The 57245-nt window shown below is 60.4% G+C and carries 53 protein-coding genes and 1 pseudogene (1 of these 54 running past the window's edge); 26 read left to right on the top strand and 28 right to left on the bottom strand.

Annotation, left to right across the window (positions count from 1 at the left end; all coding sequences use genetic code 11):
- The 5 genes from PDO_RS26420 to PDO_RS26400 all read right to left on the bottom strand — a co-directional run.
- On the bottom strand, positions 1-34 hold the 5' portion of the coding sequence (locus PDO_RS26420; protein WP_007608962.1) for a molybdenum cofactor biosynthesis protein MoaE. The gene continues 470 nt to the left of window position 1, outside the view; 34 of the gene's 504 nt are visible here — the first part of the coding sequence; it begins with the start codon at positions 32-34; its stop codon lies off the left edge, out of view.
- Between the two features lies 1 nt (position 35).
- Positions 36-290: a molybdopterin converting factor subunit 1 gene (gene moaD, locus PDO_RS26415; RefSeq protein WP_007608961.1), complete on the bottom strand. Its 255-nt coding sequence runs from the start codon at positions 288-290 to the stop codon at positions 36-38.
- Position 291: 1 nt separating this feature from the next.
- Positions 292-873 (bottom strand): CDP-diacylglycerol--glycerol-3-phosphate 3-phosphatidyltransferase, encoded by a 582-nt coding sequence (gene pgsA, locus PDO_RS26410; RefSeq protein ID WP_007608954.1) that lies wholly within the window; start codon positions 871-873, stop codon positions 292-294.
- Between the two features lie 118 nt (positions 874-991).
- Entirely contained in the window at positions 992-3019 is a 2028-nt protein-coding gene (gene uvrC / locus PDO_RS26405; protein ID WP_007608953.1) for an excinuclease ABC subunit UvrC, read from the bottom strand.
- On the bottom strand, positions 3016-3783 hold the full coding sequence (locus PDO_RS26400; protein ID WP_007608952.1) for an SDR family oxidoreductase: 768 nt from the start codon (positions 3781-3783) through the stop codon (positions 3016-3018). The genes uvrC and PDO_RS26400 overlap by 4 nt, the downstream gene beginning before the upstream one ends.
- Before the next feature lie 367 nt (positions 3784-4150).
- Here PDO_RS26400 and PDO_RS26395 point away from each other — a divergent pair, with 367 nt between their 5' ends.
- Entirely contained in the window at positions 4151-4813 is a 663-nt protein-coding gene (locus tag PDO_RS26395; RefSeq protein WP_007608951.1) for an outer membrane protein, read from the top strand.
- 81 nt (positions 4814-4894) lie between these two features.
- On the opposite strand, the gene PDO_RS26390 is transcribed toward PDO_RS26395, so the two are convergent.
- From PDO_RS26390 to PDO_RS26380, 3 genes are read right to left on the bottom strand one after another with little or no spacing between them, the layout of a single operon-like run.
- Positions 4895-5491, bottom strand: a complete 597-nt coding sequence (locus tag PDO_RS26390; RefSeq protein WP_007608950.1) for a glutathione S-transferase — start codon at positions 5489-5491, stop codon at positions 4895-4897.
- 27 nt (positions 5492-5518) lie between these two features.
- Entirely contained in the window at positions 5519-6289 is a 771-nt protein-coding gene (locus tag PDO_RS26385) for a ribonuclease T2 family protein (RefSeq protein ID WP_007608949.1), read from the bottom strand.
- 21 nt (positions 6290-6310) lie between these two features.
- Complete coding sequence (locus PDO_RS26380; RefSeq protein WP_007608948.1) at positions 6311-7174, bottom strand: 23S rRNA (adenine(2030)-N(6))-methyltransferase RlmJ; 864 nt, start codon at positions 7172-7174, stop codon at positions 6311-6313.
- 75 nt (positions 7175-7249) lie between these two features.
- Here PDO_RS26380 and PDO_RS26375 point away from each other — a divergent pair, with 75 nt between their 5' ends.
- Positions 7250-9364: a molybdopterin-containing oxidoreductase family protein gene (locus PDO_RS26375; protein ID WP_192814396.1), complete on the top strand. Its 2115-nt coding sequence runs from the start codon at positions 7250-7252 to the stop codon at positions 9362-9364.
- Between the two features lie 66 nt (positions 9365-9430).
- Positions 9431-10030 (top strand): NUDIX domain-containing protein, encoded by a 600-nt coding sequence (locus tag PDO_RS26370; RefSeq protein WP_007608946.1) that lies wholly within the window; start codon positions 9431-9433, stop codon positions 10028-10030.
- A gap of 17 nt (positions 10031-10047) precedes the next feature.
- Here PDO_RS26370 and PDO_RS26365 read toward each other — a convergent pair whose 3' ends face one another.
- Entirely contained in the window at positions 10048-11010 is a 963-nt protein-coding gene (locus tag PDO_RS26365; RefSeq protein ID WP_007608945.1) for an omptin family outer membrane protease, read from the bottom strand.
- 164 nt (positions 11011-11174) lie between these two features.
- On the opposite strand from PDO_RS26365, the gene blh reads away from it, so the two are divergent.
- From blh to PDO_RS26340, 5 genes are read left to right on the top strand one after another with little or no spacing between them, the layout of a single operon-like run.
- Positions 11175-12470, top strand: a complete 1296-nt coding sequence (gene blh, locus PDO_RS26360) for a bifunctional sulfur transferase/dioxygenase Blh (protein ID WP_007608944.1) — start codon at positions 11175-11177, stop codon at positions 12468-12470.
- 29 nt (positions 12471-12499) lie between these two features.
- A complete protein-coding gene (bigR, locus tag PDO_RS26355; RefSeq protein WP_081593239.1) occupies positions 12500-12808 on the top strand; it encodes a sulfite-sensing transcriptional repressor BigR in 309 nt (102 codons plus the stop codon).
- Positions 12809-12816: 8 nt separating this feature from the next.
- Entirely contained in the window at positions 12817-13224 is a 408-nt protein-coding gene (locus PDO_RS26350) for a YeeE/YedE family protein (RefSeq protein WP_037075674.1), read from the top strand.
- A complete protein-coding gene (locus PDO_RS26345; RefSeq protein ID WP_037075650.1) occupies positions 13221-13655 on the top strand; it encodes a YeeE/YedE family protein in 435 nt (144 codons plus the stop codon). The genes PDO_RS26350 and PDO_RS26345 overlap by 4 nt, the downstream gene beginning before the upstream one ends.
- A complete protein-coding gene (locus PDO_RS26340; protein WP_007608939.1) occupies positions 13652-14434 on the top strand; it encodes a sulfite exporter TauE/SafE family protein in 783 nt (260 codons plus the stop codon). Before PDO_RS26345 ends, PDO_RS26340 begins: the two co-directional genes overlap by 4 nt.
- A 3-nt stretch (positions 14435-14437) precedes the next feature.
- On the opposite strand, the gene purN is transcribed toward PDO_RS26340, so the two are convergent.
- Positions 14438-15094, bottom strand: a complete 657-nt coding sequence (gene purN / locus PDO_RS26335) for a phosphoribosylglycinamide formyltransferase (protein ID WP_007608937.1) — start codon at positions 15092-15094, stop codon at positions 14438-14440.
- Complete coding sequence (gene purM, locus PDO_RS26330; RefSeq protein WP_007608936.1) at positions 15091-16164, bottom strand: phosphoribosylformylglycinamidine cyclo-ligase; 1074 nt, start codon at positions 16162-16164, stop codon at positions 15091-15093. Before purM ends, purN begins: the two co-directional genes overlap by 4 nt.
- A gap of 233 nt (positions 16165-16397) precedes the next feature.
- On the opposite strand from purM, the gene PDO_RS26325 reads away from it, so the two are divergent.
- The 4 genes and pseudogenes from PDO_RS26325 (at position 16398) to ppx (ending at position 22048) form a co-directional block, all read left to right on the top strand.
- A complete protein-coding gene (locus tag PDO_RS26325) occupies positions 16398-17543 on the top strand; it encodes an AI-2E family transporter (RefSeq protein ID WP_007608935.1) in 1146 nt (381 codons plus the stop codon).
- Complete coding sequence (gene hdaA, locus PDO_RS26320; RefSeq protein ID WP_007608933.1) at positions 17544-18257, top strand: DnaA regulatory inactivator HdaA; 714 nt, start codon at positions 17544-17546, stop codon at positions 18255-18257. It begins immediately after the preceding gene.
- A gap of 64 nt (positions 18258-18321) precedes the next feature.
- Complete coding sequence (locus tag PDO_RS26315) at positions 18322-20514, top strand: RNA degradosome polyphosphate kinase (protein ID WP_007608932.1); 2193 nt, start codon at positions 18322-18324, stop codon at positions 20512-20514.
- 12 nt (positions 20515-20526) lie between these two features.
- Positions 20527-22048 (top strand): annotated as a pseudogene (gene ppx, locus PDO_RS26310) (exopolyphosphatase).
- 77 nt (positions 22049-22125) lie between these two features.
- Here the strand turns inward: ppx and PDO_RS26305 are convergent.
- The gene (locus tag PDO_RS26305; protein ID WP_007608931.1) at positions 22126-23484 is read right to left on the bottom strand and encodes an esterase-like activity of phytase family protein; all 1359 of its coding nucleotides are present in this window, start codon (positions 23482-23484) and stop codon (positions 22126-22128) included.
- A gap of 81 nt (positions 23485-23565) precedes the next feature.
- Entirely contained in the window at positions 23566-24366 is an 801-nt protein-coding gene (locus PDO_RS26300; protein ID WP_037075672.1) for an AraC family transcriptional regulator, read from the bottom strand.
- A gap of 100 nt (positions 24367-24466) precedes the next feature.
- Here PDO_RS26300 and PDO_RS26295 point away from each other — a divergent pair, with 100 nt between their 5' ends.
- Positions 24467-24874, top strand: a complete 408-nt coding sequence (locus tag PDO_RS26295; RefSeq protein WP_007608923.1) for a DUF2000 family protein — start codon at positions 24467-24469, stop codon at positions 24872-24874.
- Positions 24875-24896: 22 nt separating this feature from the next.
- Here the strand turns inward: PDO_RS26295 and lhpI are convergent, their stop codons facing one another.
- From lhpI to PDO_RS26255, 8 genes are all read right to left on the bottom strand, one after another.
- Positions 24897-26573, bottom strand: coding sequence for a cis-3-hydroxy-L-proline dehydratase (gene lhpI, locus PDO_RS26290; RefSeq protein ID WP_007608922.1), 1677 nt, complete (start codon positions 26571-26573; stop codon positions 24897-24899).
- On the bottom strand, positions 26570-27583 hold the full coding sequence (locus tag PDO_RS26285; protein ID WP_007608921.1) for a DUF2891 domain-containing protein: 1014 nt from the start codon (positions 27581-27583) through the stop codon (positions 26570-26572). The genes lhpI and PDO_RS26285 overlap by 4 nt, the downstream gene beginning before the upstream one ends.
- A gap of 3 nt (positions 27584-27586) precedes the next feature.
- Entirely contained in the window at positions 27587-28558 is a 972-nt protein-coding gene (locus PDO_RS26280; protein ID WP_007608918.1) for a small ribosomal subunit Rsm22 family protein, read from the bottom strand.
- Between the two features lie 7 nt (positions 28559-28565).
- On the bottom strand, positions 28566-29048 hold the full coding sequence (locus tag PDO_RS26275; RefSeq protein ID WP_007608908.1) for a GNAT family N-acetyltransferase: 483 nt from the start codon (positions 29046-29048) through the stop codon (positions 28566-28568).
- A 3-nt stretch (positions 29049-29051) separates the two neighbouring features.
- A complete protein-coding gene (gene rnd / locus PDO_RS26270) occupies positions 29052-30197 on the bottom strand; it encodes a ribonuclease D (RefSeq protein WP_007608906.1) in 1146 nt (381 codons plus the stop codon).
- Between the two features lie 117 nt (positions 30198-30314).
- Positions 30315-31214: an MBL fold metallo-hydrolase gene (locus PDO_RS26265; RefSeq protein WP_007608904.1), complete on the bottom strand. Its 900-nt coding sequence runs from the start codon at positions 31212-31214 to the stop codon at positions 30315-30317.
- A gap of 4 nt (positions 31215-31218) precedes the next feature.
- The gene (locus PDO_RS26260; RefSeq protein WP_007608903.1) at positions 31219-32625 is read right to left on the bottom strand and encodes a multicopper oxidase family protein; all 1407 of its coding nucleotides are present in this window, start codon (positions 32623-32625) and stop codon (positions 31219-31221) included.
- Between the two features lie 85 nt (positions 32626-32710).
- Complete coding sequence (locus PDO_RS26255; RefSeq protein WP_007608901.1) at positions 32711-33946, bottom strand: MFS transporter; 1236 nt, start codon at positions 33944-33946, stop codon at positions 32711-32713.
- Positions 33947-34241: 295 nt separating this feature from the next.
- Here PDO_RS26255 and aspS point away from each other — a divergent pair, with 295 nt between their 5' ends.
- Entirely contained in the window at positions 34242-36032 is a 1791-nt protein-coding gene (gene aspS / locus PDO_RS26250) for an aspartate--tRNA ligase (RefSeq protein ID WP_007608900.1), read from the top strand.
- A gap of 132 nt (positions 36033-36164) precedes the next feature.
- Here the strand turns inward: aspS and PDO_RS26245 are convergent, their stop codons facing one another.
- On the bottom strand, positions 36165-37358 hold the full coding sequence (locus PDO_RS26245) for a hypothetical protein (protein WP_037075670.1): 1194 nt from the start codon (positions 37356-37358) through the stop codon (positions 36165-36167).
- 208 nt (positions 37359-37566) lie between these two features.
- Between PDO_RS26245 and parC the strand changes: the two genes are divergently transcribed.
- The gene (parC, locus tag PDO_RS26240) at positions 37567-39843 is read left to right on the top strand and encodes a DNA topoisomerase IV subunit A (RefSeq protein WP_007608896.1); all 2277 of its coding nucleotides are present in this window, start codon (positions 37567-37569) and stop codon (positions 39841-39843) included.
- A gap of 88 nt (positions 39844-39931) precedes the next feature.
- Here the strand turns inward: parC and PDO_RS26235 are convergent, their stop codons facing one another.
- A complete protein-coding gene (locus PDO_RS26235; RefSeq protein ID WP_052023511.1) occupies positions 39932-41914 on the bottom strand; it encodes a putative bifunctional diguanylate cyclase/phosphodiesterase in 1983 nt (660 codons plus the stop codon).
- A gap of 328 nt (positions 41915-42242) precedes the next feature.
- Between PDO_RS26235 and PDO_RS26230 the strand changes: the two genes are divergently transcribed.
- Entirely contained in the window at positions 42243-43286 is a 1044-nt protein-coding gene (locus tag PDO_RS26230; protein ID WP_007608892.1) for a class I SAM-dependent methyltransferase, read from the top strand.
- An 86-nt stretch (positions 43287-43372) separates the two neighbouring features.
- Here PDO_RS26230 and PDO_RS26225 read toward each other — a convergent pair whose 3' ends face one another.
- The 3 genes from PDO_RS26225 to hemB all read right to left on the bottom strand — a co-directional run bounded on the left by PDO_RS26225 (position 43373) and on the right by hemB (position 45803).
- The gene (locus PDO_RS26225) at positions 43373-44134 is read right to left on the bottom strand and encodes an arginyltransferase (protein ID WP_007608890.1); all 762 of its coding nucleotides are present in this window, start codon (positions 44132-44134) and stop codon (positions 43373-43375) included.
- Between the two features lie 123 nt (positions 44135-44257).
- Complete coding sequence (locus tag PDO_RS26220) at positions 44258-44716, bottom strand: RDD family protein (protein ID WP_007608889.1); 459 nt, start codon at positions 44714-44716, stop codon at positions 44258-44260.
- Positions 44717-44786: 70 nt separating this feature from the next.
- A complete protein-coding gene (gene hemB, locus PDO_RS26215; protein WP_007608888.1) occupies positions 44787-45803 on the bottom strand; it encodes a porphobilinogen synthase in 1017 nt (338 codons plus the stop codon).
- A gap of 225 nt (positions 45804-46028) precedes the next feature.
- Here hemB and PDO_RS26210 point away from each other — a divergent pair, with 225 nt between their 5' ends.
- The 6 genes from PDO_RS26210 to ribD all read left to right on the top strand — a co-directional run bounded on the left by PDO_RS26210 (position 46029) and on the right by ribD (position 51798).
- Positions 46029-46466, top strand: a complete 438-nt coding sequence (locus PDO_RS26210) for a DUF6163 family protein (RefSeq protein ID WP_037075665.1) — start codon at positions 46029-46031, stop codon at positions 46464-46466.
- 132 nt (positions 46467-46598) lie between these two features.
- Entirely contained in the window at positions 46599-47108 is a 510-nt protein-coding gene (ldtR, locus tag PDO_RS26205; protein WP_007608886.1) for a transcriptional regulator LdtR, read from the top strand.
- A 303-nt stretch (positions 47109-47411) separates the two neighbouring features.
- A complete protein-coding gene (locus tag PDO_RS26200) occupies positions 47412-48737 on the top strand; it encodes a L,D-transpeptidase family protein (RefSeq protein WP_037075663.1) in 1326 nt (441 codons plus the stop codon).
- Positions 48738-48929: 192 nt separating this feature from the next.
- Positions 48930-50219 (top strand): serine hydroxymethyltransferase, encoded by a 1290-nt coding sequence (gene glyA, locus PDO_RS26195; RefSeq protein WP_007608881.1) that lies wholly within the window; start codon positions 48930-48932, stop codon positions 50217-50219.
- Positions 50220-50231: 12 nt separating this feature from the next.
- Entirely contained in the window at positions 50232-50708 is a 477-nt protein-coding gene (nrdR, locus tag PDO_RS26190) for a transcriptional regulator NrdR (RefSeq protein ID WP_007608880.1), read from the top strand.
- A 4-nt stretch (positions 50709-50712) separates the two neighbouring features.
- Complete coding sequence (gene ribD, locus PDO_RS26185) at positions 50713-51798, top strand: bifunctional diaminohydroxyphosphoribosylaminopyrimidine deaminase/5-amino-6-(5-phosphoribosylamino)uracil reductase RibD (protein WP_037075644.1); 1086 nt, start codon at positions 50713-50715, stop codon at positions 51796-51798.
- A 4-nt stretch (positions 51799-51802) separates the two neighbouring features.
- On the opposite strand, the gene PDO_RS28490 is transcribed toward ribD, so the two are convergent.
- Positions 51803-51973 carry a hypothetical protein gene (locus PDO_RS28490; protein WP_007608878.1) on the bottom strand — a complete coding sequence of 57 codons (171 nt, stop codon included), beginning with the start codon at positions 51971-51973 and terminating at the stop codon, positions 51803-51805.
- 67 nt (positions 51974-52040) lie between these two features.
- Positions 52041-52403: a hypothetical protein gene (locus PDO_RS26180; RefSeq protein WP_007608876.1), complete on the bottom strand. Its 363-nt coding sequence runs from the start codon at positions 52401-52403 to the stop codon at positions 52041-52043.
- Positions 52404-52730: 327 nt separating this feature from the next.
- On the opposite strand from PDO_RS26180, the gene ribH reads away from it, so the two are divergent.
- The 4 genes from ribH to PDO_RS26160 all read left to right on the top strand — a co-directional run bounded on the left by ribH (position 52731) and on the right by PDO_RS26160 (position 57204).
- A complete protein-coding gene (gene ribH, locus PDO_RS26175) occupies positions 52731-53189 on the top strand; it encodes a 6,7-dimethyl-8-ribityllumazine synthase (protein WP_007608874.1) in 459 nt (152 codons plus the stop codon).
- 3 nt (positions 53190-53192) lie between these two features.
- Positions 53193-53672, top strand: coding sequence for a transcription antitermination factor NusB (nusB, locus tag PDO_RS26170; protein WP_007608870.1), 480 nt, complete (start codon positions 53193-53195; stop codon positions 53670-53672).
- A 13-nt stretch (positions 53673-53685) separates the two neighbouring features.
- The gene (locus PDO_RS26165; RefSeq protein ID WP_007608864.1) at positions 53686-54912 is read left to right on the top strand and encodes an MFS transporter; all 1227 of its coding nucleotides are present in this window, start codon (positions 53686-53688) and stop codon (positions 54910-54912) included.
- A gap of 153 nt (positions 54913-55065) precedes the next feature.
- Entirely contained in the window at positions 55066-57204 is a 2139-nt protein-coding gene (locus tag PDO_RS26160; protein WP_007608862.1) for a sodium-translocating pyrophosphatase, read from the top strand.
- Positions 57205-57245 lie beyond the last annotated feature (41 nt).

Raw genomic sequence — 57245 nt, 5'->3', positions numbered from 1 at the left:
GGATGACCGGGCTGATTGGCTCACCGGCTGCCATATCAGCCGCCCGTCATCGGCGGAAACAGGCCGATTTCGCGCGCGCCGGCAATCGTCTCGTCGTGCTCGACATGTTCCTGATTGATCGCGACGCGGATCGCATTCGGGAACTGCAGTGCCGATTCGTAGCCTTCGCCAAGCGTTACCAGATGCGCGATCAGATCACCGGCGGTCACGACCGATGCGGGAAGGTCCAGTTCTTCCTCCCCCTTGCCGATCCGTTCCCGCACCCAGGCGAAATAGACGAGCTTGACCATTTCAGTCGACCATATGCTTGGCGCCGGCGCGGAAATAGTCGTAGCCGGTGTAGATTGTCAGGATGGCCGCGATCCACAGGAGCGTGATGCCGAGTTCGGTTGTGTAAGGCAGGATCTTGTCGCCGGCAGGGCCTGCCAGCAGGAAGGCGAGTGCCACCATCTGTGCGGCCGTCTTCCACTTGGCGATCCGGGTCACCGGAACGCTGACCTTGAGGGCCGCCAGATATTCCCGCAGACCCGAAACCAGGATCTCGCGGCACAGGATGGTGATGGCTGCCCACAGCGACCAGCCGGCAATTGTGCCGTCGGCTGCCATCAGCAGCAGGATCGAGGCGATCAGCAGCTTGTCGGCAATCGGATCGAGCATGCGGCCGATATTCGACGTCTGGTTCCAGATGCGGGCAAGATAGCCATCAAGGTAGTCGGTGAAAGAGGCGACGACGAAGAGCCCGAGGCTCGTCCAGCGGGCAAAATCGGAGCTTTCCAGGCGTCCCTCGATGAAAAAGCAGACGACAATCAGCGGCACGGCCAGAATGCGGGCGTAGGTGAGGAGATTGGGGATATTGTATGCGCGCGATGCCATGATGCCCTGACTTTTGAAAAAGATACGACGTCTAGATGACGGTTTTCGCTTTCGCCCGTCAACTCAAGAATTCTGATTCCGTTTTACCATTTTCTGCGGCCAAATTGCGCTGTGTCCGTCACTCGACAGTACTTTCGTGAAAATGATTGTAGATGAGACGTGCAACGGCTTCGGAAATGCCGTCGACTGCCATGAGGTCGCCCATCGCGGCGCGCGAGACGGCTTTGGCCGTGCCGAAATGCTGCAGCAGGGCGCGCTTGCGCGTCGGGCCGATGCCGGAAATCTCGTCCAGCGGATTTTTCACCATTTCCTTCTTGCGTCGCGCCCGATGCGTGCCGATGGCAAACCGGTGCGCCTCGTCGCGCATGCGCTGGACAAAATAGAGCACCGGGTCGCGTGGCGGCAGTGTGAAATCCGGCTTGCCGGCGACGAAGAAACGCTCGCGGCCCGCATCACGGTCGACGCCCTTGGCGACGCCGATCGCAATCACGCTGTCGGTGATGTCGAGATCCTCGAGGATCTTGCGCACCGCGCTCATCTGGCCCTGGCCGCCGTCGATCAGGATGACATCCGGCCAGGCGGGGAAGGGCGCTTCGGCGCTGTCGTCGGGAGCGACGGTGCGATCAGGCTTTCCCTCTTCCTTCAGCAGGCGCGAGAACCGCCGCGTCATCACTTCGCGCATCATACCGAAGTCATCTCCGGGCGTGATGTCGGTCGATTTGATATTGAACTTGCGGTACTGGCCCTTCACGAAGCCTTCCGGTCCGGCGACCACCATGCCGCCGACGGCATTGGTGCCCATGATATGCGAGTTGTCGTAGATCTCAATGCGGCGCGGCACGTAGGGCAGCGCAAAGGTCTCGGACAGGCCTTGCAGCAGACGTGACTGCGAGGCCGTCTCGGCCAGCTTGCGGCCATGGGCCTCGCGCGCATTGGCGACCACGTGATCGACCAGGTCTTTCTTCTCACCGCGTTGCGGAACCAGCACATTGACCTTGTGTCCGGCCTTTTCCGACAGGGCAAGAGCCAGCAAATCCTGCTCGTCAATCCCCTCGGAGAGAAGCAGTTGCCGCGGACAGGGTTTGTCGTCGTAGAACTGTGCCAGAAAGGCACTCAGCACTTCCGCGCTGGTCAATTGCGGATCGGCCTTGGGGAAATAGGCGCGGTTGCCCCAGTTCTGCCCTGTGCGGAAAAAGAACACCTGGATACAGGTCAGGCCACCCTCGTGATGAATGGCGAAGATATCGGCTTCCTCGACGCCGGCCGGATTGATGCCCTGGTGGCTCTGCACATGCGACAGGCCGGCAAGGCGATCGCGAAACACGGCGGCCCGCTCGAAATCGAGATCTTCGGCCGCCTCGTTCATCGAGCGGGCCATGGCTTCCTTGACGTTCTGGCTCTTGCCGGACAGGAAATCCTTGGCCTCCGAGACCAGTTCCGCATAGCCCGCGTCATCGATCTCCCGGGTGCAGGGGCCGGAACAGCGCTTGATTTGATAGAGAAGACAGGGCCGTGTCCGGCTTTCGAAGACGCTGTCGGTACAGGTGCGCAACAGAAAGGCACGCTGCAGCGAATTGATCGTGCGGCTGACAGCGGTGGCCGAGGCAAACGGGCCGAAATAGTCGCCTTTGCGCGCACGGGCGCCGCGATGCTTGAAGATCGCGGGTGCCCGGCTGTCGCCGGTGATCAGGATATAGGGAAAACTCTTGTCGTCGCGCAGAAGCACATTGTAGCGCGGCCGAAGCCGCTTGATCAGGTTGGCTTCCAGCAGCAGCGCCTCGACCTCGGTCCGGGTCGTGACGAATTCCATATGTGTGGTTTCGCGCACCATGCGGGTCAGGCGGTTGGAATGCAGGCGACCCTGGGCGTAGTTGCTGACCCGCTTCTTCAGGCTGCGCGCCTTGCCGACGTAAAGAACGTCACCTGCGCTGTTCATCATCCGGTAGACGCCGGGACTGTTGGGCAATTGTTTGACGAATTCCGCGATCAGATCGGCGCCGGTCAGGTCGGTCGCGTTGAGGTCGCCTTCGTTCCAGTCGATGCTGAGCGGCAGGCGCGCCGAATCACTCTCGACGATGGTGTCATCGTCGTCGTCTTCGGTTCCGTCATAGAGAACACCGCCGTCAGGCAGCTTTCCTCCGGTCATTCAACAATCTCCACGCCCGTCGATCCGGGCCAAATCAGATGCTGTCCCCCATCAAGGGCAATCATTTGGCCGGTGATCGAAGGCGTGTCAAAAAGAAAGCGGATGGTGCGACCGAATTCCTCAAGTGAGGGGCCGCGCTTCAGCGGCAGGCTGTCGATCTGCACATCGAAATCTTCCTGACGCTGCCGGTCCGAAATCAGTGTCGGCCCCGGGCCGATCGCGTTGACGCGGATGCGCGGGGCAAAAGCCTGCGCCATGGTCTTCGTTGCCGTCCACAGAGTTGATTTCGACAGGGTATAGGAAAAGAACGTCGGTTTCAGCGCCAGCACACGCTGGTCGATGATGTTGACGATCAGGCCAGGCAGCGGCGCGGGCAGGGCATTGGCAAAAGCGGCCGACAGGATGGCTGGCGCACGGACATGCAGGTCGAAATGCTTTGCGAATCGTTCGGCATCGAAAGCGTCTGCGTTGTCCTCCTCAAACACCGAGGCATTGTTCACCAGCAGCCCGATCGGACCGATTTCGGCCTCTGCGCGGGAAATCAGCGATGCGGTCTCTGAAATATTTGCAAGGTCCGCCTTGAGCGCTGCGACTCGGTGTCCGTCGGCCCGCATCGAGGCGGCCAGCGCCTCACATTCATCGATTGATGTGTTTGCATGCAGGGCGATGGCAAAACCGTGGCTTGCGAGGTCCTCGGCAATCGCACGGCCAAGTCTTTTGGCTGATCCGGTCACGAGGGCGGCTTTGGGTATGCTCATCTGCATGGGGTTTAACCTTGGTAATCAATGTGCTGCGCTGCATATATGGCGGCGATTGGAAAATTGAACAGGGGATGCAAAATTGTTCTCTGCCATTTAATTCGAGTTATACTTCAATGGATGGAAATATAAATTTGGATAAACTTCATTTTCGTATGTAAAGAATTTGTTAAGGTTAATAAATATCCTGTTGCATCGAAGCAACATCCAAATTTCGTCATCCGGTTGCCACAAACAATTCACATTTCGGCTCTTTCATTTCCTCAATTGGCGTCCATTTGTTCAGTCGGAACGGGCAGGGAATACCCAAGATATCGTTCAGGCCGCCGTTGGTTATTCGTAGGCGCGGTCGAGAACCGAAAGGAGACTATTTATGCGTACCTTCAAGATGATGCTCATTGCGTCTGCAACCACTCTCGTCGCTTTTCAGGCTGTCCAGGCCGCTGACGCGATCGACCAGATCCCGGAAGCACCGGCTGCGACTGAAAGCTACTCTGCTCCTGCCGGCAGCTGGTCTGGCGCGTACCTCGGTGGCGCCGCTACCTATGACTTCGGCAAGTTCACCGGCTCGAACGACGGTCGCGACGCCAAGGGCCTCGGCGGCTCGGTTTACGGCGGCTACAACATGCAGAACGGCCAGATCGTTTACGGTGCTGAAGCCGACCTCGGCTACAACGGCGAAGACGGCAGCGCCGGCACCGCAGCAAACGGCGCGGCTCTGACCGGCACCCAGGGCGTTAACGGCTCGATCCGCGGCCGCGTTGGTTACGACATGAACCCCTTCCTGCTCTATGGTACGGCCGGTCTGGCTGTTGCCAACCATGAGATGGAAGACGGCGCTTCGAACGACGAACGCATCGCTGCCGGTTACACGGTCGGCGCCGGTGTTGAAGCCATGGTCACCAACAACATCACCGCTCGCGTCGAATACCGCTATTCGGATTACCAGAAGCGCGATTTCGAACTTAGCTCGGGCACCGTGTCCAAGGGCTTCGACGACCACTCCGTCAAGGTCGGTATGGGCGTCAAGTTCTGATCCATTCGATCAGCAATTGTCGAAAAAGCCGGGGTTTTGCCCCGGCTTTTTTGTTGTCTTGTGTCAGGCTCAGGCTCAGGCTCAGGCTTTGGGGCGCAGGGCCGGGTAGGCCTCGAATTGCTTGGCGAATTTTGCCGGCCATTCCGTCAGTGCCGTGCGTCCGCCTTCCCATTCTCCCGGGAAGCGCAGCATCAGGTAGCCAAGCAGTGAGGCCAGCGCGAAATGGCCGCCATGCAGCTTCTTGCCGATCTTCGGCAGATGCGCGTCCAGATGGTCCAGGCCCCGATTGACCTTTTCCCACTGCCGATCCATCGCCGCCTGGCTGACCAGTTCCGGTGGACGAAAGCGCTTCTCGTAGACGATCGCCAGCAGGCAGTCGCTGATGCCGTCGGCCAGCGCCTCGAGCACTTCTGCTTCGGTGCGCTTCTTGTCCTTCTTCGGATAGAGGCCCTTGCCGCCGATCCGGTGCAGGTAATGCATGATGGCGCGGCTGTCGAAGACAGCTTCACCGTTATCGGTAATGAGTGTCGGAATCTTGCCAAGCGGATTGGCGTCCAACAGTTCGGACGGGTTCTCTGCAGTGTTGACCCGAACCTCTTCCAAGGCAATGCCAAGGTGGCGCGCCGCCATTCTGACTTTCGACGAATAGGGCGAGGCGGGAGCGAAAAGCAGCTTCATCGACGTTTTCCAGTATGTCTCGTTGTCTTATGGGGCGGGCGGTATCGTCAGTTTGGACCGGCGGCAGGCATTGGCGTCGACCTCGGGGCAGGCGCGAAAATCGAGCGCCTTGCTGAAGCAGATCCTTACCTCATCGAGTCTCTGACTATCACAGGTCACGGCGACTGCCGAGCGCGACAATCCCGGATTGCTCTTGATCAAGGCATCTTCAAGCGCCTGTGGCGATGTCCGCTGTTGCGGGCCAGGCCGAACAAGAGTTTGGGGAATGCGCACAGTTTCGAATGCTTGTCTCAAGACCGAAAAATAGTCCGCCATGGCCAGGCCCGAGCATGTGCCATGTTTGCGCCATTGATGGCCGATCAGTCCCATGCCTGGCATGATGTCCATCATGCTTCGCCCGATGCCGATGGGCACCTGCTGCGGCTGGTTGGTCGGGCAGCTTTCCGGATAGCCGCGTTCATACTGCGGCCAAAGCCCGTGTACGATCAGGCCGAAACGTTTGCCGGGTCCGCATTGGTCGCGGTTGCGGGCCGCGCCGTTGGATTGGCAAAAGGTCGGCGACCAGGACAAAGACAGGACATAGAAGTCGAAGCCGTCGCCTGCAGGCACAGTGGGTTTGGCGCCTGACTGGGAGTCTTCAGTCTTCGGTTTCGATCGGGTCACGATGGGTTTCTGGGTCGAGGCGACGGTGTCCGCTGTGCCGCTGGTCGGAGCAGGTTGCGCAAAAAGACCGTAGACTGCGGCCCCGATCACCAGGGCGCCGAATGCGAGAAATCCGGCATACGAACGCATGGCCATCGATGCCTCCCGGTCGCGGTCTCAGTCTTCGCCGCGCAGCCAGAAGCAGCGATGCGAGGCGTAGCGATCCTGCGCCATCAGGCGCTTGAGTTCCGGAAGCGCCGCATGCAACTCGTCCTTCAGCGTGAAGGGCGGGTTGACGATGATCAGCCCGGTGCCGGAAAGGCCGGTCTGGTCGCGGTCGCTCTTGATCGCAAGCTCCGCGCAGAGCATTTTCGGGATCTCCAGCGCCTTCAAGGCATCATGGAAGGCAATGATCGGTGCGCCCTTCTTGATCGGATACCACAAGCAATAGACGCCGCTGGCGAACCGGCGATGTGCCTTGGCCAGGCCTTCGACCAGCCGCTCGTATTCGCCTTCGATTTCAAACGGCGGATCGACCAGCACGATGCCGCGCTTTTCCTTCGGCGGCAGATGGGCGCCGAGCGTCAGCCAGCCGTCGAGTTCGGTCACGCGGACCTGGAAGTCGCCCTCGAACAGGCGAGTTAGCGCGCCGGAATCGTCGGGATGCAGTTCCATCGCCGAAAGCCGGTCCTGGGGGCGAAACAGATCGCGCGACAGTTTCGGTGAGCCGGGATAAAATGTCAGCGGTCCATTCGGCTCCCGATCAGGGTTGAGCGCTCGCACAACGTCGAGATAGGGCTTCATGATCTCGGCGACTTTGGCCGGCAGTTCTGCATCGATGACCTTGCCGATACCTTCCAGCCATTCGCCGGTCTTCTGCGCTTCTTCCGAGGAAAGGTCGTAGAGCCCGATCCCGGCATGGGTGTCGAGCACCCGGAAAGCCTTGTCCTTCTGCTGCAGGTAGACGATCAGCCGCGACAGCACGAGATGCTTCAAGACATCGGCGAAATTGCCCGCGTGATAGATGTGGCGATAATTCATGAACGGTTCCGATGGCTTTGATGATTTGTTCGAATGGGGCTTTTGAGCTCTCACGCCATGCCCTATAAAAATGGCATGAATATCCAGAGCCCCATCCGCAATCGTTCCGTTGGTCATACGGCCTGTCCGCATGACTGTCCATCCACCTGTGCGCTCGATGTCGATCTGACACCGGACGGCAGGATCGGCCGCGTTCGCGGTGCTGCGGAAAACAGCTATACGGCCGGCGTCATCTGCGCCAAGGTCGCTCGCTATGCCGAGCGCCTCTATCATCCCGACCGTTTGATGAAGCCGGTTCGTCGTGCCGGCGCCAAGGGGGCGGGCCAGTGGCAGGACGTGACCTGGGAAGCGGCGCTCGACGAAATTGCCGATGCCTTCGTCAAGGCTGAGCAGAAGCACGGCAGCGAGGCCGTCTGGCCGTATTTTTACGCCGGCACGATGGGACTGGTGCAGCGCGATTCGATCGAACGCCTGCGTCATGCCAAACGCTACTCCGGCTTCTTCGGCAGCATCTGCACCAATCTCGCCTGGACCGGTTATGTGATGGGGACCGGAACCCTGCGCGGGCCTGATCCCCGCGAGATGGCCGTGTCGGATTGCGTGGTGATCTGGGGCACCAATGCGGTCGCGACCCAGGTCAACGTGATGACCCATGCGATCAAGGCCCGCAAGGATCGCGGCGCGAAGATCGTCGTTATCGATGTCTACGAAAACCCGACGATGAAGCAGGCCGACATGGCGCTGATCGTCAGGCCGGGCACCGACGCGGCGCTGGCCTGCGCCGCCATGCACATCGCCTTCCGCGACGGCTATGCCGACCGCGCCTATATGGCGAAGTTCGCCGATGATCCGGCGGGCCTCGAAGCGCACTTGAAGGACAAGACGCCGGAATGGGCCGCGGCCATCACCGGCCTGACGGTTGCGGAGATCGAAGCATTCGCCAGCCATATAGGCCAGACGAGGAAGACCTACTTCCGCCTCGGCTATGGTTTCACCCGCAGCCGCAACGGTGCCGTTTCCATGCATGCGGCCCTGTCGCTCGCCACGGTTCTGGGCTCCTGGCAGTATGAAGGTGGCGGCGCCTTCCACTCCAACAGCGATATCTTCAAGCTGAACAAGGCGGATCTGATGGGCACGGCCATGGTCGATCCCAATATCCGCATGCTCGACCAGTCGCAGATCGGCCGGGTGCTGACGGGCGACGCCGAGGCGCTACGCCATCGCGGGCCGGTCACCGCCATGATCATCCAGAACACCAACCCGATCAACGTTGCGCCCGAACAGCGGCTGGTGAGACAGGGCTTCCTGCGCGACGACCTGTTCGTTGCCGTGCACGAGCAGTTCATGACCGAAACGGCGGAACTTGCCGATATCGTGCTGCCGGCGACGATGTTCGTCGAGCACGACGACATCTATCGCGGCGGCGGCCAGAGCCATATTCTGCTCGGACCGAAGCTGGTTGATGCGCCGGACACTGTGCGCACCAATCTCTTCGTCATCGAGGAACTGGCAAGGCGCCTCGGAGTGGCTGACCGTCCAGGCTTCGGCCTGACCGAGCGCGAGCATATCGAGCATATGCTGCAAGTCAGCGGCAAACCCGACTTTGATACGCTGGCCGAGGAGAAGTGGCTCGACTGCCAGCCGGCCTTCGAGGATGCGCATTATCTCAAGGGTTTTGCCCACCCGGACGGCAAGTTCCGTTTCAGACCCGACTGGCAAGGCACGCCGGCGCCCAACAAGCCGCCGGCCGTCCTCGGTTCGTTCGGACCGGTCAATGCGCTGCCGGCCTTCCCCGACCAGGTCGACCTGATCGAGCGTGCCGATGCCGAGCACCCCTTCCGGCTTGCGACGTCTCCGGCGCGCAACTTCCTTAACTCCACCTTTGCCGAGACCAAGACCTCGCGCGACAAGGAAGGCCGACCGGAAGTGATGGTTAGCCCTGCCGATGCCGAGGCTCTCGGTTTTTCGGATGGCGACATTGTCCGGCTCGGTAATGGACGTGGCGAAATCCGCCTCCATGCCAAGGTCACCGATGCGGTCAAGACCGGCGTTCTGGTCGCCGAGGGCCTGTGGCCGAACAAGTCGCATCTCGATGGCGAGGGCATCAATGTGCTGACCGGTGCCGATGCTGCTGCGCCCCATGGTGGTGCGGCCTTCCACGACAACAAGGTCTGGCTCCGAACCGTTTAAGGCATCCGGGCGACGCCGCCGTTCGGCGGCGTGCGGGCACTCCAACTCTGGGCAAGACATTTCACGATGAGCATTTTTGACAAGAGCAGCATTTCCATCGTCGAGGACAAGACACTGTGGAAGGGCTGGAGCCATCTGCGCCGCGTCACATTCGATTTCTTTCGCGAAGGTCGCAAGCCGCATCGTCTGGAATGGGAAGTCTTCGATCGCAGCGAGGCCGCCGGCATCCTGCTGCACAATGTCGAGACCGATACCGTGACGCTCGTGCGGCAATTTCGTATTCCGGCCCACCTGATGGGCGATCATCCTTTCCTGCTCGAGGTTCCCGCCGGTTTCATCGACGATGGTGAGACGGCGGAGGAGGCTGCCATCCGCGAGGCCTTTGAGGAGACCGGTTACCGGATCAACAGGGTTCGAAAGGCATTTGCGCCCTATATGTCACCGGGATCGGTGACGGAGAAGCTGCACGGCTTCTATGCCACCGTTGTGGATGCGGACCGTGTGGCGGACGGCGGCGGTCTCGACGAGGAAAAGGAAGATCTGGAAGTCGTCGAACTTCCGTTCGACGCGGCTCTCGCAATGATTGATCGCGGTGAGATTGTCGACGCGAAAACCATCATGTTGCTGCTATGGGCGGCACTGCAATCAAAAACGGGCTCCAACTGAGGCAATCGTGCCAGTTTTCAGAACTGGCCCTTGAGGCCCATCGATACAGATATGACCTGGTAGTCGGCGCCGGCAGTATCGGCATATATTGCCTGCAGGCTGGTCGGCGTATGGACCACGCGCGTGTCGCCTTTCCCTTCGAACATTTTGTCGAAACTGCCTGCCAGATAGATCGATGCCGTCGGCAGGAAGCGATAGTCGGCCGAAACGGTTGCCCCGACCATCGGAGCGATCTTTACCTCGTCAAAGAATCGCAGATCCCGCATCCAGTGGTCGTCTACACCATCAAAGCCGAAGGCAACGCCGCCGCGCATGCTGCCCGAAATACTGAACGCGCCGATCGTCTGCTCGGCGCTCGCACTCAGATAGGCGACCGGAATCTTCTGGCGATAGCTAATGCCCTTCTCATCTGGGTCGAACGTGCCGACCGTATCGTAGAGGGAGCTTGCGCTGGAGCTGTAGATATAGCTGCCGCCATAGGATTTCCATTTGACGTCGGTATAGCCGGCACCACCGCCAAGCGCGATCCGGGTTGAGCCATTGTCCACCAGTGAGCGGTCGGCTTCGATCGTTGCATTGACATAGTGGCCGAGCCTTGTGTCCGGATGCAGTGACTGATGGGTCCAGTCCTCGTTTGAATAGTCCATCCAGTCGCGGTCTTCCATCTGGCTATTGCCGCTGAAGCCGACATCCAGCCGACCTTTCAGGCGCCATTTGTAGCCAAGTTCGATTTCTGCACCGAGCGTGCCCACCTTGACGCCCTTGCTTTCCCAGTCGAGTTGGCTGAGCTTGTGGTCGCCATCATAGACGTATTCGCCGGCCTTGATGTTGGCGATACCGAAGCCGGCCTGAAATGACGCCGTACCGTCAGACGACGTGTAGAGCCTGTCCTGCGCAACGGCAGCCACCGGCATCGCAAGCAGCATTGCCGGCAACAGGGTTGCCATCAAAGTTGGACGGAAGCAGGTCGCATACATCATCACGTAGTCCTGAACGAAGGAGACAGTTTCAGGTTGTACGATCTTGGTTAATCTTTGCTTTATGCGTGTCTGACGTTTTCAGCGAAATCAGATGAAGCCGCACTTGAAGGAACTGCAAAAAAACAATATATGAATTCGTATATTGATAAATTGAGGATGCTGTCATGTTCGCCACCCGTATCAATGACCGACTTTCTATTGCCGCCCAGCCTTCGGTTGCAGATATCGAGCGCCTAGGGGAGGCGGGTTTTTCAGCGCTCGTCAACTTGCGCCCGGAGGGCGAGGAAGGTGCCCTCGGCACGCGCGTCGAAAAGGACGCAGCTGCAGAGGCCGGATTACCCTACATATTCCTGCCCCTGACTTTGGCAGGTCTGACCGATGCCGATGTCGATGCTTTTCGCGCGGCGGTAACAGTGCCGGGCAAGGGTCCGGTTCTGGCGCATTGCCGCACCGGCCATCGAGCACTCGCACTTTATGCCATCATCGAAGTCCTGGACGGTCGCATGACGCGTGACCAGGTGCTGGCACTCGGCGACCGGCACGGCATGGACCTGACCGCCGTCATCGCCTTTCTCGATCGCCGTGCCGCCCGCCGCCCACAGGTCAAGGGTTTCTTTGATCCGCGCACCTGGAGCGTTCAATATGTCGTCTCCGATCCCGAGACCAGCAAATGCGCCATCATCGATCCCGTGCTCGACTATGACGAGAAGTCGGGACAACCCTCGACCAAGAATGCCGACCGCATTCTGGCCTATGTCGAAAGTCAGGGGCTGTCGGTCGAGTGGATCCTCGATACCCATCCGCACGCCGATCATTTATCCGCCGCGCACTACCTGAAGTCGAAGACAGGTGCGCAAACCGCCATCGGCGACCATGTCGTGGAGGTGCAGGCGCTTTGGAAGGATATCTACAACTGGCCAGAGCTACGCACCGATGGTTCCTATTGGGACCACCTGTTCAAGCCGGGCGAACATTTCAAGCTCGGCTCTATCGACGCGAGGGTGATGTTCTCGCCGGGGCATACGCTGGCTTCGATCACCTACGTCATCGGTGATGCAGCCTTCGTGCACGATACGATCTTCATGCCCGACAGCGGCACGGCCCGCACCGATTTCCCCGGCGGCAGCGCCCATGCTCTCTGGAATTCGATCCAGGCGATCCTTGCCCTGCCGGAAGAGACCCGTGTGTTTACCGGCCATGACTACCAGCCTGGCGGCCGTCATCCGCGCTGGGAAAGCACGGTTGGCGAGCAGAAGCTTGCCAATACGCATCTCGCCAGAATCAGCGAGCAGGCTTTCATCGATCTCAGACAGGCGCGCGACCGTACCCTGGCCATGCCGAAACTGATCCTGCATGCATTGCAGGTCAATGTGCGCGGTGGTCGCCTGCCGGAGCCGGAGAGCAATGGCCGACGTTATCTGAAGATCCCGATCGATGCATTGGCGGGTGCCAAGTGGTGAACGTGCTGGAGTTCAGGAACCGCGTGGCGATGAGCCCCGACGTCATGGAGACGCGGGCAACGGAAGTGGCTAGCCACCTGAAGACGCTGGCGCATCCCGTCCGCCTGATGCTGGTCTGCACTCTGGTGCAGGGCGAATATTCGGTCGGAGAGTTGGAGGAGAGACTTGATGTCCATCAGCCCACGCTGTCCCAGCAGCTCACCGTTCTGCGCGATGCGGGGATCGTCGAGACCCGTCGGGAGGGCAAGCAGATCTTCTACCGTCTGGTGGAGGCAAAGATTGCCAAGCTCATAACAGCTCTGTTCACCATTTTCTGTGCCGAGGACATGCCCACGTGACGCCGCAAGTGACGCAATACCTGCAATCCTTGACCGGCGGCGCGCTGATTGGTCTTTCCGCCATCCTGCTGCTCGCCCTCAATGGCCGCATTGCCGGCATTAGTGGCATTGTCGGACGGCTTGTGCAGGGGCACAGCCGCCTGATCAACGCGGCCTTCGTCGTCGGCCTGATGGCGGGCCTTCTTGTCTATGTTGGCCTTTTCAGGACTTGGCCGACCCTTACCATCACCGCGTCCCTGCCACTGATCGGCGTCGCCGGCCTTCTGGTCGGCTTTGGCGCGCGCATGGGGTCGGGCTGCACCAGTGGACATGGGGTCATGGGCCTTGCCAGGCTCTCGCTCCGTTCCTTGGCAGCCGTCATGACGTTTCTGGCCACAGGTATCATCACGGTGACCCTGATGCGAGGCAGCCTATGAAACCCGCCTATACTGAAGCTTTGGCGTCACTCGCCTGCGGGACGCTGTTCGGCTTCGGCCTGTCACTGTCAGGCATGCTGGATCCCTCCCGCGTTCAAGGCTTCCTCGATGTCTTTGGTGCCTGGGATCCCAGCCTGATGTTTGTCCTTGGCGGCGCCGTGCTCGTTGCGATGATCGGCATGCTCCTTGTCAAGACGATGGCGCGTCCACTCCTGGCAGGATGCTTCCATATGCCGGGCAAAACGAAGATAGATCTGCCGTTGATTATCGGCTCGGCGATCTTCGGCGTCGGCTGGGGGCTTGGCGGCCTGTGCCCGGGGCCGGCGATTGCCGCCCTGCCGATGGGCTATGGCGCGATCGTCCTGTTCGTCGTCGCCATGCTGGCCGGCATGGTCATTCATGATCGCTTTGTTGCCGGCATAATCTCATGAACGGAACGCTTCTCCCCGCCATCGGCTCCGGCAGTATCATCGGTTTTTCGCTTGGACTGCTGGGCGGCGGCGGTTCGATCCTGGCCACGCCGCTGCTGCTGTATGTGGTTGGTGTTTCCCAGCCGCATATCGCCATCGGAACGGGAGCCCTGGCGGTCTCGGTCAATGCCCTGCTCAATTTTGCCAGTCATGCTGTGAAGGGCCATGTTCGCTGGCGCTGCGGCATGGTCTTTGCCGTGCTGGGCGTGATCGGCGCTTTGGGCGGGTCTTCGCTCGGCAAGGCGATAGACGGGACGAAACTGCTGCTTCTCTTCGGTATTGTCATGCTGGTCGTCGCTGCATTGATGGCTCGGCCCAAACCTCTGGTGACCGCTACGCCACGCCCGATGGATCTGCGCATGTGTCTGGCAACAGGGGCGATCGCGATCGCCACGGGTGCCGCGTCCGGCTTCTTCGGCATCGGCGGCGGCTTTCTCATCGTGCCCGGCCTGATGCTGGCGACCGGCATGCCGATGATCAACGCGGTCGGAACGTCGCTTCTTGCGGTCAGTGCCTTCGGATTGGCGACTGCGGTCAATTATGCCTGGTCGGGACTGGTGGACTGGACGCTTGCGGCCGAGTTCATATTCGGCGGCATTCTGGGCGGTCTGCTCGGCACATTCGTCTCGGGCAGGCTGGCCGCCCACAAGAACACGCTCAATCGCGTCTTCGCAGCGGTGGTGTTCGTCGTGGCTGCCTATATGATCTACCGCAGTCTCGGCTCGTTATGGGCTAGCTGAACGTCAGGCGCTGATCAGTTTTGCCGCCGGGTCGCCGAGATAGGTCTGTCGTTCGACTTTTCCATCCGCCAACATGCGGATCTTGCCCTCGGCAACAAGACGCAGGGCCAGCGGATAGCTCGTATGCTCGACGGTGAGAACGCGCGCGGCAAGATCGTCGGCCGTGTCGCCGGGCAGGATCGGCACGACGGACTGGGCGATGACCGGACCTTCATCCATGCCCTCGGTGACGAAATGCACGGTGCAGCCCGCGACCATGACACCGGCGTCCAGTGCACGCTGATGGGTGTGAAGTCCCGGAAATAGCGGCAAGAGGGACGGGTGGATATTGAGAATCCTGCCCTCATAGCGCTGGATGAACTCGCCTGACAGCAGCCGCATATAGCCGGCCAGGCAGACAAAATCCGGCGAAGCCGCGTCGAGAGCTGCTAGAATGGCCGCCTCATGTTCGGCCTTGCTCGCATATTGCTTGCGCTCGAAAACATGCGTGGCGATGCCGAGTGCCTGTGCTTTGGCGATGCCCCCGGCAGACAGCTTGTCCGAGAACACCGCAACGATCTCGGCCGGAAACGCGTCCGCCTCGCAGGCCTTTGCCAGCGCCAGCATGTTCGATCCGCTGCCGGAGATGAAGACAGCGATGCGCTTGCGGGCTTGGCTCATAGGGCGAGCGTGCCCTTGTAGATCGTGCCATGTGCGCCGTCTTCACGCGCAACCATTCGGCCGAGACGGGCAACGGTCTCGCCTTCGGCTTCAAGCGCAGACGTCACCGTGTCGGCATTTTCCGCCGAAACCACGACGATCATGCCGATGCCGCAGTTGAACGTGCGCAGCATTTCGTTCTGCGCCACACCGCCAGTCTTGGCGAGCCAGGAGAACACGGCCGGAACCTGGATCGACGAAAGGTCGATCTCGGCTGCCAGATGCTTCGGCAAGACGCGCGGAATGTTTTCCGGGAAGCCGCCGCCGGTGATATGAGCCAGCGCCTTCAGTGCCTTGGTTTCTTTGATCGCCTTCAGGAGCGGCTTCACATAGATGCGGGTCGGTGTGAGCAAAGCGGCCCCCAGCGTCTTGTCTGCCGCAAACGGGGCAGGGGCATCCCAGCCAAGGCCGGAAAGTTCGACGATCTTGCGCACCAGCGAGAAGCCGTTCGAATGCACGCCGGATGAAGACAGGCCGAGGATCACGTCGCCTTCGGCAATGTCGCCGGCCGGCAGCAGTTCACCGCGTTCGGCAGCACCGACGGCAAAGCCTGCAAGGTCGTAGTCGCCATGCGAATACATGCCCGGCATTTCGGCGGTCTCGCCGCCGATCAGCGCGCAGCCTGCCTCGCGGCAGCCGGCCGCGATGCCCTGAACGATTGCTGCCCCCTGATCCGGGTCGAGCTTGCCGGTGGCGTAGTAGTCGAGGAACAGCAGCGGTTCGGCGCCCTGAACCACGAGATCGTTGACGCACATGGCCACCAGGTCGATGCCGACAGTGTCATGAATGTTCGCATCGATGGCGATCTTCAGCTTGGTGCCGACGCCGTCGTTGGCGGCCACCAGGATCGGGTCGTTGAAGCCGGCGGCCTTCAGGTCGAACAGGCCGCCGAAGCCGCCGATTTCGCCATCGGCACCCGGACGGCGCGTCGAACGCACGGCCGGCTTGATCTTCTCGACCATCAGGTTTCCAGCGTCGATGTCGACGCCTGCATCGCTGTAGGTCAAACCGTTTTTGCCAGCCTGGCTCATCCGTGTCTCCGATCCTAAGAGAGTTTGGCTGGCCATTGCATGAAGAGCCCTCAGATGCAAGCCGCGACGAGAATTAGGCCCCGATTTCCTGCCAATTCTGCTGCAACCGCGTAAGATCCGGCCCTCGGGAGGTCACATTCTTGACCGAGGGTTTCGGCCCGATCTAACTGCTGCTAGAGAAGATCGGTTGCGTCGCACAAATGGCGTTCGACGGATGAAATTGGGAAACAGACATGCCGAAGTATATTAGCGGGATAGGCCTCAGGCGTCAGGTGATGTTCTGGCTGGTCGCTCTTGCCGTCTTTGTCCTTTTCCTGCTGATGTTCAGCTCGATCCTGCTGCCCTTCATTGCCGGCATGGCGCTTGCTTATTTCCTCGATCCGGTGGCCGACCGGCTCGAGCGTCTGGGGCTGAGCCGCCTGATGGCAACGGTGGTCATCCTTGTGACCTTCGTCATCGTCTTTGCCCTGTCGTTGATGATCATCATCCCGATCCTGGCCAGCCAGTTGAATGACTTCATCGAGCGCGTGCCGGGATACGTGACCCAGCTGCAGAATTTCATCGCCACGTCGAATGCCTCCTGGCTGCCGGAATGGTTGAATGGCCAGATGGATACGATCAAGGGCAATTTCTCCCGCTATATCAGCGAGGGGGTCGGCTTTCTTGGCACATTGGTCGAACAGATCTGGAATTCCGGCAAGGCGCTACTGGACATCGTTTCGCTTCTGGTGGTCACGCCGGTTGTTGCCTTCTACCTGCTGCTCGACTGGGACCGCATGATCGCCAAGGTCGATAGCTGGGTGCCGCGCGGCCAGCTTCCGACGGTGCGCAAACTGGCAACCGAACTGGACAATACCATTGCCGGCTTTGTCCGTGGCCAGGGTTCGCTCTGCCTGATCCTCGGGCTCTTCTATGCCGTTGCGCTGTCCTTGGCCGGCCTGAATTTCGGCCTGTTGATCGGCTTCTTCACCGGTCTGATCAGTTTTATTCCCTATGTCGGTTCGACCGTCGGCCTGCTGCTGGCGATCGGCGTGGCACTTGTGCAGTTCTGGCCGGACTACCTCTGGATCGGCTTCATTGCCGGCATCTTCTTCTTCGGCCAGTTTCTCGAGGGCAATATCCTGCAGCCGAAACTGGTCGGTAAAAGCGTCGGCCTGCATCCCGTCTGGTTGATGTTTGCCTTGTTTGCCTTCGGCTCCCTGTTCGGCTTTGTCGGCGTGCTGGTCGCCGTTCCGGCGGCGGCAGCCGTCGGTGTGCTTGTCCGGTTCGCGCTGTCGCGGTATCTTGAGAGCGACCTCTACTACGGCGCGGTGATTGAAATTGCCGGAGAGCCGAAGCCTCCGGTGATCGAAATTCCGGCGCAGACGACTGAAACGTAAATGGCTGACGTCAGGAAGCCCACAGAGCGGCGCGGCGCCGCAGAACAATTGCCGCTTGTCTTCGACCATGGATCGGCGACCGGCCGCGACGACCTTCTTGTGTCCGAGCGCCTGGCTGCTGCCGTTGCCCTGATCGACAGCTGGCCAGCCTGGCCGGCACCCGTCGTGGTGCTGACCGGTCCTGCCGGGTCGGGAAAGTCGCACCTCGCCGAGATCTTTCGCCAGCAGAGCGGAGCCGTTGACATTGATCCACAGCCGGGGCGCGATGCGCCGGCGGTTGCGGCGCTCGGCCCGGTGGTTTTCGAGGATGCCGACCGCCAGGGTTTCGATGAGGTCGAGCTTTTCCATGTCATCAACAGCGTCAAGCAGCATGGCACCACGCTGCTGATCACCTCACGCAGCTTTCCGCCTTCGTGGAACGTCACGCTTGCCGACCTTCGATCGCGCCTCAAGGCGGCAACCGTGGTCGAGATCGGAACACCTGACGAGGATCTGCTCGGGCAGGTCATCATGAAGCTGTTTGCCGACCGGCAGCTTTACATCGATGACAAGATCGTCAGCTATATCGTTCAGCGAATGGAACGGTCGTTTTCGGCGGCGCAGGAGATTGTCGATCGACTGGACAAACTGGCGCTTGCCCGCCGCGCGCGCATCACGCGCAGCCTGGCAGCCGAAGTGCTCGGAGCGCTCGAGGCCACGACCGACGAAGGGTAGATGTCACAGATCTGTCGTCAAACTGTTATATTCGGCCAGGAAACAAGAACGAAGGGACGGGACTATGGACTCTGTGGTGAACGAGATGGACGGCCACGTCGAAGCTGAGGCGCTTACCTCGGACGACCTGATGACCAGCCCGCTGCGTTTCATCAACCGTGAATTCTCGTGGCTGCAGTTCAACCGGCGCGTTCTCGAAGAAACCCTCAACACCGCGCATCCGCTGCTGGAGCGTGTCCGTTTCCTGTCGATTTCGGCGGCCAATCTCGATGAGTTCTTCATGGTGCGTGTCGCCGGGCTCGAAGGGCAGGTGCGTCAGAACATCACCATCAGGAGCCCCGACGGCAAGACGCCGGCCGAGCAGCTGAATGACATCCTGAAGGAAATCGACAACCTGCAGATGGAACAGCAGGCATCACTTGCCGTGCTTCAGCAGTATTTGGCGCAAGAAGAAATTCTGGTGGTGCGCCCGGCCGCTCTGTCGGACGAAGATCGCAACTGGCTGGCTAATACATTCGAGGATTCGATATTCCCTGTTCTGACGCCGCTGTCGATCGATCCGGCCCATCCATTCCCCTTCATTCCCAATCTCGGTTTCTCCATGGGACTTCAACTGGCCAGCAGCCGTACGGGTGAGCCGATGACGGCTCTGTTGCGCCTCCCACCCACGCTCGATCGCTTTATTCGGCTGCAGGATCAGGGCCAGACGATCCGCTACATCACGCTGGAGGACGTCGTCGGCCTGTTCATCAACAGGCTTTATCCCGGCTACGAGGTCAAGGGTTTCGGCACATTCCGCATCATCCGCGACAGCGACATCGAAGTCGAGGAAGAGGCGGAAGATCTGGTCCGATTTTTCGAGACCGCCCTGAAGCGTCGCCGGCGCGGTTCGGTCATTCGAATTGAGGTCGACAGCGAGATGCCGGTCGCGCTGCGCCAGTTCGTCGTGCATGAGTTGAATGTGCCGGACAATCGCGTCGCCGTTCTGCCCGGTCTCCTGGCGCTCAACACCATTACCGAAATCTGCAAGGCGCCGCGCGAGGATCTGCGTTTCGAACCCTACAATGCCCGTTTCCCGGAGCGCGTGCGCGAGCATGCGGGTGACTGCCTAGCGGCAATCCGCGAAAAGGACATGATCGTTCATCACCCTTATGAGAGCTTCGACGTCGTCGTGCAGTTCTTGCTGCAGGCGGCCCGTGATCCGGATGTGCTGGCGATCAAGCAGACACTCTACCGAACCTCCAATGACAGCCCGATCGTCCGAGCTCTGATCGATGCGGCCGATGCCGGAAAGTCGGTCACCGCATTGGTCGAGCTCAAGGCCCGTTTCGACGAAGAGGCCAATATCCGCTGGGCCCGCGACCTGGAGCGCGCCGGCGTGCAGGTCGTCTTCGGTTTCATCGAACTGAAGACCCACGCCAAGATGTCGATGGTCGTGCGCCGCGAGGACGGCAAGCTGCGCACCTATTGCCATCTCGGCACCGGCAACTACCACCCGGTCACGGCGAAGATCTATACCGACCTGTCCTTCTTCACCTGCAATCCGAAGATTGCCCATGACATGGCGAATATCTTCAACTTCATCACCGGATACGGCGAGCCGGAAGAAAGCATGAAGCTGGCGGTGTCGCCCTACACGCTTCGTCCACGCATTCTCCGCCATATCGAGGAGGAAACCCAGAACGCCCGCAACGGTCTGCCGGCCGGCATCTGGATGAAGATGAATTCGCTCGTCGACCCCGAAATCATCGATGCGCTCTACCGGGCAAGCAAGGCGGGCGTCGAGGTCGACCTGGTCATTCGCGGCATCTGCTGCCTGCGGCCGCAGGTTCCGGGTCTGTCGGAAAATATCCGGGTGAAATCCATCGTCGGCCGCTTCCTCGAGCACAGCCGCATCTTTTGCTTTGGCCATGGCCATCGCCTGCCGTCGGAAAAGGCGCTTGTCTATATCGGCTCGGCCGACATGATGCCGCGCAATCTCGACCGGCGCGTTGAAACGCTTGTGCCGCTGATCAACCCGACCGTGCATGAGCAGGTTTTGTCCCAGATCATGCTGGGCAATCTGATTGACAATCAGCAGAGCTACGAGATATTGGCCGATGGCACGTCTCGCCGCATTGAGGTGCGGCAAGGTGAGGAACCTTTCAACGCGCAACAGTATTTCATGACCAACCCAAGCCTGTCGGGTCGGGGTGAAGCGTTGAAATCGAGCGCACCGAAACTGATCGCCGGCCTGATTTCCGGCAGGAAACGATAAAACTGGAACTTCATGACAAGATCTGAAGCACGGGGGCGTCTACCCGGTATCGCCCCTGTTTCCGTTGTCGACATCGGATCCAACTCGATCCGCCTCGTGGTCTATGAGGGATTGGCACGCGCCCCCACGGTTCTTTTCAATGAAAAGGTTCTGTGCGGGCTTGGGAAAGGTTTGGCCACCACCGGTCGCATGGACCAGGAAGGCGTCGAGCGCGCCCTGCTGGCACTGCGGCGCTTCAATGCGCTGTCCAAGCAGGCGCAGGCGAGCCGGATGTATGTCCTGGCAACTGCCGCCGCCCGCGATGCGTCCAACGGCGCCGATTTCATTGCGCGCGCTGAAGCCATCCTCGGCCATGAGATCCAGGTTTTGAGCGGCGAGGAAGAGGCGCTCTATTCGGCGCTCGGCATCATCAGCGGTTTTCACTTTGCCGACGGCATCGCTGGCGACCTGGGCGGCGGCTCGCTCGAACTGATCGACATCCGCGGCCGAGAATTCGGCAAGGGTATCACGCTCCCGCTCGGCGGTCTGCGCCTCTCCGAGACGGTGGGGGGATCGGCTACCGAAGGCGAGAGTTCATGCCAAGAAGCTGGTGGCCGACGCACAGCTCCTCCAGAAAGGCCAGGGGCGAACCTTTTATGCGGTCGGCGGCACGTGGCGCAACATTGCCAAGCTGCATATGGAGATTCGTAAATATCCGCTGCACATGATGCAGGGCTACGAGCTGCCCTATGACGAGGTTGCCTTCTTCCTCGAGGAAATCATCAGCGGTGCCAACAGCCGTGATCCGGCCTGGACGAGCATTTCCAAGAACCGCCGCACGCTCATCCCTTTCGGCGCGGTCGCCTTGCGCGAGGTGATCGAAGTCATGAAGCCGAAAAGCGTCTGCTTCTCGGCGCAAGGCGTGCGCGAAGGCTATCTCTATTCGCTGTTGCCGGACGACGAAAAGGCGCTCGACCCTCTGGTCGAGGCGGCCGACGAACTGGCGATCCTGCGTGCCCGTTCCCCGGAACATGCACGGGAACTGGCCGACTGGACCGGGCAGATGATGCCGCATTTCGACGTTGTCGAGACGGAAGAGGATGCGCGTTATCGTCAGGCCGCCTGCCTGCTTGCCGATATCAGCTGGCGTGCCCATCCGGACTATCGCGGACTGCAGGCGCTCAACGTCATCGCGCATTCGTCCTTCGTTGGCATCACGCATCCGGGCCGCGCCTTCATCGCCTTGACCAACTACTACCGCTTCGAAGGTCTGTATGACGACGGCCGTACCGGTCCGCTGGCTGCAATCGCAACCGAACGCCTGCTGGAACGCGCCAAACTGCTCGGCGGCATGCTGCGCGTCGTCTATCTCTTCTCGGCCTCAATGCCGGGCGTCGTGCACAATCTGCGCTTCCAGCGTTCCACGCGGCCGGATGTCGATCTCGAATTCGTCGTTCCGCACGCTTATTTCGATTTTGCCGGCGAACGTCTCGATGGCCGTCTGCAACAGCTTGCCAAGCTGACCGGCAAGCGCCTGAGCTTCAGGTTCGAATAAGGCGGTAGACACAGGGAAAAATGAAAAGGACCGGGCGAAATCCCGGTCCATTCACGTTTGCGAACGGATTGCCTGGCTTACTTAGCCGCGAGGAAGTCACCCACTTCGAGCAGCACGAACTCGTTGTCGTCCGCCTTGTCCAGCGCCCGCCCAGCCGAGAAGGGCAGGTTGTTGTCATTGCCGACGACAATGTGCGTCGGATCGACGACATCGACGTCTTCGATGGTCACAAACGGCATGTCGTAAAAGCCGTCGCCCCCACCCTGCAGCTTCTTGTTGTCCGGATCCTCGATCTTCATCAGGTCGATATAGCCGATCTTGCGCACGGCCTTGCCGACGTTTTCTTCCGACATTTCGATCTTGTAGATGCGCTTGTGCTTGGCCGGAACGGCGAAACAGTCGGCCGCCGGCGCTTTGGGATCCGCGCAGGCCTTGTCTACCGTGCCGGCGCCGTTGTCGCGTTCGATCACAAGGGCAGTTGTGGCATCGATCATGTTGAAGTCGCCAATGGCCTCGCCACCTTCCGACAAGGGGTAGAGCCAGCTGCGACCGGTCCATGCCTTGGTCGCGACGTCGAGCTCGATGATGCGTAGCGCCGTCAGGCCATCGGCCTTCTCCACGGAGCCGTCTTCGAGATAGAGCGGACCTTCGAGCAGGCCATAGAGCTTCGAGCCGTCCTTCGACATGGCAAGGCCTTCATAGCCGCCTGAACGCTTGAGGTTGAAAGCCGGCATCTTTGCCGTAGGATTGGCCGGGACAACAAGCGTGACATTGTCGGGCGACTTGACGTCGATCTCGCCGGCCTTGGTGGCGATGACATCGGTCAGTTTGCCGTCCTGGGAGAACTTGAGGATCGAGGGGCCGAATTCCTCGCCTACCCAGAAGCCGTCGGCAACCGGTTGGATCGACTCGATGTCGAAATCGGCGCCGGTGAGATACCGCTGGTCCGACCCTTCCATGACGATCGGGAAGGGCGCTTTGCGGTCGGGGTCGGAGAGGAAGACGGTCTCGATCGGCTCGACTTTACCGTCCTCCCAGTCGAACTTGATGTGATGCAGCATCAGCATCGAATCCGAGGAATTGATCTTCGAGCCGAAACCATTGTCCGACAGGCTCCAGAAGGTGCCGTCCTCCATGGTCTTGATGCCGGAAAAACCCTGCATGGCCTGACCATCGAACGGCATTTTCAGGCCGGTTTCGCGAACGCCGTCCTTGCCCGGAACGGTGCCGAGGCCTTCGGCACGCTTGCGGTCAGCCGTGGTGAACTTGCCGGAGGTCTTCAGATGCGCCGGCGCATCTGCCGGTGCCGCGATGATCGTGTTGGCCGGCAGGATGGCGTGGGAAACGAGCTTGGCGGAATAGGCTTTTTCCTCGGCCATGGCCGGGGCGGAAAACAGAAGGCAAAGGGATACGGAAGTCAGAAGTGCCTTTTTCATGGCGTCACCTTTTTTGGGAAGGATGGAACGCCGCATGCTTAGGCAGACTTGATGTCGCACCGATTGCCGTTCGATGAAGTTTCAGTGACTGTGCACAATCCGGTGGCCCGTCGCCAGTGTCAGCCAGCGGCCGGGCGGCATGCCGAAACACGCCTTGAAATGTCGGGTCAGGTGGCTCTGGTCGGCAAAGCCCGCATCGATTGCCGCTTCCGCGATCGGGATGCCGCCCAGCATCTGGCGCTTGGCCTGTTCGAGCCGGCGCATGACCTGGTAGCGATGCGGACTGGTGCCTGTGACGAGCCGGAACTGCCGTGCAAGCGTGTAGCGGTTGATATCGGTGACGGCCTCCAGTTCTTCCGAGAGAACGGTTCCCGTGGCATTTTCCCTGAGATAGGCGCAGGCCACGGACACCGCACTTTCGGCCACTGGCGAGAGCCGTGTAGGGGCGCCTGCATGACGCCCCAGGCCGTCGGCAATGCGTGTAAGAAGATCGGCGTAGGCGAGGTCGCCGAGCGGCTGTTCAAGATCCATCAATGCATCCGCAAGCGCCTGCGCTAGGCGACCGTCGGATAGAACGGGATTGGCGACGAAGGGGAGAGCGGTGAACCGGCTTGCGCCCGCTTCACGCAGGTATTCCGGCGGAATATACATCATTCTGTAATGCAGTCCCGCCTCGGTGCCGGCACCACCGTCATGCAACTCGTCGGGATGGAGCACGATGACATTGCCGGGCATGCTGAAACGCGATGCGCCCCGGTAGGCGAATGTCTGGACCCCGCTCAAGGTCAGCCCGAGCGCATAGGTGTCGTGCCGGTGTGGGGAGAAGCCGTTGCCGGAAAACATCGCCTCGATACGCTCGATCCCGCCCGTTTCGACGCCCATCCGGATTACGTCCGTGCCGCTGCACGAACGTTCAAGACGGTTCGGCCCGCCGCTTGCTAGCTCAGCCACATCATCCAACCAGCCTGCTTCGGAGTGCTTCATGTTCGACACAAAATTCGTCATCGTCCTGCGCGAGGATCTTCTCGCGTGGCAAAAGCTGAATGTTACCGCCTTTTTGGTCAGTGGCATAGCGGGCACCAACAAGGAGTTGATCGGAGAAGTCTACAGGGATGCGGACGGCAATGCGTACAATCCGCTGTGTATCCAGCCGATCGTTATCCTGTCGGCCGAACAGGAACTGTTGCGGACCATTCATCGCCGCGCGCTGCAACGCGAGGTTCCATGTTCGCTCTATATCGAGGAAATGTTCTCCACCGGCCACGATGCTGCCAATCGCGAGATATTCGCCGCGTTCAACCCCGACGATGCGAAAGTGGTTGGCATCGCCATGCGTAGCGACAAGAAGATCGCCGACAAGATCAGCAAGGGTGCTAGGATGCACGCATGACAGTCTCCCTCGGGTTTCCTGACTAGGATCTTACGATCCAGCCGGGCAGGTGACCCGTATCGCGACCCGAGACGGCGGCTTCCACGCAGGCCGCCAGACTGCCGAAGCGCATTGCCCGACCGGAGAGACCGGGACCGTAATGCGCATATTTTCCGGAATTGGTCATGATGGTTCGGGTGTGCGGCGGGATCAGCGGTTCGATGATCATGCACCAGCAGGTGTCTGTGACGAACTGCACGCCGAAGCTTTCCAGTGCCGCCACATGGCCGGCCATTCGCGCTTGCTTGAGCGTCCAGCGGCCGCAGGTCACGATGACCGGGACATCCGCATGTTTCGTTCTTCCACGACAAAGGCCCGCAAGTGCGGCAATTTCGGTTGCAGAGAAATGCGGATTGCCGAGCGCGATCAGGTCGATGGCGCCGGCGTCGGCACCATTCAATTCGCCCCATGCCCGCGGCATGTCGGTGTGGCTTACGCGGTGCTGCCGCAAGGGCAGGGCATTGAAGTCGCCAGCGTCGCGGGCTTCCGGCGTCACGCCGGCGATATGGAACATCGGTGCCCCGGAGGTTGTGGCGAAAGCCGCGCCGAAGGCCTTCAGCGCGTCGGTGTCCGGCGCAAGGTGGCCGATGCCGTCGATGATCGGGATGTCGTCGGAAGCCAGCATGCCGCTCAGGTAACCGATCAGCGGATAGAAACTGTCGTCTACGTCCCCGGGTGCCGTAAGACTGATACGAAGCGCTGGCTGTCGCTGGGCATCGAGATGGCAACCGGCTTTTGGTGCCCGCCCGGTCAGCGCGATGCAGATATCCAGATAGTCCGGATATTTCATCGTGCGAGCACCGAGCACGCTGTTGGCATAGACCACGGCATTGGATTCGGCCCAGACGATCTGTTCGTCGCGTTTCGGCGCCGTGTCGAGCAGATAGGGCGCACAGGTGAAGCTCGGTTGCGCCCCCATCTCGACATAGGCATCCGCCAGCCGGCTGGCCGCCTCGCCAAAGCCGCTCTCGATGCCCTGGCTTCGCCAGCGCCGCTGGTCGACGGAGATGGCATTCAGCGTGGTCGGAACGACGACCTTGCCGCCGAGGTCGCGCAGCCGTTCGGCAAACGCGAGCCCGCCGGGACCTGTATAGATACAGCCGTCGATATGGGCCTGAGTGATGTCGATCAGTTCAGTTGCGCCCTCGATCGCCGCCATGCGCAACACGATGTGCATCGCCACCTGTGCGGCTGCGCCGAAGCGACCTTCGAGCAGCGCCTGGTCTTTCTCCGACAGGGTGATGGCCGGAACTGTGTCCGGGGATAGGGGCGGCGTTCCACTGACGCGAACTGGGCCTGTTTTCGGCAGGTTTTGGAAGCTGTCCGGCCCGAGGCAATGAACCGGGATCGAGACCCCGAACACTTCCTGCGCAACAATCACCCCAAGCGTTATGATCGCTTCGGGTCGTTCCAGCAGGATCGCCGCCGGACCGTTTCCGTTGAGGATCAGTTCGAGAACGACACCGCTGCCGGAACAGGAGCCACGGCTACCCGGAATGGCGAGCACGCGTCCGGCCAGCCTCTCGCCGCTGAGTGGATGATGCCGGTCGATCACTTCGCCTGTGTCGGATGAGACGCCGCCCCAGAAGCTCAGCGGCACGTCGCTGAAGAGAATCTCGCCTTCGGCCTGACCCGCAACGATGACCTGCCCGTTGATCATGCTGGTATCTCCGTCAAGGCCAGCATGACGTAGCTCGCCAGCCAGTGTTCGCCCATATAGTCGCCCGCGACATGGCCAAGACCGGCGTCAAGGTGTGCTTCGGCGGCGCGCATCAGAATGTCACGCCGCCGATCGTCCGCCGGCAGGGCGGCGCTGAGCGAGCGCCAGCACCAGGCACGGCTGATATTCAGCCCGTCGAGATGAGCGATCTTGCCGTCCGAGCGATCGGAAACCCTTGCCGGTGAGAACAACACTTCCGGTTCGCTCGCGCAAAGATCAGGCAGGAAGCCGTCGAACCAGTCGGCAAAGTCCCGGGTCGGCATCAGCCGCCGCATGCATTCCGCTTCGATCAGGGTCGAGGACAGGAAGTCGTCGCCCGAGGGTTCGCCCCAGGCGGTGCAGTCGCGGTCGGTGCCGTACCAGCGCAGCGCGGCGTTCTGCAACAGAAGAAGCAGTTCGCCGTCGCTAACTGTCTCGGCATAGTCTGCTGCCAGCCGCATGGCGAAGGCCGTGTTGAAATGCGTGCCCACGCGCACGGGATAGGTTGCGATCGGCAGGAAGTCGATGAAGCGCTGGACGATGCGCTGCGTCAGCGGGGAAAGCGCGGCACTCCACCGGGCATTTTCATGCCCATGCAATTCGGTCGCCAGCTTCAACAGCCACCCCCAGCCATAGGGGCGCTGGTAGCCGCGCGCCGACGGCCGGTCGAAATAGGCGCATTCGCCGGCAACTTTGTCCGTCGTCAGCATCGTGTCGAACAGCCGGCGGATGGCATCGGCATTCTCCATGCCAGGATAGAGCCGCAACAGCCGCGCCAGTGTCCAGTAGCCATGCACGCAGGAATGCCAGTCATAGCTGCCGTAGAAGATCGGATGCAGTTGCGATGGCACCTGCGCGTCCTGTGGCCCGTCCAGCCCGTGCGAGATCTGGTTCGGATATTCGCGGCCGACATGGCCGAGGGCTATGGCGGCGAGGCGTTCGGCAAGCGCGATATCCAGTGTGATCGTCATGGTTCAACTCTCCAGGTCGATGCGGTCGCCCCAATCGGCGCGGCGGACTTGCTTGAACGCGTCTCCATCGCGCTTGCTGAGTGTGACCTCGCCCGCCGACCCGTCGGTACGACAGAGCTTGACACGGCCAACGCCGCCGGAGACACGCGGAGGTGACAGCACGCGCGCACCGGCCAGTGTGATGGGCGAGCGCGATGCGGCAATGAAGATGAACTTTTCGTCCTCCCACGGCACCTCCGCCCCCTTGGCCAGCCGGTGCACCCGCGACCGGGCAACGCGCCGCGAGAAGTGACACCAGTCCGGCACCTCGATCGGACAGTCGTGTTCATGCGAGCACGGTGCAACCAGATGGGCACCCGCAGCCTTCAGCGTCTCGCGCACGGCAAGGATACGCTGCCAGCCGGCTGTCGTGCCGGGCTCGATGATGACAAGCATGTCTGTGGTCAGCGCCCACAGCTTTGTCGTGACAGCAGCGATGGTTGCGGGCGGCAGTTCGTCCAGCACATAGGCAAGCGTCACGAGATCGGCGGGCGCAAGTGCTGGGATCTTTCCCGTGACATCGCCGGCATGCCAGCGGGCCATGACCGTTGCGTGCCTGGCCAACGCATCGCCGACGCTGCGGATCGCAGCGCTGGCCTCGACCATGTCGGCAGACTGCATCTGCGGCCACGCATCTTGCGCCGCCCAGAAGGCGGTGCCGGGACCGGAGCCGAGATCGATCTGGGTCCGTGGTTCGAAATCGGGAGCGACGTCCTCGACCATCGACAGCGCCGCGCGCACGGCGGCATAGGTCGCCGGCATGCGCGTCGCCAGATAGGCTTTGGCGGCAAGCGCATCGTCAATGTGGAACCGGCCGTCGCGCACTTCGCGACGATAGCGATCGGACAAAAGGGCGCTGGCCTTTGCCAGCCGCTCAAGCGGCTCCCCGGCCAGCATCTGGTCGACGGCGGCGCGCAGCGGGGAGGGAAGTTCCATAGGGAAATCAGCCTTTTGTAGCCGCCCATTCGGGGCGCAGAAGCGATGCGTTGATCAAGTCGAAACGCGTGCCATCGGGACGTAGTCCCGCTTCGCGCTCAATGCCCTCGATCTGGAAGCCATGTCGAGCGTAGAGACGCGCTGCGGGCTCGTTGCCACACACATAATGCAGCCACAGCCTGTGGGTCCGGGTCTGCTCGAAAATTGCATTGATCACCGAAGGCAGCAACCGGCTTCCGATGCCGCGAAACTGTTCGGCGACGATAAAGCGTCGCATACACAGATTGCCGTCCCGATTGCTCAGTCCCTGGAGTATGGCAAAGCCTTTGTCCTCAGCAACCAGATAGAGCCAGTTGGGATCGCTCAATTGTTCGCGATGCTCCTGCTCCTCGAAGCGACCAACCGTGCGTTCATAGCCAGGCAGCCGCTCGGTCGCCATGAGGAAGGCGATGTCCTCGACCGTCGCGCGGCGCACCGTGAGCGCCGTCACCGCTCAGAATTCCACGGCTTCGACGCGCTTGTCGACGAAACGAAGACCGACGCCGCCGGAAATCAGCTTGAGCGCCAGATCGCCGAACAGTTCGCGTCGCCAGCCCTGAAGTGCGGCCACCGGCGCATTTTCGCCTTCGGCCGCAATCCGTTCCAGATCTTCGCTATTGGCAATCACCTTGGATGCGACGCCATGCTTTTCAGACGTGAGGCGCAGCAGCACCTTCAGCAGTTCGACGGCGGACTGTGCACCTTCCGGCGCGTGGGTATGGCGCTGGACATGTGGCATTTCGGACTTCGGCAGTGCGAGGGCAGCATTAACCTGTTCGACGATCACGGCGCCGGCGGTCGAGCGCTCCCAGCCCTTCGGGATAGTCCGCAAGCGGCCGAGCGCTTCCGTATCCTTCGGTTGCTGCTGGGCAATCTCATAGATCGCATCGTCCTTCAGCACGCGCGAGCGCGGCACGTTGCGCGCCCGTGCCTCGCGTTCGCGCCACGCAGTCACATACTGCATGACGGCCAGCTCCTGCGGCTTTCGCAAGCGCATCTTCAGGCGCAGCCAGGCCTGGTCGGGATGCAGGTCATAGGTATCACGGGATTCGAGGATGGCCATTTCCTCGGTCAACCATTCGGCGCGACCTTCGCGCTCCAGATCGGCCTTGAGCTTGATATAGCAATCGCGCAGGTGAGTGACGTCGGCCAGCGCATAGTCGAGCTGCTTTTCCGACAGCGGCCTGCGGCTCCAGTCGGTGAAGCGCGAGCTCTTGTCGATATGGACGTTCTTCACCTTCTGCACGAGCTGGTCATAGGAGACCGAATCGCCGAAGCCGCAGACCATCGCCGCGACCTGCGTATCGAAGATCGGGTGCGGGATGAGATTGCCGAGATGGAAGATGATTTCGATATCCTGCCGGGCGGCATGGAAGACCTTGACCACGGCGGAATTGGCCATCAGCTCGAAGAACGGCGCCAGATCCAGGCCCTTGGCCATCGGATCGACGATGGCATCGAAATCCGGGCTCGCCATCTGGATCAGGCAGAGCTCAGGCCAGAAGGTCGTTTCGCGGAGGAATTCCGTGTCGATCGTGATGAAATCGGATTTGGCGAGTTGGCGGCAAGCCTCCTCAAGCGCGGCAGTGGTATCGATCATTTCGTCTCGGTCATGGAAAAATACGGATCAACCTTACTTTCCCTTCTGGCCGGCGATGTCAATATGAACGGCTGCCAAACGCGCCTGCGACCCCGCTTTGCAGCCACTAATTCGCCACTATTCGTCCGTGGGCGCACCGTGCAGGACGGCGATGTTCTGACGGTGGACCTCCTCATAGGGGGCGAAATAGACGATGGCGCCGGACGAAATCTCCGGTTCGGCAAAGACGGCGAGGCTCTCGTCGCCAAGCTGCGGATCGTCGCGGCGGGCAAGCAGACGTTCGAGATAGAGGCGGTTCGCTTCAATCAGCGAGGGCGGATAACCGCCGGCGGCAATGATCTCTTCCGCGCCGTGATTGGGCAGGATGTGACGGATCGGCAGTTCGGCCATCCGCTTCAGGTCAAGGATATGTCGATCGATATGTTCCGGCTCGGAAATATAGGTGACCGTGTCTTCCAGCGTGTCACCCGCCAGCAGCACGCCCATCGCCGGGATGAACAGCACGGTGCCGTCGGCGCTGTGGATATCGAATTGCAGCAGCTGCACCGTCCAGCTTCCGATGGTCAGCGTCATTTCCCCGTCGAAGCTTTCGGTCGGCATAACGACCGGCTTGATCGGCGGGGTCTTGTTTTCCAGAACCTTGCGCTTGGCTTTCAGTGTCTCGATCGTCAGGCTGTTGGCGAGGATGGGACAGTCGGCGAAGCCGCCATTGCCCGCCACATGATCGGTATGCCAGTGGCTCATCACCACCCGGATCGACGAAACACCCAGGCCTTCGAGATGGTGGCGAATGGAGCGCGCATGATCGAGCGAGATATGGGTGTCGTAGACCAGCGCTTGCGCCCCGGAAACCAGGGCAAAGCTCGCGACGCCCAGGCTATAGGCACCGTCATCGAGCCAGTTCGGCTCCGGAGAATGCAGCCGCTTTCCGGCGATGCGCCCGTCGTAATAGGCAAACAGACCCGGATAGGGCTGGTGGATGCGCATTGTCGCCGAAATGTCAGTCGTGGTGCCCATGACCCTAAACCACCCTCATATAGCCGGTCATCCCGGTCTTTTGATGTTCGATGATATGGCAATGGAAGACCCAGTCGCCAAGGTTGTCGGCGACCAAAGCCAGTCGCACCTTCTCGTCCGGCAACATCAGATAGGTGTCGGAGACCAGCGGTTGTTGAATGCTGCGCTTGTTCGAGGCGATGACCTTGAAATTCATCCCGTGCAGATGGATCGGATGCGCATGCGGCGTGACATTCTCGACATTGAAGATGTAGCTTTTGCCGAGTTTCAGCTCCGCGATCGGGTCCATCGGGTCGGCGCTGTCGCCGGGCCATGGCTTCTTGTTGATCGCCCAGAAGGAATAACCCAGCGTGCCGCAGATGCTGTCCTTGCCGGCATTTTCGGCCGTGGCGCTGAGCAGAAGCGGGATTTCGGTGGCATTGGCCATGTCGATATCGACGCCGGCGTTCTCAGCAAGCGGACCAAGGTCGCCCAGGTCGCGTTTCAGCGACGTGCCGACGGACCTGAGGCTCGCCACCGCTTTCGGCGTGGACGGACGGATGTCCGCCAAAGTGGCAACGCCACCTTCACTGTCCGGCATGCGAACCGCCAGGTCGAGCCGCTGTCCGGGCGAGATCACCACCATGTCGAGCGGCATGCGTTCCGGCACCGGATGGCCGTCGATGGCGATGATGTCGGCCTCGGCACCGTCAAGCTTGAGATTGAAGATGCGGGTGACGTCCGAGGCGACAATGCGCAGGCGCACCAGTCCACCCGCTGGCGCGTCATAGGTCGGCGCGAGCTGCCAGTTGGCAGTGCGCACCGTGCCGAATGTGCCGGTCTTGGCCGCATCGCGCGGCTTGAACTGGTCAATGAACTGGCTGTCGCCACCCAACCGCCAGTCACGCAGGTTGAGCGCCACTTCGCCGTCGAAAACCGGATCGTTCCTGTCTTCGACGATCAGCATGCCGGCCAGCCCCCGGCCCATCTGCGTCAGCGTATTGCAATGCGGATGGTACCAGAAGGTGCCGGCATCGGGCGGGCTGAAAGCGTAGTCGAACCGGTCGCCCGGATAGACATACGGCTGGCTGAGGAAGGGAACGCCGTCCTGATCATTCGGCAGGCGGATGCCATGCCAATGTACAGTGGATGGCTCGTCGAGAGTGTTGATCAAAGTGGCGGCGAATTTTTCACCGCGCTGCACGCGCAGGACCGGCGGCGCGGCCTCGGTTGATCGGCCGTCGCTGTAGCTCATCACCTTGCGCGTTAATCCCTTGCCATCCAGCATCGTATCGATGTTGCGAGCTTCCAGCAGGATCGGATTCGGGGCTGCAAGTGCAACGTGGATGCGTGGCAGCAACGCCATGCCGGCACCATACGCGCCGGCAACGGCCGCGGATTTCAACAGGGTGCGGCGCGAGGGACGAAACACGAGAGCCTCCGAGTGGTTTCCGCTGTTCTAAAGTTGAGCAGGGCTTTCAGCAATAGAGCGCATGCGACCATGCTGTCGCAGGTCGTCAGTCGTCTCTCTCGGACGGTGGTGCCGCGAGCTTGGTGAAATAGGTCGAGGTGCGCAGCAGATTGCGAAACCGCATGCGCCGCTGTTGCGTCGGCACACCTTCGCGGGCGGTGATGCGGAAGAATGTGTAGCCCATGAAGAAGGCCAGCACGACGATCATGTAAGTAAACAGCGCATGCGGCCCGAAGGCATCGATCAGGAAGGATGCAAACAGGGGTCCAATGACGGCGCCGACGGACCAGAAGAACAATGTGCCGGCCGACACCAGCGCGTGCTGCCCCGGCGCCGCATGGTCATTGGCATGGGCGGAACACAGGGAATAGAGCGGCATGGCAAACGCGCCGAATGCAAAGATGCCGATGAAATTGAAAAGCTCGCTTTCACCGGCGAAGAAGGCGAGGAAGATGCAGGCCGCGAGCGCCCCGAACGTGGCGATCAGCATCACCACACGCCGGTCGAGCTTGTCGGAATAGTGCCCCAGCGGGTATTGCAAAACGATACCGGCAAAGATGCCGATGCTCATGAAGGTGGCGATGCCGGTGACCGACATGCCGATACCGTCGGCGTAGATGGGGCCCAGTGATCGGAAGCTGGAATTGGTCAGGCCGACGATGATGCAGCCGACCGTTGCAAGCGGCGAGACGGACCACAGCACGCGGATGTCGAATTTCACGTCTTGCGGCGGGGCAGGGCTGGTGCGGTCTGCAAACGAGATCGGCACCAGCGACAGGGTCAGCGCCATCGAGATGATGGCGAAAAGATCGAAGCCGCTGAGGCCAAAGACCGGAATCAGGTATTGCGCCGCCGTCACCGAGCCGAGGTCGACAAAACGATAGATCGACAGCGTGCGCGCCCTTGTGGAGTTTGTCACGCGCGCGTTCAGCCAGCTTTCGACGGCGGCAAACAGACCGGCAAAACAAATGCCCTGAATCAGGCGCATGGCAAACCAGGAGACCGGATCGATGACCATCGCCATCATGATCGAAGCGGCCGAGGCGATCGCAGCAAGGGCGGAGAAGGTGCGGATATGGCCGATCGCGCGCATGATCTTGGTGACATAGATGCAGCCGATCACAAAGCCGATGAAATAGCCGGTACCGATCATGCCGATCACCGAGGGTGAGAATCCCTCTTCGAGTGCGCGAAGCGATATGAAGGTACCCTGCAGGCCATTGCCCCCGATCAGAATGCCAGCCGTGAGAAGAAGGGGGATGAGCGGACGGATGTCATACATGAACTGGCTTTTTCTGCGCGAGCGGTGGGGGAATCAGACGGTCTATCCCGGATCAATTGGCCGACAATAAGTCGCCTGTGCCTCCGACAACAGCAAAAGCATTGAATGGGCGCATCAACGAAACCGATGGGAAGATGCCGGGCAGGTGCTCCGCCCGGTGTCGCGGGCACCACCGCATTTTGCCTTCAGCCTTGACAAATCAGGCGCACCATGCGCTTTTCCGCCCGATTTTCTATCGGCCCTGTGCTGCTCCGTGAAGCGCCTTTCCGGCCGTCATACATCGGGAAACCTGACCATGCATCGTTACCGCAGCCACACCTGTGCCGCACTCCGCAAATCCGACGTTGGCTCGACCGTTCGTCTCTCTGGCTGGGTTCATCGCGTCCGTGACCATGGCGGCGTTCTGTTCATCGACCTGCGCGACCACTACGGTATCACCCAGGTCGTCGCCGACCCGGACAGCCCGGCCTTCAAGATGGCCGAGACCGTGCGCGGCGAATGGGTCATTCGCATCGACGGCCTCGTCAAGGCTCGTTCGGAAGACACCACCAACAAGACAATGGCGACCGGCGAGATCGAACTCTACGCGCAGGAAATCGAAGTTCTCGGTGCGGCCAAGGAATTGCCGCTGCCGGTCTTCGGCGAGCCGGACTATCCGGAAGACGTGCGCCTGAAGTACCGCTTCCTCGACCTGCGCCGCGAGACGCTGCACAAGAACATCGTCAAGCGCACCCAGATCGTATCCGCCATGCGCAAGGGCATGGGCGAGGCCGGCTTTGCCGAATACACCACGCCGATCCTGACCGCGTCTTCGCCGGAAGGTGCTCGCGACTTTCTGGTGCCGAGCCGTATCCACGAAGGCCAGTTCTTCGCGCTGCCGCAGGCGCCACAGCAGTACAAGCAGTTGCTGATGGTCGCCGGTTTCGACCGCTATTTCCAGATCGCGCCGTGCTTCCGCGACGAAGACCCGCGCGCCGACCGCCTGCCGGGCGAGTTCTACCAGCTCGACGTCGAAATGAGCTTCGTCACCCAGGAAGACGTCTGGGAGACCATGGAACCGATGATGACGTCGGTCTTCGAGCAGTTTGCCGAAGGCAAGCCGGTGACCCAGAAGTGGCCGCGCATTCCCTATGATGTTGCGATCCGCAAATACGGTTCCGACAAGCCGGACCTGCGCAACCCGATCGTCATGGAAGGCGTCACCGACCACTTCCGCGACTCGGGCTTCAAGGTCTTCGCCGGCATGATCGCCTCCAACCCGAAGGTCGAGATCTGGGCGATCCCAGCCAAGACCGGTGGTAGCCGTGCATTCTGCGACCGCATGAACGCCTGGGCGCAAGGCGCCGGCCAGCCGGGTCTCGGCTATATCTTCTGGAAGGAAGAGGATGGCAAGATCGTCGGCTCCGGTCCGCTCGCCAAGAACATCGGCGAAGAGCGCACGGAAGCCGTTCGCCAGCAGCTCGGTCTCGAAGCCGGGGATGCCTGCTTCTTCGTCGCGGGCGAGCCGTCGAAGTTCTACAAGTTTGCCGGTGAAGCCCGCACCCGCGCCGGCGAGGAACTGAACCTCGTCGACCGCGACCGCTTCGAAATGTGCTGGATCGTCGACTTCCCGTTCTACGAATGGAGCGAGGAAGAAAAGAAGATCGACTTCGCCCACAACCCGTTCTCGATGCCGCAGGGTGGCATGGAAGCGCTGGACAGCCAGGATCCGCTGACGCTGAAGGCCTATCAGTATGACGCGGTGTGCAACGGCTTCGAAATCGCCTCTGGCTCGATCCGTAACCAGTCGCCGGAACTGATGGTCAAGGCCTTCGAAAAGGTTGGCCTCAGCCAGCAGGACGTGGAAGAGCGCTTCGGCGGCCTCTACCGCGCCTTCCAGTACGGCGCACCGCCGCATGGCGGTTGTGCTTTCGGTGTTGACCGCGTCATCATGCTGCTCGTCGGGGCGAAGAACCTGCGCGAGATCTCGATCTTCCCGATGAACCAGCAGGCCCAGGATCTGCTGATGGGTGCGCCGTCTCCGGCAACGCCGACCCAGCTGCGCGAATTGGCACTGCGCGTCGTGCCGCAGCCGAAGAAGGACTGATCGCTGCGATAGAGCGATGGAATTGCAAAGGCCTCGGAATACTCCGAGGCCTTTTTCTCTACGGGCACTTCAAAGAAAAAGCCCGGATGCGGACATCCGGGCTTTCATATTGGACCTTGGCGTTGAACGACGTCAGTCGTTCGCGGTCACCTTGACGCCGATCAGCGCCGGAATGCTTTCCGGCGCACCCATGGCGGCGCCGATGATCATCGGGAAGGCGACCGGATTTGCCGGCTGTGCCAAGATCGTCAGCGCCTTCGGATCGTCGATATAGGCGTTGACGGCAGTGGACACTTCGTTCTGCAGGGCGCCGAGCTTGGCCTGCGCCAGCAGGATCGGCAGCATGCCCTTGATCATCTGGCCCATCTGCGCCCCGTCGGTGCCCTGGGTCTTGCCGGCATAGTCGAGGCCGCGCTTGGTGATGCCGGCATCTTCGAAGCGGACCTTGGCGTTGATCAGCGACAGCTGCTGCACCAGGCCGAGCATGGCAAGGCCGGCTGCCTGCTGCGCCTGCTCGTTCTTCGGATCTGTCTGCATGGTGCGCGCCTGTTCCTGCATCTGCTTGACCAGGTCAAGTGTGTAGCCGGACATGCCGAAGGACAGGCTCAGCTTGCCGATATTGGCGAAATCGATCGAGTAGTCTTCGATATCGATCGTTCCGCTTTCGATTTCCCAGCTGCCGGACATGCTCAGATTGCCGTCGAGCGTCTGCAATCCGAGCGCATCGATAGTTTCCTTGCTCTTCGGATCTTCGACGACGGTCAGGTCGGCCTTGATCGCGGTGGCAGAACCTTCGAACGAAATCGTCTTTTCGTCTTCCGACAGGCTCATGGTGCCGGTCGCCTCATCCATCGAGAAGACCTGCTTGCCGTCGACGGTGACATTGACCGGCCCGCTATGCGCTTCCTCGTAGAACATCATCGAGTCGATGCCGGTGGCATTGACGTCGCCCGGAATGAAGACGCCGGCGAGATAGAGATCTGCAACCGAAAACGTCGACTTCTCTTCCGTCATGTCGATTTCCGGGAATTCGACGCGGTCGATATAATAGGCGCCGCCGTCTTCCTCGCTAACGCCCTCAAGCGTCAGTTCATCCAGCTTCAAAGGGCTGTCGGTCGCGCTGTTGACGGTGAATTTCACACCCTTCAGGATGACGTCTTCGCCGCTTACTTCCACCGAGTCGGCGGAGATGACCGTGCCACCGGTCGCAAATGCGGCGTTGAGCTTCTTCAGCAGGTCCTGGCCGTCGAGAGCCCATGCCTGGCTGGAAAGGGCGCTCAGGGCGGCTCCGGCAAGCAGGATCCGGGTGGAGCGATAGATCGTCATCGAGTGTTCCTCTGTAAGAATGGCCGGTGTTTCGACACTCGGCATGAATTCCGTGTCATTTATATGAGGGATTGTAAAAAGTTCCATCGCTTTTCCACTGGCAGAGTTAAGCGGCTGTTGTTTCGTGACCGGGATCACACACCGTTAATCCACAGCCAGAATCCCCGGATTCCTTGCCGTTGCGCCATATCTCGGTTAGGCAGGGAGCATGGGGAAAAATCTAATTCCGCCCGGCGACGGGGGCGATCACATCCAGCCAGTGGACCTCAAGGCAGCGCTTGAAGAGCGTTACCTTGCCTATGCGCTCTCGACCATCATGCACCGGGCGCTGCCCGACGTGCGCGACGGCCTGAAGCCGGTCCATCGCCGCATCATTCATGCGATGAGCGAGATGGGCATTCGCCCGAACTCAGCCTTCAAGAAATGTGCCCGTATTGTCGGTGACGTGATCGGTAAATTCCATCCGCATGGCGACCAGTCGGTCTATGACGCGCTGGTCCGTCTCGCGCAGGATTTCTCCCAGCGTTATCCGATTGTCGATGGCCAGGGCAATTTCGGCAATATCGATGGCGACAGCGCGGCCGCCTATCGTTACACCGAAGCTCGCATGACCGATGTCGCAGCCCTGCTGCTGGAAGGCATCGATCAGGACGCTGTCGATTTTCGCCCGACTTACAACGAAGAAGACGACGAACCGGTCGTCATGCCGGGTGCGTTTCCCAACCTGCTCGCCAATGGCTCGTCCGGCATCGCGGTCGGCATGGCGACCTCCATCCCGCCGCACAACGCCCATGAACTCTGCGACGCAGCACTGTACCTGATTAAGAACCCCGGCGCGCCCGTTGAGGAACTGCTGGCCGATCCGGCCAATCCCCAGAAGGGCGGTATCGAGGGTCCCGATTTCCCCACCGGCGGCATCATCGTCGAAAGCCGCGAAAGCATGCTGGAGACCTACCGCACCGGTCGCGGTGGTTTCCGTGTCCGTGCCAAGTGGGAGACCGAGGATCTCGGCCGCGGCGGTTATCAGATCATCATCACCCAGATCCCGTTCCAGGTGCAGAAGTCGCGCCTGATCGAGAAGATCGCCGAATTGCTGATCGCCCGCCGCCTGCCGCTGCTCGAGGACATTCGCGACGAGTCGGCCGAGGACGTACGCGTCGTTCTGGTGCCGAAGAGCCGCACCGTCGACCCCACCATCCTGATGGAATCGCTGTTCAAGCTCACCGAGCTTGAAAGCCGAATTCCGCTCAACATGAACGTTCTGTCCATGGGCAAGGTGCCCAGGGTCATGGCGCTCAACGAGGTGCTGACCGAGTGGCTCGACCACCGCAAGGACGTGCTGGTTCGTCGCTCGAGCTTCCGATTGGCGGCGATCGACAGGCGTCTGGAAATTCTCGGCGGTCTGTTGATTGCCTATCTGAACCTCGATGAAGTGATCCGCATCATCCGCGAGGAAGACGAACCGAAGCCGGTCATGGTCGCCAGGTGGGATCTAACCGACAATCAGGTCGAAGCCATCCTCAACATGCGCCTGCGCAACTTGCGCAAGCTCGAGGAATTCGAGATCCGCAAGGAGCATGAAGCACTGTCGGCGGAAAAGGCCGAGATCGAGTCGTTGCTCGCCTCTACGGAAAAGCTTTGGCAGACGGTTGCCTGGGAGATCGGCGAGGTCAAGAAGAAGTATGCCAAGGCAACCGAACTCGGTCGCCGCCGCACGCTGTTCGCCAACGCGCCGCAAGCCGACATCGAAGCCATCCAGCAGGCCATGATCGAGAAAGAACCGATCACGGTTGTCATCTCCGAGAAGGGCTGGATCCGCGCCCTCAAGGGCCATATCTCCGACACGTCGTCGCTGACCTTCAAGGAAGGCGACGGCCTGCGCGTGGCCTTCCCAGCCCAGACCACCGACAAGATCCTGCTGGTGACCACCGGCGGCAAGGTCTACACGCTCGGCGGCGATAAACTGCCGGGCGGACGCGGCCATGGCGAACCGTTGCGCATCATCGTCGACATGGAAAACGACCAGGACGTTCTGACGGCCTTTGTCCACGATCCTAGCCGCAAGCTGATCCTCGCCTCGACGGCCGGCAATGGTTTCATCGTTCCGGAAGGCGAAGTGGTCGCCAATACCCGCAAGGGCAAGCAGGTGATGAATGTCGGCATGCCGGACGAGACCAAACTGGTTGTCACCGTTACGGGCGATCACATCGCCGTCGTTGGCGAGAACCGCAAGATGGTGGTATTCCCGCTCGCCCAGATCCCGGAAATGACCCGCGGCAAGGGTGTGCGCCTGCAGCGCTACAAGGATGGCGGCATTTCCGATGTGAAGTGTTTTGCCATTGCCGACGGCCTGACCTGGGAAGATTCGGCCGGCCGCACCTTTACCAAGACCAAGGACGAGTTGGTCGAATGGCTGGCCGATCGTGCCACGGCCGGCCGTACGGTGCCGAAGGGCTTCCCGCGCAGCGGTAAGTTCGCCGGCTGAACAGCCGGAATGGAGTTAGAAGAAAAGCCGATCGTATCACGATCGGCTTTTTTGTTTCGGGCACTCATTGGGGGAGTAGCCGAGCTGTTCAGCGTCCGACGGCTGCCGGCAACTTTGCCAAGTCCCTGAAGTCCGTCACCGGCGCCGGTCGTCCGAGATAGAAACCTTGCCCATGCTCGATACCGAGTTCGTGCATCAAGGCCACATGCTCAGGCGTTTCAAGCCCTTCGATGAGGATCTTGTGGCCGCGGTGGCGCACCAGGCGGATGATGTCTTCCAGCATGGAGCGACCGTGCGGCTGATCTGTATCCTGCAGGAACGAACGGTCGATCTTGACCGTGTCGAAGGGAAACAGCCGTAACCACGAAAGGCCGGCGAAGCCGGTGCCGAAGTCGTCAAGCCAGATCCGGATGCCCATGGATTCCAGGTCCTTGATACAGCGAATGACGTCCGACTGGCCTTCCATATCGATGCCTTCGGTGATCTCGAAGGCAAGCCGTTCGCCTTTGACGCCAGTCTCCTCGAGGATCGTCGAGACAGCGAGTGCAAAGCCGCGCGACTTGAGCTGGATGGCTGAGACATTGACGCTGGAAAGCGGAACATGGCCCGGCGCCAGCATTTCGGTGCAGACCCTGCGGATCGCCCAGAGGCCAAGTTCCAGGATGGAGCCGGTGCGCTCTGCGATCGGGATGAATTGGCCCGGTGAAATCGGTGTTCCGTCGATCATCTGCAGGCGCATCAGCGCTTCGACGGCCTCGAGTTTGCCGGTCTGCAGGTTCTGGATCGGCTGATAGACAAGCCTGACAAGATCCTTCTTGACCGCCATCCGCAAGAGGGAGGCAATATTTTCATTGTCGTCGCTGCTGAGCGGATCGTCGGGGTTGAACAGGCGAATGCAGTTGCGGCCGTTCGCCTTGGCGGAATAGAGCGCCCGGTCCGCCTCGTCGATAATCCGCTCCAGCTTCGGTCCTGAATTCGGTCTGGTATAGGATGCGCCAACGCTGACCGTGACGACGGCCTGTCCGTCACGACGCTGGTCATGCACGAGGTTCAGTCTTTCGACCGTGCTGCGGATGATTTCCGCCAGCGAAGAGACCTGGTCCCGCTTGGCGATCTGCGCCAGAACAATGAATTCCTCGCCGCCGTAGCGGCCGAGCGAGGCGTTGAACGGCGTCAGTGCTTCCTGAAGCGCATTGGCAACCAGAATCAAACAACGGTCACCTGCCTGGTGACCGTAAAAATCATTGTATTTCTTGAAGAAGTCGACATCGACCAGGATTGCGGCAAATCCGGTGCCTTCGTTGTGCCAGGCATTCCACAGGTCGCGAAGCCTCTTGTCGATCGCCCGGCGGTTATCGATACCGGTCAGATAGTCCGTGTTCGAGAGTCGCTCCAGCGACTTGCCGCGCTGCTCGGACTCGTGATGCTGGTGCTGTGCTTCCAGCGCGTTCAGGAAGACATTGTAGCGCTCGTCATTCAGCTTCCAGTTCACATACGACGTGAAGATGAAGCAGGAAATGTAGAACGTGCCGAAAGCGACAAGATAGGGCATGTCGGTCGGGAAGAGCATCAGGATGCTAGTGAAGAATATCACCAGGACGAAGGCGGACGTTACCGCCGACAAAAGCACGAAGAAATTGAAGAACAGGTTGGCGCCCATCATGAAGATGGTGCCGAAGATCATGTAGTAGCGGATGCTTTCGGTTGCCGTTGTCGCCACCGCCGGCAGGAGCCAGAAGAGATAGCCTGTGACCAGCGCTGCCGCGCAGGTGATATCCAGCCACCGGGCGCCCGCGCGAAACCAGACCAGCGTTTCCAGAACGGTCAGAACCGATGCCCCGACCATGAATCGCGCCACGATTGTATCGCGTGCAACGTCGGGAATCAGGATGATGTCAGTAACCGCAAACAGCAGATAGACAATGACGGCGACCCACAGGCCTTGGCGCGCCGCTCTGGCACGCTTTGGCTCGATATGGCGCCGGTACAGGTTATACAGCTCCGCCGTCGGAGCGTCCTGCGGCCGCTGAGGCCAACTGGCCTCAATTGCTTTGAGCAAGGTCGTCTGCATAGAGCAATCCATCGATTAGCGCTCCGTGACATACAGAGCCGATGTTGGTCGCACGAACCCCGGTAGGAATAGACAATAAGCACCTGCTTTTCTGTATCACGGGCCGTCCATCCAGTCATTCGTCCATAGCGCAACTTCGAGAAGAGGCCAACTGGCTTCGAGTTGCATCCCAAAAAGGTTCAACGCGATCTTTTCGGTCACCGCATGCGAGTGCCAGGAGCATTAACCAAACTACTTAAAAGTTACCAAAGTGAGTAGCAGCTCTCATCAATTGCAACTATGGTAACCAAATTCTTAACGGTAACTCTTGTGTTTGGTGGGTCGGCGTATGAGACAGATCGAAATTTCATTGGACGGCGAAAGCCTTATTACTCCTGAATCCATTGCCGCGCACATGGTGGCGCCGGGTACCCGCTGGAAGGCGGACGAATTGCAGAACGCCAAGGTCGAGCTTGGCTTGATGCTGAATATTGCGATGCAGCAGTTCGAACGCGGCGCCGAGCCGCAGCAGATCATTCATCGCATCGCCGGTTCTCTTCACGAGGCCCGCATGCGTTACGAGCCGAGCGTCTGGCAGCAGTTGATCCCGATTGCGCAGCAACACCCGGTTGCAAGCTATTTTCTCCAGGATCCCTTTACCCGCTGGTCCTTTACCAAGCCGCGCGGTTATTCGGGCGATGCCCAGCTTCTCGACTTTATCTACGGCCACCCGAGCGTTGCCGACGAGATCGCCAACGCGACACCGCTTGGCAAGGCACTCTACGACTACACCAAGGATGCGTCATCCTCCGTCGCGGTGCGCGAGCGTCGCGACCTGCTGACCCAGCATGTCGATGAAATTGCTACATCTCGTGGTCCGGGAGCGGAAGTTCTGACGATTGCCGCCGGCCATCTGCGCGAGGCCAATCGCTCCAGTGCCCTGAAGGAGGGACGTCTGAAGCGTTGGGTTGCTCTGGACCAGGATCCGATGAGCGTCGGTGCGATCACGCGTGATTTCTCCGGTACCTGCATCGAAGCGATCGACGGCTCCGTGCGCGGCCTTCTGGCCGGTCGCCATCAGCTCGGCACATTTGATTTCATCTATGCGGCCGGTCTCTACGACTATCTCAACGACAAGGTGTCGATGAAGCTGACGCAGCGTTGCCTCAGCATGCTGAAGCCGAACGGCGTCTTCCTGTTTGCCAACTTCGCCACCGACATCGGCGTCGATGGCTATATGGAGAGCTTCATGAACTGGGCTTTGCTGCTGCGCAGCGAAGAAGACATGTGGCGCATCATCAACGGCAGCGTCGGCGATCAGAAATTCGAAGGCAGCGTTCGTTTCGGCCAGAACAGGAATGTCGTTTACGGCATCATTCGCAAGCTGTCCTGAAACGAAACAACAAGGCCCCGGATGTCGAAATGGCATCCGGGGCCTTGTTGTATGAATTTGGCACAAGCCTGCGATAGACTTGACGGTTATTCTTCCGTTTCTGGATTATACCGTGTCCAGCCCTGATTGAGCAGATGCTCCTGCGGCTGGAAACGGGTCTTGTAGCCCATCTTGTGTGAGCCCCGAACCCAATAGCCGAGATAGACATGTGGCAGCCCGAGCGTCCTGGCGCGGGAGATATGATCCAGCACCATCATCGTGCCCAGAGAGCGTCTGTCCATCGTGGGGTTGAAGAAGGAATACACCATCGACAGCCCGTCGCTCATCAGGTCGGTGAGGGCGACTGCGATCAGTTCGCCTTTCGGATGCGCGGAAAGTCCATCACCGGGACTACGCAGGCGATATTCGATCACTCGCGTCTGCACATGGCTGTCTTCGATCATGATCGCATAGTCGAGGGCCGACATGTCCGACATGCCGCCCTGCGGGTGCCTGTCGTCAAGATAGCCTCGAAACAGCGAGAATTGCTCGGTCGAGGGCTGGGCCGGGAAGATCGTCGCAATCACATCAAGATTGCTTGCCTCGACCCGGCGGAAAGCGCGGCTGGGTTTAAATTCATTGACGAGGATACGGACGGAGACGCAGGCGCGGCAGCTTTCGCAGGCCGGACGGTATGCGATGTTCTGCGACCGGCGGAACCCGCCTTGCGTCAGAAGGTCGTTCATTTCCGTCGCCCGCTGGCCGACCAGATGCGTAAACACCTTCCGTTCCATTTCCCCCGCCAAATAGGGACACGGCGCCGGAGCCGTGAGATAAAACTGCGGGGATGGAGAGGTTTGGGTATTCATCTGCCGCTGACGAGAATCCTCTTGCCTGTCGTTATCGACTAGGATGGCGCAAGATTGAAAAAGGTCAACACTCCGGTGTGGTTTGCCGGAGTGTATTCTTGGTCTAGGGCGGAAATGCTACTTTCAGGCGGTGCGCACCGTTGCCGTGCCCAGCAGCAGGTCATGGACCAGCCGCGACCGCTCGATAAACAGGCCGGCCAGAAGAATGAGCGGGGTCAGGATCGAGTTGAGGATCCAGAACAGAGCCAGATGGGCAATGGCGGTCACGAAGTCGAGCTTGCGGCCGTCGAGACGGACCATGGCAATGCCCATGGCGCGCATGCCGGGCGTTGCCTGCGCTGCACCGGCCAGTGACATGCCGAAATAGAGCCCGGCGACGATGAAGAACAGGACCGGATAGAGAAGCCAGCCGAGGCCAAGCGTCAGGATGCCGAGAAAGAAAACAACGACCGCGGCCGGTATCCACAACAGTGCGACCAGCATGTAGTCGATGACAAAAGCGAACACGCGCCGAGACAGCACGCCGCTATAAGCGCGCCAGTCATCTGGGGCGGCGTAGATCGGGTTACTGTCGAGGCTCATAGTCGGCTCCTTTGAAGTTACCCGTCAGATATGGTGAGGAACACGGAAAATACAATATTGTGTTGGCAGGTCAGCCCTTCTTGGCAAGGTGCCGAGCAACGTCCACCGCGAAATAGGTCAGGATGCCATCGCATCCGGCACGCTTGAAGGACAGCAGCGTCTCCAGCATCGCCCGTTCGCCATCGATCCAGCCATTGGCCGCCGCAGCCTTGATCTGGCTGTATTCGCCAGAGACCTGATAGGCAAAAACCGGAAGGCCGAAGGCTTCTTTCATCCGCCAACAGATATCGAGATAGGGCAGGCCGGGCTTGACCATCAGCATGTCGGCCCCTTCTTCGACATCAAGTGCCGCATCGCGCAGCGCCTCGGTGCCGTTGGCCGGATCTATATAATAGGTCTTCTTGTCGCCCTTCAGCAGGCCGCTGGTCGAGATGGCCTCGCGGTAGGGGCCATAGTAACAAGAAGCAAATTTCGTCGCATAGGACATGATGCCGACATCCTGGTGGCCGGCGGCGTCCAGACCACGGCGGATCGCGCCGATACGGCCGTCCATCATGTCCGATGGCGCGATGATGTCGGACCCGGCATCGGCCTGCAGAATGGCTGCCCTGACGAGTTGGTCCACGGTTTCATCATTGACGATCACGCCATCACGCAGGATGCCGTCATGGCCGTGACTGGTGAACGGATCAAGCGCGACATCGGTAATCACGCCGATGTTGGGCACTGCCTTCTTGATTGCGGCTGTTACCTGATTGAGCAGGTTGTTGGCCTGGAGGATCTGCGAGCCGGTTTGATCGCGCAGTTCCATGCCGACATTCGGGAACGTCGCCAGCGCTGGTATGCCGAGATCGGCGGCTTCCTTTGCGGCTTCGACGGCCTTATCGACGCTCATCCGGTTGACGCCCGGCATGGCCGCGATCGGCTCGACGATGCCGGCTCCCGGCACCACGAAGATCGGCCAGATCAGATCGTCGACGGTCAGCCGGTTTTCCAGCACCAGACGGCGGGTCCAGTCCGCCTTGCGGTTGCGCCGCATACGCCGGTGGCCGGTCACGTCATCGACCAGATGTGTCTTGTCCTGCATGGGGTATCCTCGTCTTATCGTCTGCCGCTGATATCATGTCGGCGCGCGCAGCAAAACCGTTGTAGACTGTCCCTGCTTCACTTTGGGCCGGGCGAATTGTCCCACTTCGCTTGATGGCTCTTTTCGCGGTGCGACTGTGCCAGGAAGGAACAGCGGATGGAAAGGTCTGGGGAGGGCAGGGCAATCCAGTTGGCGGCTGAAGGTTCACAGGCCTATTCTGCCGCGATGGAATCTGATTCGCCGAATTCGCCCAAGCGCAGCCTTACGGAGACCATCTTCGTGATCTTCCTGCGCGTCGTTGCCATCGCCTGCCTCTGGTTCGGGCTGCAATACTGGTCGATGCTGGTCGGCTACAGCCATGCCGGACTGGGCCGCTTTGACCTGCTCAGCCTGCCATGGCGTGTGGCCGCAGCCGGGCTTGCCGTTGTCTTTCCGGTGGCAGCCCTAGGTCTCTGGCTGGGCGGGGCCTGGGGACCGGTGATCTGGGCCTTGGCAGCCGGCGGGCAGATCCTGATGTTTGGTCTGTGGACGCAGATCTTCGGCCACAATCCCCTGGCCATTGTTCTGCACAGCGTGGTCGCGCTGGTCTACCTGGCGTTCCGCCTGGCGTTGTGGCTCGAAAGCAGACACAAGCAGGAGAGTGTAACGGTTGATTTACTCTGATTGCATCAGCGGCTTTGGTAAGCCTCTGTTAAGCCTGCGTTTTAAATAGAATTTTATGCGCATTGGATATGGTCCTCACTAAGGCGGGAGAAAAAACCAACACCGCCAAACAAAACAGTGAGGCAGACCGACATGAACACCAAGCTCAAGCCACAGCCGGCCACTCTCGATCCGCAGGAAGAAGCAATCCGCTCGCTCTACCTAGAGTCCCTGCATCTGGTGGAACGTCTCCACCGCCGCCTTCTCGATGTTATCAAGGATGAGTTCGACCGCAAGGGACGCAGCGATATCAACGCTGTCCAGGCTCTTCTCCTGTTCAACATCGGCAATTCCGAACTGACCGCCGGTGAACTGCGCTCGCGCGGTTATTACCTCGGCTCGAACGTCTCCTACAACGTCAAGAAGCTCGTAGACCTCGGTTTCATCAATCACCAGCGCTCGCGTGTCGACCGTCGCTCTGTCCGCATCAGCCTGACCGAGAGCGGCCAGGAAATCGCCGAGACCGTCGCCAAGCTTTATGAGCGTCACATGGGCTCGATCCAGAAGGTCGGCGGCATCGGTGCGGATGAATTCACCGAAATGAACAAGCTGCTGCAGCGCCTCGATCGTTTCTGGAACGACTCGATCGCCTATCGTCTCTAACGCACGGCCAGCGCACCTCCAGCGCAAGCGATCCACCGCCAAACACGGATGCTTCCCGCGAAGCATCCGTTTTGCCGTATATAGATCGCGTGGCTTCGGCCATGAACACAGTGTTGTGACAGTCGGCGTACCTGACACGAATTGGCCATATTGATATGGGACCGCCAGAGTGGAAAAATCGGGCTGGCTTGAAGCCCCCGCCTGACGCTGTGGATCGTCTCGATCTGACGAAAAAAGCGTCTTCTTTGTTAACCATGGCGCGCTATGCGTTTCCATGTGGGTCAGAACGAAACGGTAGGAAATATGTCCAAAAAGTCTGGAATTGTTGATCTTTCGCGTCGATCGCTTCTGCGGGGCGCGGGAGCTGTCAGTGTCGCGGCGATCGCGGGGCAGGCCTTGGCCCAGACGGCTATTGATGAGCTGATCAATGCACCACGTCGCGGCAACTGGGATGACCAGTTCGATGCCCAGGCCTCGCGTACGGTCACGGCGGTTGCCTCCAACACGCCGATGATCAGCGGCAACAGCGCCACCAACATGCAGCAGGCGATCGCCCAATACCAGGCGATCGTATCGAATGGCGGTTGGCCAGCCGTCAATCCGCAGGTCAAACTGCGTCTTGGCGTCACCGATCCGTCGGTTCAGGCCTTGCGCCAGCGCCTGATGATTTCGGGAGATCTGCCGCAGGAAGCCGGCATGTCGAACTCTTTCGACAGCTATGTCGACGGTGCCGTCAAACGGTTCCAGGCCCGTCACGGCCTGCCGGAAGACGGTGTCCTCGGCGAGTTCACGATCAAGGCTTTGAACGTCAGTGCCGATGTTCGCCTCAACCAGTTGAACACCAACCTCATTCGCCTGCAGTCCATGTCGGGTGATCTCGGTCCGCGCTATCTGATGGTCAATATTCCGGCTGCCTATGTCGAGGCGGTGGAAAATGACAGCGTGGCGCTGCGCAACACCGCAGTCGTCGGCCGCATCGACCGTCCGACCCACACGATCAACTCGAAGATCTATGAAGTCATTCTCAATCCTTACTGGACTGCGCCGCGTTCGATTGTCGAAAAGGACATCGTGCCGCTGATGCAGAAGGACCCGACTTATCTGACGCGCAACAACATCCGCCTGATCGATGGCAATGGTACGGAAGTGTCGCCGGAAAGCGTCGACTGGTTTGCACCGAAGGCACCGAACCTGATGTTCCGTCAGGACCCTGGCAAGATCAACGCCATGTCCTCGACGAAGATCAACTTCCACAACCCGAACAACGAATACATGCACGATACGCCCCAGCAGGGCCTGTTCAACAAGCTGATGCGCTTTGAATCCTCGGGCTGCATGCGTGTTCAGAACGTTCGCGACCTGGTCACCTGGCTGTTGCGTGATACGCCCGGCTGGTCGCGCCAGGAGATCGAACGGGTCATCACGACCCGCCAGAACAATCCGATCAAGCTCGCCCAGGAAGTGCCTGTCTATATCGTCTACATCACGGCGTGGTCGGCCAAGGACCAGGTGGTGCAGTTCCGCGACGATATCTACCAGAAGGATGGCGATGCGCAGCTGGCCCTGCAGGCCAATATCGGCGTCGAGCAGGCATCCGGATCGATCGAAGAAGATCTCCTGCCCCAATAAGCCGCATTCGGCGCACGGAAATCATGGTCGCGTCCTTCCCGGACGCGGCTTTTTTTATTCGACGCGACCAGCTTTAGTCATTGATCTCGAAGGTCGCGTCATTTGATGCGCAAATGTCGCTGATCGTATTGCCCTCGGCCCTGCGGAACGTTAATACCCCACAGCATCAAACTCTTTGAGGAGCCTGCGATCATGTCGAATACCGATGCCTTCTTCTCTCGCCCCCTGGCCGAAACAGATCCGGACATTTTTGGTGCGATCGAGAAAGAACTTGGTCGCCAACGTCATGAGATCGAACTGATTGCATCCGAGAATATTGTCTCGCGTGCGGTGCTGGAAGCACAGGGCTCGATCATGACCAACAAATATGCCGAAGGTTATCCGGGCAAGCGCTACTACGGTGGCTGCCAGTTCGTGGATATTGCCGAGGAACTGGCCATCGAGCGCGCCAAGAAGCTGTTCGGCGTCAACTTCGCCAACGTCCAGCCGAATTCTGGCAGCCAGATGAACCAGGCCGTATTCCTGGCGCTCCTGCAGCCGGGCGACACCTTCATGGGTCTCGACCTCAATTCGGGTGGTCACCTGACGCATGGTTCGCCGGTCAACATGTCCGGCAAGTGGTTCAACGTCGTGTCCTACGGCGTGCGCGAAGGCGATAACCTCCTCGACATGGACGCGGTTGCTGAATCGGCCCGCAAGCACAAGCCGAAGCTGATCATTGCCGGCGGCACGGCGTATTCCCGCATCTGGGACTGGAAGCGCTTCCGCGAGATCGCCGACGAAGTCGGCGCGTGGCTGATGGTCGACATGGCCCATATTGCCGGTCTCGTTGCCGGTAATCAGCATCCGTCGCCATTCCCGCATTGCCATGTCGCCACCACCACGACCCACAAGTCGTTACGCGGCCCGCGCGGTGGCATGATCCTCACCAATGACGAGGATCTGGCGAAGAAGTTCAACTCGGCCGTCTTCCCGGGCCTCCAGGGCGGCCCGCTGATGCATGTCATCGCCGCCAAGGCCGTTGCCTTCGGTGAAGCGCTGCAGCCGGAATTCCAGGACTACGCCGCCCAGATCGTCAAGAATGCCAAGGCGCTGTCCGAGACGCTGGTGGCCGGCGGTCTCGATATCGTTTCCGGCGGTACCGACAACCACCTGATGCTGGTCGATCTGCGCAAGAAGAACGCCACCGGCAAGCGCGCCGAGACCGCGCTCGGCCGCGCCTTTGTCACCTGCAACAAGAATGGCATTCCCTTCGATCCGGAAAAGCCTTTTGTCACCTCGGGTATCCGCCTCGGCACGCCGGCCGGCACGACCCGCGGCTTCAAGGAAGCTGACTTCAAGGAAATCGGCAACCTGATCGTCGAGGTCCTCGATGGTCTGAAGGTCGCCAATTCCGACGAGGGTAATGCGGCCGTCGAAGCAAACGTTCGCGAAAAGGTCGTGGCCCTGACGGACCGCTTCCCGATGTACCCCTACATGTAAGGCTTAAGGCTGATGCGTTGCCCCTTCTGCGGCTCGGATGAAACACAGGTCAAGGACTCGCGCCCGGCGGAGGACAACACGTCCATCCGTCGGCGTCGCATTTGTCCCGATTGCGGCGGCCGTTTCACCACGTTCGAGCGGGTGCAACTGCGTGAACTGATGGTTGCCAAGAAGACGGGCCGCAAGGCGCCCTTCGATCGCGACAAGCTGGTGCGGTCTTTCGAGATCGCACTGCGCAAGCGTCCCGTGGACCGCGACCGGATCGAACGCGCCGTATCCGGCATCGTTCGCAGGCTGGAAAGTTCGGGCGAGACCGAAATCTCGTCCGAGGCGATCGGCCTGCAGGTGCTGGAAGCTCTGAAGAGCCTCGATGACGTCGGCTTTGTCCGCTATGCCTCCGTCTATCGCGATTTCTCTCATGCCGAAGACTTCGAGAATGTGATCGCCGAGATCAACGCAAAGATCTCGCGCGACAACGGGGTGGACTGATACCTTGTCCGTCACGGCAAAGGATGAGGCATTCATGCGCGAGGCGATCAGCCTCTCGCTGACCCATCTTGGCCAGACGGCATCCAACCCGTCCGTCGGCTGTGTGATCGTCAGCAATGACGAGGTTGTCGGTCGCGGCGTCACCGCCCCGGGCGGCAGGCCGCATGCCGAGCCTCAGGCAATTGCCGACGCAGGCGAAAAGGCGAGGGGGGCGACTGCCTATGTCACCCTTGAGCCCTGTTCCCACCATGGCATGACGCCGCCTTGCGCGGGCGTGCTGATCGCCGCCGGAGTATCGCGAGTCGTTGTTGCCGTGGCGGATCCTGATCCGCGGGTATCCGGGCGGGGTCTGCAGATATTGGCGGATGCCGGTATTGAGGTGACCACGGGCACTCTCCAGCGCGAGGCCCGCGAGGCAATGTCCGGTTATCTCACACGCCAGACAAAGGGACGGCCGCAAGTGACTCTCAAGCTTGCGGTTTCTGCCGATGGTATGTTGGGCAAGACGGGTGCCGGTCAGGTCGCGATCACGGGCCCCGAAGCCCGGGCAGAGGTTCATCTGCTGCGCTCGAAAAGCGATGCGATCCTGGTGGGTATCGGCACCGCCAATCCGGATGATCCTGAACTGACGGTCAGGCTGCCGGGACTTGAGCATACGTCGCCCCTGCGGATCGTGCTGGATCGCAATCTCGAACTGTCACCTTCGTCCAAACTTGCGCAGACGGCGCACGAGGTGCCGGTACTTCTGGCCGCGAGCGTCGGAGCCGTCGGCAATCGTCAAGCGCTTGAGGCGCTGGGTGTGGAGATTGTTGAGGTGGATGGCATCGAAGACCTGTTGCTTCGGCTGGCAGACAGGGGCGTGTCTTCGCTGATGGTTGAGGGCGGTGCGCGCGTCGCCGCAAATTTCCTCAGCCAGGGGCTGGTCGACTACATTCACCTCTATCGCGGTGCTATCAACCTCGGAGAAGGAATAGCTTCGCCAATTACCGGGGATCGACCTCCGGCGGGATTTTCCTTGCAGCGATCGGAGACTTACGGCTCCGATCAGCTGTTGGTGTTCGAGCGCCTTCCGGCGTCGGCTTGGCTCTGACGCCTTAGCGCCAGAACAGCATGATCAGAATGATGATCGGGATCGGCACCCCAACAAGCCAGAGAAGAATACTGCGTCCCATGGTGACCTCCTGTTTTCTGTTTCTGCATCCGTCGGATTGATTTCCGCCTCGGTAGTCTGACAACACGCATTTGACCGCTTTTGTTCCGCTCATGACAAACCATCCCCGCGCCGGGAGCGCGGGGATGCTGTAAAGCGGGCAGGGGAAGAGGGGGCGGCGGCTATCGCAGATAGAAGGTGACGGTGCCGTCGCTGGCGCGTTCGGCGCCGACGATATTGGTCAGTTCGACCTTTTCCGACTGGAGTCGCCGAGACAGCGACTTGTTGGCAATCACCGAAGCCTGGATCATTCTGGCTTCCTGAGAGCCTGGCGCGACAGTCTCGAACTTCTGCAGCACGGGATCTCCCCTGTCCAATTCATCGAGACGAATGATGTCGAAATGGTTGGCGGTCAGTCCGGTGATCGTCTGTTCGATTTGTTGCGAGGCGGTGGTGCCGGTGGCCGGCATGGCGGCGTAGCTGTCGCCACCAAAGGCAAGCGCCGAGATGGCCGATGCGCTGAGTGCGGATGCAAAGCGATTCATTGTCCTCATCCTTTCAAGGAAAGCTGCGATGGCGGGGAATTCCGTCGCTCGCTTGCAAGGCTGAAGCTGGGATCGGATTGCGGCGAAATCCAGCCGGTAAGGCACTGAATTCCATTAAAGATTTGTCACGATCTTCGACACGATTTTGCCCGCATTAGCGCGTGCCGAAACGTGGGGTTGCACCATTGGCCCTGATCTCGTCGATAAGGGCGAAGATGGCGGAGAGACATGCTGGCCGAAAAACACTTGCCTTCCGTGAAACAGCATGGTTTGACCGCGTTTCTGTTTGGCCGTGGGCCACAATCACATTCAAGATCGGATCAGGTTATGGGAAAGAAGAAGGCTTCGCCGCATTTGCTGATCGTCGAGGCACGTTTCTACGACGATATGTCTGATGCACTTCTGGATGGTGCACGCGCAGCGCTCGATGAAGCCGGCGCCACCTACGACATCATCACGGTGCCGGGTGCACTCGAAATTCCGCCGGCAATCGCCATGGCGCTGGATGCGTCGGACGACGAAGGCACCGTCTATGACGGCTTTGTCGCGCTCGGCATGGTCATTCGCGGCGAGACCTATCACTTCGATATCGTTTCGAATGAATCCTCGCGTGCTCTGATGGACCTCGCCGTGTCTGAATCTCTTTCGATCGGCAACGGCATCATGACGGTCGAGAACGAGGAGCAGGCCTGGGCGCGCGTCAAGCGTTCGGAAAAGGACAAGGGTGGCTTTGCCGCACGGGCAGCGCTGACCATGATTGCGCTGAAGAACAAACTGGGTAGCTGATCGATGACGACCGAAGACAAACAGCCGGCCAAGACGGCAAACCAGCGTGGCGCGGCCCGGCTTGCAGCCGTGCAGGCACTCTACCAGATGGATATCGGCGGCACGGGTGTGCTTGAAGTCGTCGCGGAATACGAGACACACCGCCTCGGCCAGGAAGTGGATGGCGACACCTATCTCAAGGCCGACGCATCCTGGTTCCGTTCCATTGTTGCCGGCGTGGTGCGTGACCAGACCAAGATCGATCCGATGATCCGCGCAGCCCTGCAGGATGACTGGATGCTGTCGCGTATCGACAGCACGGTGCGCGCGATCCTGCGCGCCGGCACGTTCGAATTGATCGAGCGCAAGGACGTACCGATCGCGGTAATTGTAACGGAATATGTCGAGATCGCGCAGGCTTTCTTCTCGGACGACGAGCCGAAACTGGTCAATGCCGTGCTCGATCGCATTGCAAAGCAGGTCCGCGCACCGGCGCAAAAATAAGGCAGGACAGGGCATGGACGGGACGTCGAACGCGGGGCTGGACGGTCAACTTGCGACGGCCAAGCGAAACGTCTCCCTCCTGGCTGTCGCCCAGGCCATCCTGGGCGCGGCACCGCCGCTGGCCTTTTCGGTCGGCGGCCTTGCCGGATTCCAGATGCTCGGTGCCGACAAGTCTCTGTCCACCGCGCCTCTGACCGGCTTCAATGTCGGCATCGCGTTGGGTGCCATCGGTGTTGCGGCCGCATCGCGTCTGCTCGGGCGGCGCGAAAGCTTCATGATCGGTGCCCTGATGGGCGCAACCGGCAGCGCGCTGGCGGCCTTCGCTCTGATCCAATCGAACTTCTGGCTTTTTGTTGTCGCCCTGGCATTGATGGGACTGTCTGCCGGATTTACCCAGAAGATCCGTTTTGCAGCAGCGGACGCCTCGCCGAACTTCTACAAGGGCAAGGCAATTTCCTGGATATTGGCCGCCGGCATCGTCTCGGCCATCGTCGGTCCGCAGATCGCCATATGGCTGAAGGACAGCCTAGCACCGGTAACCTTTGCCGGCGCCTTCCTCGGTCTTGTGCCGCTGCTGCTGACCGCAATTGGTGTGCTCTTCTTCTTGAAGCTGCCGAGCCTCTCCGTGAAAACCTCCGCAGCCCATGAACCCACCCGTCCATTGCGCGAAATCGTCATGACACAGCGTTTCATGACCGGCATGGTCTGCGGCATCGGCTCCTATGCCCTGATGACCTTCATGATGACCGGCGCGCCGCTTGCCATGGTCATTGGCTGTGGCTTCTCATCCGATCTCGCCACGCTCGGCATCCAGTGGCATGTGATTGCCATGTTCGCGCCGAGCTTTTTCACCGGCATGCTGATTTCCCGCTTCGGTCCGGAAAAGATCGTCGCGGCTGGCCTGTTGATCCTGATGTCCTGTGCGGTGGTGGCCCATTGGGGCATCGAGTTGTGGAATTTCTGGGGTGCCCTGGTACTGCTCGGCATCGGCTGGAACTTCGGCTTCATCGGCGCGACGGCCATCGTCGCATCGAGCTACCGTCCGGCCGAAGCCGACAAGGTCCAGGGTTTCCACGACATCATCCTGTTTTCGACCGTGGCGCTATCCTCCTTCTCGTCCGGCAAGGTCTTTACGGCCTTTGGCTGGTCGGTGATGAACCTGGTCATCTGGCCGGTGACAATTCTCTGCCTTGTTCTGGTCCTGCTCCAGATGCGTGCCGCCTCCCGCAAACCCGCCTGAGCCATTGATCTCCGCAGGATATGCGCACTTGACGCAAAGGAAAGTGCAACGCAATCTCGCCTCGCGTCGACGAGGTCTCGCAGGAGGGGTCTTGAGTCTGCGTGACACCGCCCGCGAAGAGTGAGGCGCGGGCAATACGGGAGGGTATTGCGAATGACGGTTCTTTTAGGCGTAATTTTATGCGGGTTATTGTCGGTGGTCTACGCAGTCTGGGCGACGCGCTCAGTGTTGGCGGCTGACCAGGGCAATGCCCGAATGCAGGAAATCGCAGGCTATATTCGCGAAGGTGCGCAGGCCTATCTCGCTCGTCAATACCTGACCATCGCGATCGTCGGTGCCGTGGTGTTCGTCGCCACATGGTTCCTTTTGTCCGGTCTGGCAGCCATCGGCTTCCTGATCGGTGCCGTCCTGTCGGGCGCAGCCGGCTTCATCGGCATGCATGTCTCTGTTCGCGCCAATGTGCGCACGGCCCAGGCGTCGTCCCACAGCCTGGCCGCCGGCCTCGACATCGCCTTCAAGTCCGGTGCCATCACCGGCATGCTTGTCGCCGGTCTCGCACTGCTCGGTGTCTCGATCTATTTCTACATTCTGACGGCGATGCTGGGCCACCAGAGCGGCTCGCGCGAGGTCATCGACTCGCTTGTCGCGCTTGGCTTCGGTGCATCGCTGATTTCCATCTTTGCCCGTCTGGGCGGCGGTATCTTCACCAAGGGCGCCGATGTCGGCGGTGACCTCGTCGGCAAGGTCGAAGCGGGCATTCCCGAAGACGACCCGCGCAATCCGGCAACCATTGCCGATAATGTCGGCGACAATGTCGGTGACTGCGCCGGCATGGCTGCCGACCTTTTCGAAACCTACGCGGTTTCCGTCGTGGCGACCATGGTTCTGGCCGCGATCTTCTTTGCCGGATCCGCAGCCCTTGATATCACCATGATCTATCCGCTGGCCATTTGCGGCGCCTGCATCATCACCTCGATCATCGGCACCTTCTTCGTCAAGCTCGGCACCAATGGTTCGATCATGGGTGCGCTGTACAAGGGGCTGATCGTCACCGGCCTGCTGTCGGTCGGCGGTTTGGCGCTTGCCACCTCGCTGACAATCGGCTGGGGCTCGATCGGCACCGTTGCCGGCATGGACGTCACGGGCCTCAATCTCTTCTTCTGCGGCATCCTTGGTCTTGTCGTTACGGCGCTGATCGTGGTCATCACCGAATACTATACCGGCACCAACAAGCGGCCGGTCAATTCGATCGCCCAGGCATCGGTCACCGGTCATGGCACCAACGTCATCCAGGGCCTTGCCGTATCGCTGGAATCGACCGCTCTGCCGGCCATCGTCATCGTCGGCGGCATCATTGCCACCTACCAGCTCGCCGGCCTGTTCGGTACGGCCATCGCCGTCACGACCATGCTTGGCCTTGCCGGCATGATCGTCGCGCTCGACGCCTTCGGACCTGTCACCGACAATGCCGGCGGCATTGCCGAAATGGCCGGCCTGCCGCCGGAAGTCCGCAAGTCGACCGATGCGCTGGATGCGGTGGGCAATACCACCAAGGCCGTGACCAAGGGTTATGCCATCGGTTCTGCCGGTCTCGGAGCCTTGGTTCTCTTTGCCGCTTATTCCAACGACCTGAAGTATTTTGCCGCCAACAGCGCCCAGTATCCCTACTTTGCCGATATGGGTGCAATTTCGTTCGATCTGTCGAACCCCTATGTCGTCGCCGGCCTGATCTTCGGGGGTCTGATCCCCTATCTCTTCGGTGGCATCGCCATGACAGCCGTCGGTCGTGCTGCCGGTTCGATTGTCGAGGAAGTCCGCCGGCAGTTTCGCGAAAAGCCCGGCATCATGGCCGGCACCGAGAAGCCGGACTATGGCCGCGCCGTCGACATCCTGACGCGCGCTGCCATCCGCGAGATGATCATCCCGTCACTGCTGCCGGTACTGGCGCCTCTGGTCGTCTATTTCGGCGTCTTGCTGATCTCAGGCTCGAAGGCGTCCGCCTTTGCCGCCCTCGGCGCCTCGCTGCTTGGCGTCATCGTCAATGGCCTGTTCGTGGCGATCTCGATGACTTCGGGCGGCGGCGCCTGGGACAATGCGAAGAAGAGCTTCGAGGATGGTTTCATCGACAAGGATGGCGTGAAGCACCTCAAGGGCTCCGATGCCCACAAGGCCTCCGTCACTGGTGACACCGTCGGCGATCCCTACAAGGATACGGCAGGTCCCGCCGTAAACCCGGCCATCAAGATCACCAATATCGTGGCATTGTTGCTGCTGGCTGTCCTCGCCGGCTGATCCAGACCGGACACAAAAGAAAACCGCGGAATGCTCTTCCG

It is taken from the genome of Rhizobium sp. PDO1-076 (assembly GCF_000247475.1).
In the GTDB taxonomy this organism is placed as follows: domain Bacteria; phylum Pseudomonadota; class Alphaproteobacteria; order Rhizobiales; family Rhizobiaceae; genus Allorhizobium.
Note: the sequence above shows the minus strand (reverse complement) of the source record. Positions and strands in the feature narration are given on the sequence as shown.

Bases quoted from the DNA above. Each gene is read 5' to 3' on its own strand.
- moaD (WP_007608961.1), bottom strand. From the start codon at position 290: ATGGTCAAGCTCGTCTATTTCGCCTGGGTGCGGGAACGGATCGGCAAG.
- pgsA (WP_007608954.1), bottom strand. From the start codon at position 873: ATGGCATCGCGCGCATACAATATCCCCAATCTCCTCACCTACGCCCGC.
- uvrC (WP_007608953.1), bottom strand. From the start codon at position 3,019: ATGACCGGAGGAAAGCTGCCTGACGGCGGTGTTCTCTATGACGGAACC.
- PDO_RS26400 (WP_007608952.1), bottom strand. From the start codon at position 3,783: ATGCAGATGAGCATACCCAAAGCCGCCCTCGTGACCGGATCAGCCAAA.
- PDO_RS26395 (WP_007608951.1), top strand. From the start codon at position 4,151: ATGCGTACCTTCAAGATGATGCTCATTGCGTCTGCAACCACTCTCGTC.
- PDO_RS26390 (WP_007608950.1), bottom strand. From the start codon at position 5,491: ATGAAGCTGCTTTTCGCTCCCGCCTCGCCCTATTCGTCGAAAGTCAGA.
- PDO_RS26385 (WP_007608949.1), bottom strand. From the start codon at position 6,289: ATGGCCATGCGTTCGTATGCCGGATTTCTCGCATTCGGCGCCCTGGTG.
- PDO_RS26380 (WP_007608948.1), bottom strand. From the start codon at position 7,174: ATGAATTATCGCCACATCTATCACGCGGGCAATTTCGCCGATGTCTTG.
- PDO_RS26375 (WP_192814396.1), top strand. From the start codon at position 7,250: ATGAATATCCAGAGCCCCATCCGCAATCGTTCCGTTGGTCATACGGCC.
- PDO_RS26370 (WP_007608946.1), top strand. From the start codon at position 9,431: ATGAGCATTTTTGACAAGAGCAGCATTTCCATCGTCGAGGACAAGACA.
- PDO_RS26365 (WP_007608945.1), bottom strand. From the start codon at position 11,010: ATGATGTATGCGACCTGCTTCCGTCCAACTTTGATGGCAACCCTGTTG.
- blh (WP_007608944.1), top strand. From the start codon at position 11,175: ATGTTCGCCACCCGTATCAATGACCGACTTTCTATTGCCGCCCAGCCT.
- bigR (WP_081593239.1), top strand. From the start codon at position 12,500: ATGAGCCCCGACGTCATGGAGACGCGGGCAACGGAAGTGGCTAGCCAC.
- PDO_RS26345 (WP_037075650.1), top strand. From the start codon at position 13,221: ATGAAACCCGCCTATACTGAAGCTTTGGCGTCACTCGCCTGCGGGACG.
- PDO_RS26340 (WP_007608939.1), top strand. From the start codon at position 13,652: ATGAACGGAACGCTTCTCCCCGCCATCGGCTCCGGCAGTATCATCGGT.
- purN (WP_007608937.1), bottom strand. From the start codon at position 15,094: ATGAGCCAAGCCCGCAAGCGCATCGCTGTCTTCATCTCCGGCAGCGGA.
- purM (WP_007608936.1), bottom strand. From the start codon at position 16,164: ATGAGCCAGGCTGGCAAAAACGGTTTGACCTACAGCGATGCAGGCGTC.
- PDO_RS26325 (WP_007608935.1), top strand. From the start codon at position 16,398: ATGCCGAAGTATATTAGCGGGATAGGCCTCAGGCGTCAGGTGATGTTC.
- hdaA (WP_007608933.1), top strand. From the start codon at position 17,544: ATGGCTGACGTCAGGAAGCCCACAGAGCGGCGCGGCGCCGCAGAACAA.
- PDO_RS26315 (WP_007608932.1), top strand. From the start codon at position 18,322: ATGGACTCTGTGGTGAACGAGATGGACGGCCACGTCGAAGCTGAGGCG.
- PDO_RS26305 (WP_007608931.1), bottom strand. From the start codon at position 23,484: ATGAAAAAGGCACTTCTGACTTCCGTATCCCTTTGCCTTCTGTTTTCC.
- PDO_RS26300 (WP_037075672.1), bottom strand. From the start codon at position 24,366: ATGGGCGTCGAAACGGGCGGGATCGAGCGTATCGAGGCGATGTTTTCC.
- PDO_RS26295 (WP_007608923.1), top strand. From the start codon at position 24,467: ATGTTCGACACAAAATTCGTCATCGTCCTGCGCGAGGATCTTCTCGCG.
- lhpI (WP_007608922.1), bottom strand. From the start codon at position 26,573: ATGATCAACGGGCAGGTCATCGTTGCGGGTCAGGCCGAAGGCGAGATT.
- PDO_RS26285 (WP_007608921.1), bottom strand. From the start codon at position 27,583: ATGACGATCACACTGGATATCGCGCTTGCCGAACGCCTCGCCGCCATA.
- PDO_RS26280 (WP_007608918.1), bottom strand. From the start codon at position 28,558: ATGGAACTTCCCTCCCCGCTGCGCGCCGCCGTCGACCAGATGCTGGCC.
- rnd (WP_007608906.1), bottom strand. From the start codon at position 30,197: ATGATCGATACCACTGCCGCGCTTGAGGAGGCTTGCCGCCAACTCGCC.
- PDO_RS26265 (WP_007608904.1), bottom strand. From the start codon at position 31,214: ATGGGCACCACGACTGACATTTCGGCGACAATGCGCATCCACCAGCCC.
- PDO_RS26255 (WP_007608901.1), bottom strand. From the start codon at position 33,946: ATGTATGACATCCGTCCGCTCATCCCCCTTCTTCTCACGGCTGGCATT.
- aspS (WP_007608900.1), top strand. From the start codon at position 34,242: ATGCATCGTTACCGCAGCCACACCTGTGCCGCACTCCGCAAATCCGAC.
- PDO_RS26245 (WP_037075670.1), bottom strand. From the start codon at position 37,358: ATGACGATCTATCGCTCCACCCGGATCCTGCTTGCCGGAGCCGCCCTG.
- parC (WP_007608896.1), top strand. From the start codon at position 37,567: ATGGGGAAAAATCTAATTCCGCCCGGCGACGGGGGCGATCACATCCAG.
- PDO_RS26235 (WP_052023511.1), bottom strand. From the start codon at position 41,914: ATGCAGACGACCTTGCTCAAAGCAATTGAGGCCAGTTGGCCTCAGCGG.
- PDO_RS26230 (WP_007608892.1), top strand. From the start codon at position 42,243: ATGAGACAGATCGAAATTTCATTGGACGGCGAAAGCCTTATTACTCCT.
- PDO_RS26225 (WP_007608890.1), bottom strand. From the start codon at position 44,134: ATGAATACCCAAACCTCTCCATCCCCGCAGTTTTATCTCACGGCTCCG.
- PDO_RS26220 (WP_007608889.1), bottom strand. From the start codon at position 44,716: ATGAGCCTCGACAGTAACCCGATCTACGCCGCCCCAGATGACTGGCGC.
- hemB (WP_007608888.1), bottom strand. From the start codon at position 45,803: ATGCAGGACAAGACACATCTGGTCGATGACGTGACCGGCCACCGGCGT.
- PDO_RS26210 (WP_037075665.1), top strand. From the start codon at position 46,029: ATGGAATCTGATTCGCCGAATTCGCCCAAGCGCAGCCTTACGGAGACC.
- ldtR (WP_007608886.1), top strand. From the start codon at position 46,599: ATGAACACCAAGCTCAAGCCACAGCCGGCCACTCTCGATCCGCAGGAA.
- PDO_RS26200 (WP_037075663.1), top strand. From the start codon at position 47,412: ATGTCCAAAAAGTCTGGAATTGTTGATCTTTCGCGTCGATCGCTTCTG.
- glyA (WP_007608881.1), top strand. From the start codon at position 48,930: ATGTCGAATACCGATGCCTTCTTCTCTCGCCCCCTGGCCGAAACAGAT.
- nrdR (WP_007608880.1), top strand. From the start codon at position 50,232: ATGCGTTGCCCCTTCTGCGGCTCGGATGAAACACAGGTCAAGGACTCG.
- PDO_RS28490 (WP_007608878.1), bottom strand. From the start codon at position 51,973: ATGAGCGGAACAAAAGCGGTCAAATGCGTGTTGTCAGACTACCGAGGC.
- PDO_RS26180 (WP_007608876.1), bottom strand. From the start codon at position 52,403: ATGAATCGCTTTGCATCCGCACTCAGCGCATCGGCCATCTCGGCGCTT.
- ribH (WP_007608874.1), top strand. From the start codon at position 52,731: ATGGGAAAGAAGAAGGCTTCGCCGCATTTGCTGATCGTCGAGGCACGT.
- nusB (WP_007608870.1), top strand. From the start codon at position 53,193: ATGACGACCGAAGACAAACAGCCGGCCAAGACGGCAAACCAGCGTGGC.
- PDO_RS26165 (WP_007608864.1), top strand. From the start codon at position 53,686: ATGGACGGGACGTCGAACGCGGGGCTGGACGGTCAACTTGCGACGGCC.
- PDO_RS26160 (WP_007608862.1), top strand. From the start codon at position 55,066: ATGACGGTTCTTTTAGGCGTAATTTTATGCGGGTTATTGTCGGTGGTC.